Source organism: Kordiimonas sp. (assembly GCF_048260245.1).
Classification (GTDB): domain Bacteria; phylum Pseudomonadota; class Alphaproteobacteria; order Sphingomonadales; family Kordiimonadaceae; genus Kordiimonas.
On sequence record NZ_JBLXGZ010000001.1, the window covers coordinates 229793 to 287463 of the forward strand.

The 57671-nt window shown below is 54.4% G+C and carries 51 protein-coding genes and 7 tRNA genes (2 of these 58 running past the window's edge); 14 read left to right on the forward strand and 44 right to left on the reverse strand.

Annotation, left to right across the window (positions count from 1 at the left end):
• The 37 genes from dnaE to ACN0VM_RS01225 all read right to left on the reverse strand — a co-directional run.
• Positions 1-2071: the 5' portion of a DNA polymerase III subunit alpha gene (gene dnaE, locus ACN0VM_RS01045; protein ID WP_417448973.1), read on the reverse strand. 1439 nt of this gene lie to the left of the window's left edge; the window shows 2071 of its 3510 coding nt (coding positions 1-2071); it begins with the start codon at positions 2069-2071; its stop codon lies beyond the left edge, outside the window.
• Positions 2072-2097: 26 nt separating this feature from the next.
• Positions 2098-2526, reverse strand: a complete 429-nt coding sequence (locus tag ACN0VM_RS01050) for a DUF1761 domain-containing protein (protein ID WP_417448974.1) — start codon at positions 2524-2526, stop codon at positions 2098-2100.
• A 58-nt stretch (positions 2527-2584) separates the two neighbouring features.
• Positions 2585-3265, reverse strand: coding sequence for an ABC transporter ATP-binding protein (locus ACN0VM_RS01055; protein WP_417448975.1), 681 nt, complete (start codon positions 3263-3265; stop codon positions 2585-2587).
• A complete protein-coding gene (locus ACN0VM_RS01060) occupies positions 3258-4505 on the reverse strand; it encodes a lipoprotein-releasing ABC transporter permease subunit (protein ID WP_417448976.1) in 1248 nt (415 codons plus the stop codon). Before ACN0VM_RS01060 ends, ACN0VM_RS01055 begins: the two co-directional genes overlap by 8 nt.
• A 23-nt stretch (positions 4506-4528) precedes the next feature.
• Positions 4529-5839, reverse strand: coding sequence for a proline--tRNA ligase (gene proS, locus ACN0VM_RS01065; RefSeq protein ID WP_417448977.1), 1311 nt, complete (start codon positions 5837-5839; stop codon positions 4529-4531).
• A gap of 452 nt (positions 5840-6291) precedes the next feature.
• The gene (locus tag ACN0VM_RS01070) at positions 6292-6582 is read right to left on the reverse strand and encodes a DUF1467 family protein (protein ID WP_417448978.1); all 291 of its coding nucleotides are present in this window, start codon (positions 6580-6582) and stop codon (positions 6292-6294) included.
• A 5-nt stretch (positions 6583-6587) separates the two neighbouring features.
• Positions 6588-6992: a methylmalonyl-CoA epimerase gene (gene mce / locus ACN0VM_RS01075; protein WP_417448979.1), complete on the reverse strand. Its 405-nt coding sequence runs from the start codon at positions 6990-6992 to the stop codon at positions 6588-6590.
• A gap of 11 nt (positions 6993-7003) precedes the next feature.
• Complete coding sequence (locus tag ACN0VM_RS01080; RefSeq protein WP_417449031.1) at positions 7004-8677, reverse strand: ribonuclease J; 1674 nt, start codon at positions 8675-8677, stop codon at positions 7004-7006.
• A 17-nt stretch (positions 8678-8694) separates the two neighbouring features.
• Positions 8695-9468 carry a type III pantothenate kinase gene (locus tag ACN0VM_RS01085; protein WP_417448980.1) on the reverse strand — a complete coding sequence of 258 codons (774 nt, stop codon included), beginning with the start codon at positions 9466-9468 and terminating at the stop codon, positions 8695-8697.
• A 5-nt stretch (positions 9469-9473) separates the two neighbouring features.
• Entirely contained in the window at positions 9474-10256 is a 783-nt protein-coding gene (locus ACN0VM_RS01090) for a biotin--[acetyl-CoA-carboxylase] ligase (protein WP_417448981.1), read from the reverse strand.
• Positions 10256-11710 carry an NADH-quinone oxidoreductase subunit NuoN gene (gene nuoN / locus ACN0VM_RS01095; RefSeq protein WP_417448982.1) on the reverse strand — a complete coding sequence of 485 codons (1455 nt, stop codon included), beginning with the start codon at positions 11708-11710 and terminating at the stop codon, positions 10256-10258. Before nuoN ends, ACN0VM_RS01090 begins: the two co-directional genes overlap by 1 nt.
• A 14-nt stretch (positions 11711-11724) precedes the next feature.
• On the reverse strand, positions 11725-13290 hold the full coding sequence (locus ACN0VM_RS01100) for an NADH-quinone oxidoreductase subunit M (RefSeq protein WP_417448983.1): 1566 nt from the start codon (positions 13288-13290) through the stop codon (positions 11725-11727).
• Between the two features lie 18 nt (positions 13291-13308).
• Positions 13309-15240, reverse strand: a complete 1932-nt coding sequence (nuoL, locus tag ACN0VM_RS01105) for an NADH-quinone oxidoreductase subunit L (RefSeq protein ID WP_417449032.1) — start codon at positions 15238-15240, stop codon at positions 13309-13311.
• A gap of 7 nt (positions 15241-15247) precedes the next feature.
• Entirely contained in the window at positions 15248-15556 is a 309-nt protein-coding gene (nuoK, locus tag ACN0VM_RS01110) for an NADH-quinone oxidoreductase subunit NuoK (RefSeq protein WP_417448984.1), read from the reverse strand.
• A 3-nt stretch (positions 15557-15559) separates the two neighbouring features.
• Complete coding sequence (locus ACN0VM_RS01115) at positions 15560-16216, reverse strand: NADH-quinone oxidoreductase subunit J (RefSeq protein WP_417448985.1); 657 nt, start codon at positions 16214-16216, stop codon at positions 15560-15562.
• Positions 16217-16232: 16 nt separating this feature from the next.
• Positions 16233-16721, reverse strand: a complete 489-nt coding sequence (nuoI, locus tag ACN0VM_RS01120; RefSeq protein ID WP_262691575.1) for an NADH-quinone oxidoreductase subunit NuoI — start codon at positions 16719-16721, stop codon at positions 16233-16235.
• A gap of 16 nt (positions 16722-16737) precedes the next feature.
• Complete coding sequence (nuoH, locus tag ACN0VM_RS01125) at positions 16738-17775, reverse strand: NADH-quinone oxidoreductase subunit NuoH (protein ID WP_417448986.1); 1038 nt, start codon at positions 17773-17775, stop codon at positions 16738-16740.
• On the reverse strand, positions 17768-19819 hold the full coding sequence (nuoG, locus tag ACN0VM_RS01130; protein ID WP_417448987.1) for an NADH-quinone oxidoreductase subunit NuoG: 2052 nt from the start codon (positions 19817-19819) through the stop codon (positions 17768-17770). Before nuoG ends, nuoH begins: the two co-directional genes overlap by 8 nt.
• Positions 19820-19841: 22 nt before the next feature.
• A complete protein-coding gene (gene nuoF, locus ACN0VM_RS01135; protein WP_417448988.1) occupies positions 19842-21122 on the reverse strand; it encodes an NADH-quinone oxidoreductase subunit NuoF in 1281 nt (426 codons plus the stop codon).
• Positions 21122-21736: an NADH-quinone oxidoreductase subunit NuoE gene (gene nuoE / locus ACN0VM_RS01140; RefSeq protein WP_417448989.1), complete on the reverse strand. Its 615-nt coding sequence runs from the start codon at positions 21734-21736 to the stop codon at positions 21122-21124. The genes nuoF and nuoE overlap by 1 nt, the downstream gene beginning before the upstream one ends.
• Complete coding sequence (locus ACN0VM_RS01145; protein ID WP_417448990.1) at positions 21733-22911, reverse strand: NADH-quinone oxidoreductase subunit D; 1179 nt, start codon at positions 22909-22911, stop codon at positions 21733-21735. Before ACN0VM_RS01145 ends, nuoE begins: the two co-directional genes overlap by 4 nt.
• Positions 22911-23546: an NADH-quinone oxidoreductase subunit C gene (locus tag ACN0VM_RS01150; RefSeq protein ID WP_417448991.1), complete on the reverse strand. Its 636-nt coding sequence runs from the start codon at positions 23544-23546 to the stop codon at positions 22911-22913. The genes ACN0VM_RS01145 and ACN0VM_RS01150 overlap by 1 nt, the downstream gene beginning before the upstream one ends.
• A gap of 96 nt (positions 23547-23642) precedes the next feature.
• Positions 23643-24218, reverse strand: a complete 576-nt coding sequence (locus ACN0VM_RS01155; protein ID WP_417448992.1) for a NuoB/complex I 20 kDa subunit family protein — start codon at positions 24216-24218, stop codon at positions 23643-23645.
• Positions 24188-24553: an NADH-quinone oxidoreductase subunit A gene (locus ACN0VM_RS01160; protein ID WP_417448993.1), complete on the reverse strand. Its 366-nt coding sequence runs from the start codon at positions 24551-24553 to the stop codon at positions 24188-24190. Before ACN0VM_RS01160 ends, ACN0VM_RS01155 begins: the two co-directional genes overlap by 31 nt.
• A gap of 240 nt (positions 24554-24793) precedes the next feature.
• Positions 24794-24870: transfer RNA gene (locus tag ACN0VM_RS01165), tRNA-Asp, on the reverse strand.
• A 258-nt stretch (positions 24871-25128) separates the two neighbouring features.
• A tRNA-Asp gene (locus tag ACN0VM_RS01170) sits at positions 25129-25205 on the reverse strand.
• A 144-nt stretch (positions 25206-25349) separates the two neighbouring features.
• Positions 25350-25634, reverse strand: a complete 285-nt coding sequence (locus tag ACN0VM_RS01175; protein WP_417448994.1) for a hypothetical protein — start codon at positions 25632-25634, stop codon at positions 25350-25352.
• An 82-nt stretch (positions 25635-25716) separates the two neighbouring features.
• Positions 25717-25792 (reverse strand) — tRNA-Val (locus ACN0VM_RS01180).
• A gap of 42 nt (positions 25793-25834) precedes the next feature.
• Positions 25835-25910: transfer RNA gene (locus tag ACN0VM_RS01185), tRNA-Val, on the reverse strand.
• Between the two features lie 132 nt (positions 25911-26042).
• Positions 26043-26336: an HU family DNA-binding protein gene (locus ACN0VM_RS01190; RefSeq protein ID WP_417449033.1), complete on the reverse strand. Its 294-nt coding sequence runs from the start codon at positions 26334-26336 to the stop codon at positions 26043-26045.
• A 144-nt stretch (positions 26337-26480) separates the two neighbouring features.
• A complete protein-coding gene (gene lon / locus ACN0VM_RS01195) occupies positions 26481-28898 on the reverse strand; it encodes an endopeptidase La (protein ID WP_417448995.1) in 2418 nt (805 codons plus the stop codon).
• A gap of 178 nt (positions 28899-29076) precedes the next feature.
• Positions 29077-30345 carry an ATP-dependent Clp protease ATP-binding subunit ClpX gene (gene clpX / locus ACN0VM_RS01200; protein ID WP_417448996.1) on the reverse strand — a complete coding sequence of 423 codons (1269 nt, stop codon included), beginning with the start codon at positions 30343-30345 and terminating at the stop codon, positions 29077-29079.
• A 106-nt stretch (positions 30346-30451) separates the two neighbouring features.
• Positions 30452-31075: an ATP-dependent Clp endopeptidase proteolytic subunit ClpP gene (gene clpP, locus ACN0VM_RS01205; RefSeq protein ID WP_417448997.1), complete on the reverse strand. Its 624-nt coding sequence runs from the start codon at positions 31073-31075 to the stop codon at positions 30452-30454.
• A gap of 198 nt (positions 31076-31273) precedes the next feature.
• The gene (tig, locus tag ACN0VM_RS01210; RefSeq protein WP_417448998.1) at positions 31274-32842 is read right to left on the reverse strand and encodes a trigger factor; all 1569 of its coding nucleotides are present in this window, start codon (positions 32840-32842) and stop codon (positions 31274-31276) included.
• A gap of 51 nt (positions 32843-32893) precedes the next feature.
• Positions 32894-32978 (reverse strand) — tRNA-Leu (locus tag ACN0VM_RS01215).
• A gap of 170 nt (positions 32979-33148) precedes the next feature.
• Positions 33149-34645 (reverse strand): NAD(P)H-hydrate dehydratase, encoded by a 1497-nt coding sequence (locus ACN0VM_RS01220; protein ID WP_417448999.1) that lies wholly within the window; start codon positions 34643-34645, stop codon positions 33149-33151.
• Positions 34646-34761: 116 nt separating this feature from the next.
• A tRNA-His gene (locus ACN0VM_RS01225) sits at positions 34762-34838 on the reverse strand.
• Positions 34839-35102: 264 nt separating this feature from the next.
• On the opposite strand from ACN0VM_RS01225, the gene ACN0VM_RS01230 reads away from it, so the two are divergent.
• From ACN0VM_RS01230 to ACN0VM_RS01240, 3 genes are all read left to right on the forward strand, one after another.
• The gene (locus tag ACN0VM_RS01230) at positions 35103-35441 is read left to right on the forward strand and encodes a P-II family nitrogen regulator (protein WP_417449000.1); all 339 of its coding nucleotides are present in this window, start codon (positions 35103-35105) and stop codon (positions 35439-35441) included.
• 130 nt (positions 35442-35571) lie between these two features.
• Entirely contained in the window at positions 35572-36996 is a 1425-nt protein-coding gene (glnA, locus tag ACN0VM_RS01235; protein ID WP_417449001.1) for a type I glutamate--ammonia ligase, read from the forward strand.
• Positions 36997-37171: 175 nt separating this feature from the next.
• A complete protein-coding gene (locus ACN0VM_RS01240) occupies positions 37172-37705 on the forward strand; it encodes a hypothetical protein (protein ID WP_417449002.1) in 534 nt (177 codons plus the stop codon).
• Positions 37706-37786: 81 nt separating this feature from the next.
• On the opposite strand, the gene ACN0VM_RS01245 is transcribed toward ACN0VM_RS01240, so the two are convergent.
• Complete coding sequence (locus ACN0VM_RS01245) at positions 37787-38050, reverse strand: hypothetical protein (protein ID WP_417449003.1); 264 nt, start codon at positions 38048-38050, stop codon at positions 37787-37789.
• Positions 38051-38258: 208 nt separating this feature from the next.
• On the opposite strand from ACN0VM_RS01245, the gene parE reads away from it, so the two are divergent.
• From parE to ACN0VM_RS01295, 10 genes are all read left to right on the forward strand, one after another.
• Positions 38259-40235 carry a DNA topoisomerase IV subunit B gene (parE, locus tag ACN0VM_RS01250; RefSeq protein WP_417449004.1) on the forward strand — a complete coding sequence of 659 codons (1977 nt, stop codon included), beginning with the start codon at positions 38259-38261 and terminating at the stop codon, positions 40233-40235.
• Positions 40236-40560: 325 nt separating this feature from the next.
• Positions 40561-41820 carry a DEAD/DEAH box helicase gene (locus ACN0VM_RS01255; RefSeq protein ID WP_417449005.1) on the forward strand — a complete coding sequence of 420 codons (1260 nt, stop codon included), beginning with the start codon at positions 40561-40563 and terminating at the stop codon, positions 41818-41820.
• 95 nt (positions 41821-41915) lie between these two features.
• Positions 41916-42704, forward strand: a complete 789-nt coding sequence (locus ACN0VM_RS01260) for an enoyl-CoA hydratase-related protein (RefSeq protein WP_417449006.1) — start codon at positions 41916-41918, stop codon at positions 42702-42704.
• Between the two features lie 120 nt (positions 42705-42824).
• Complete coding sequence (locus ACN0VM_RS01265; protein ID WP_417449007.1) at positions 42825-43607, forward strand: MlaE family ABC transporter permease; 783 nt, start codon at positions 42825-42827, stop codon at positions 43605-43607.
• Positions 43607-44383 carry an ABC transporter ATP-binding protein gene (locus ACN0VM_RS01270; protein WP_417449008.1) on the forward strand — a complete coding sequence of 259 codons (777 nt, stop codon included), beginning with the start codon at positions 43607-43609 and terminating at the stop codon, positions 44381-44383. Before ACN0VM_RS01265 ends, ACN0VM_RS01270 begins: the two co-directional genes overlap by 1 nt.
• Before the next feature lie 13 nt (positions 44384-44396).
• On the forward strand, positions 44397-45767 hold the full coding sequence (gene radA / locus ACN0VM_RS01275) for a DNA repair protein RadA (protein WP_417449009.1): 1371 nt from the start codon (positions 44397-44399) through the stop codon (positions 45765-45767).
• Between the two features lie 80 nt (positions 45768-45847).
• Complete coding sequence (locus ACN0VM_RS01280) at positions 45848-46519, forward strand: CvpA family protein (RefSeq protein WP_417449034.1); 672 nt, start codon at positions 45848-45850, stop codon at positions 46517-46519.
• Positions 46520-46651: 132 nt separating this feature from the next.
• Positions 46652-48127, forward strand: a complete 1476-nt coding sequence (gene purF, locus ACN0VM_RS01285; protein WP_417449010.1) for an amidophosphoribosyltransferase — start codon at positions 46652-46654, stop codon at positions 48125-48127.
• Between the two features lie 3 nt (positions 48128-48130).
• Positions 48131-48868 carry an SDR family NAD(P)-dependent oxidoreductase gene (locus ACN0VM_RS01290; protein ID WP_417449011.1) on the forward strand — a complete coding sequence of 246 codons (738 nt, stop codon included), beginning with the start codon at positions 48131-48133 and terminating at the stop codon, positions 48866-48868.
• A 25-nt stretch (positions 48869-48893) separates the two neighbouring features.
• Positions 48894-49286, forward strand: coding sequence for a VOC family protein (locus ACN0VM_RS01295; RefSeq protein ID WP_417449012.1), 393 nt, complete (start codon positions 48894-48896; stop codon positions 49284-49286).
• Positions 49287-49308: 22 nt separating this feature from the next.
• Here the strand turns inward: ACN0VM_RS01295 and meaB are convergent, their stop codons facing one another.
• From meaB to ACN0VM_RS01325, 6 genes are all read right to left on the reverse strand, one after another.
• Positions 49309-50286 carry a methylmalonyl Co-A mutase-associated GTPase MeaB gene (gene meaB, locus ACN0VM_RS01300; RefSeq protein ID WP_417449035.1) on the reverse strand — a complete coding sequence of 326 codons (978 nt, stop codon included), beginning with the start codon at positions 50284-50286 and terminating at the stop codon, positions 49309-49311.
• Between the two features lie 17 nt (positions 50287-50303).
• Positions 50304-52457 carry a methylmalonyl-CoA mutase gene (gene scpA, locus ACN0VM_RS01305; protein ID WP_417449013.1) on the reverse strand — a complete coding sequence of 718 codons (2154 nt, stop codon included), beginning with the start codon at positions 52455-52457 and terminating at the stop codon, positions 50304-50306.
• Positions 52454-54277 (reverse strand): methylmalonyl-CoA mutase family protein, encoded by a 1824-nt coding sequence (locus ACN0VM_RS01310; protein ID WP_417449014.1) that lies wholly within the window; start codon positions 54275-54277, stop codon positions 52454-52456. Before ACN0VM_RS01310 ends, scpA begins: the two co-directional genes overlap by 4 nt.
• A gap of 20 nt (positions 54278-54297) precedes the next feature.
• Entirely contained in the window at positions 54298-55104 is an 807-nt protein-coding gene (locus ACN0VM_RS01315; protein WP_417449015.1) for a sulfite exporter TauE/SafE family protein, read from the reverse strand.
• A 171-nt stretch (positions 55105-55275) separates the two neighbouring features.
• Positions 55276-55352, reverse strand: a tRNA-Pro gene (locus tag ACN0VM_RS01320).
• 99 nt (positions 55353-55451) lie between these two features.
• Positions 55452-57044 carry a Rieske (2Fe-2S) protein gene (locus ACN0VM_RS01325; RefSeq protein ID WP_417449016.1) on the reverse strand — a complete coding sequence of 531 codons (1593 nt, stop codon included), beginning with the start codon at positions 57042-57044 and terminating at the stop codon, positions 55452-55454.
• A gap of 192 nt (positions 57045-57236) precedes the next feature.
• Here ACN0VM_RS01325 and ACN0VM_RS01330 point away from each other — a divergent pair, with 192 nt between their 5' ends.
• Positions 57237-57671 carry the 5' portion of a helix-turn-helix transcriptional regulator gene (locus tag ACN0VM_RS01330; protein WP_417449017.1) on the forward strand. The gene runs 210 nt beyond the window's last position, so the window shows 435 of its 645 coding nt (coding positions 1-435); the start codon lies at positions 57237-57239; its stop codon lies beyond the right edge, outside the window.

The window sequence follows — 57671 nt, forward strand, 5'->3', positions numbered from 1 at the left end:
GTTCCTGATAGATGATAACGCCGTAGGTCTCGCCCAATATCTCCTCAAGGATCGGATGCGGATACTCCACCTCCTCCCGACCGTGTTTGCGGTTCACATAAGTGGGTATGTTGTCCATCGGTCCTGGGCGGTAAAGCGCTACAATAGCGATGATATCCTCGAACTTGTCCGGCCTCAGGCCCTTCAGCACCGCCCGCATGCCGGTACTCTCAAGCTGGAACACGCCCGCGGTATCGCCGGCCGCCAGCAACTTATAGGACGCAGGGTCATCCAGCGGCACTGCGGCGAGGTCAATTTCTATATCGCGTTCGCGGATATAATCAACGGCACGGTCCAGCACTGTCAGCGTCTTGAGGCCGAGAAAGTCAAACTTCACAAGCCCCGCAAGTTCAACCCACTTCATGTTGAACTGGGTGACCGGCATGTCGGATTTCGGGTCTCGATAGAGAGGCACAAGCTGGTCAAGCGGGCGGTCGCCAATCACCACGCCCGCTGCGTGGGTGGATGAGTGGGCGTAAAAACCCTCCAGCTTCAGTGCCCGCTCCATCACACGGCGCGTAAGCTCGTCGTTATTTATCTCGGCTTGCAGCCTTGGTTCGCTGTCGATCGCTTCCTGAAGTGTCATGGCGTTGCCGGGGTCATTCGGGATCATTTTTGACAGTCGATCCGTCTGTCCGTGCGGTTGTTGCATTACACGGCCGCAGGCTTTCACAACCGCGCGGGCCTGCAATTTACCAAACGTGATGATCTGGGCCACATGATCGTAACCGTATTTGTCCTGCACATAACGGATCACCTTCTCCCGCTTGTCCTGACAGAAATCGACATCAAAGTCAGGCATGGACACCCGCTCGGGATTGAGGAAGCGTTCAAACAGCAACGAGAACCTGAGCGGGTCCAAGTCGGTGATCTTGAGCACCCATGCCACCACGGACCCCGCACCCGAGCCCCTGCCTGGCCCCACCGGGATATCATGGTCCTTGGCCCACTGGATAAAGTCCGCAACGATCAGGAAGTAACCGGGGAAGCCCATCTGATTAATAATGCCCAACTCATAATCGAGACGGTCCCAATATTCCTTTTCCCATTCCTGGTCCCTGCCGGGTGTCAGTCCCTCTTCCTTCGCTTTGAAGTTCAGCCGCTCGCGCAATCCCTCCTCGGAATCCTTCCGCAGCATGTCCGCCTCAGAGACATCCATCCCGCTGGTAAAGTTTGGCAGCAATGGGTCAATTTTGTCCACTTTGAAGGCGCAACGCTGTGCTATATTCACTGTATTTTCAACAGCTTCAGGGAGATCGTTAAACAGACTAATCATCTCCTCGCCGCTCTTGAACCGGTATTCAGGGTTCAACCGTCTGCGGTCTTGCACCGCCACATAGGTGCTTTCTGCCATACACAACAGCGCGTCATGCGGCTCATACATGTCGGGGCCAATAAAGAAAGGCTGATTGGTTGCTACAATTGGCAACTGATGCGCGTAGGCGAAATCGAGGAAGTCCTCTTCCGTCGCTTCTTCCTCTTTCATGCCGTGCCGCGCGATCTCGACATACAAGCGGTCAGCAAATAGTGCCTTGAGGTCCAGCAGGCATTTCTCTGCAGCGTCCTTATTGCCTTCAACAAGTAGTGCGCCCACGGGCCCGGACACGCCGCCGGTGAGGCAAATAATGTCACCCGTCAGGCCGTCAAAACTCTCAAACGGAAACTGCACACCATCCTGTGGGTCACTCTCAAGGTGGGCCCTGGAGACGATTTTCATCAGGTTCTGATAGCCCGCATGGTTTTGCGCCAGCAGGACAAGCTGATCAGGCTTCGCTGCCTTTTTGCCCTTCGCTGTGTGATCTTTATACGGGTTCCTGACATGCAGGGTCACACCAATGATCGGTTGCACATTGGCATCCGTCGCATAACTTGAGAACTCAAGAGCTGCAAACATGTTGTCGGTATCGGTCACCGCCACGGCCGGCATCTTGTGGCCCACACACTGCTTCACCAGATCTTTGACATGGATGGCACCTTCAGACAGCGAATAGGCCGTGTGGACACGAAGATGTACAAAGCTGGCGTGGCTCATAAGGAAAAACCCTCTACTCTAAAATTTTATCGCCATGCCGCCAAAATGGCGCCAGCGAATGTCATCGCAACAGTCGTATTACCTATGTGAATGAGAAAATGCCGCAGGCTACGGTTTTCAAACGCATAATTCGGCAGCGTTGCACCACCCACCACAACAACAGAGACAAAAAAACCGGTCAGGGCACCGCCCAGCCAGTCCAAACTCCCCAATGACCCCATGTTCAACAGCACAGCAAGACCAATGGACGCCACAAGCGACGCAAGTGTCGCTTTTGCCATGGCAGGCCCGGGCTTTGCACCATCCGTTTTGATGCTCTCAGCGGTATAGCCCATTTCCTTCATCCAGGCTTTGCCTGCCAGGAATGGTGAATACCAAAGGCCTCCTACAACCATAAACACGGTGGCAGACACCACGATTGCCAGCCAGTTCAGACCATAGCCCAAATGTTCCATGAGACTCCCCTCCCTCAAGCTTCACAGTACTTGATCGTACCCCTACAAGCGATATTGCTCAAGTACTGTGAAGCTTGCCTTCGCGAAGGGTGAAGCGCCTGTCCATCTTTGCGGCGAGCGAAGTATCGTGGGTAGCGATAACGGCGGCGAGTCCACGTTCGCGCACCAGTTCAACAAACATCTCAAACACCTTGCCGGCTGTGCCTTCATCAAGGTTGCCTGTGGGTTCGTCAGCCAGCAGCAGCACGGGATCACCGATCAACGCACGGCTGATCGCCACACGCTGCTGTTCCCCGCCGGAAAGCTCGCTTGGCGTATGTTCAAGGCGATCTTCAAGGCCAACCCGAACAAGGATTTCCCTGGCACGCTCATTGGCCCGCTTTTCGCTGACACCACCTATCCTGAGCGCCATTGCGACATTCTCGACCGCTGTGAAATCAGGCAGCAGGTGATGAAACTGATAGACAAAACCCAGTCGGCTTTGCCGCAAGTCCGAACGGGCGTCATCCTTAAGGGTCGTTGCATCCTTGCCTGCAATATAAACCGTACCTGTGTCCGTCTGGTCCAGAAGGCCGGCGATCTGCAGAAGAGTGGATTTGCCAGAGCCCGATGCCCCCACGAGGCCCACAAGTTCACCCGACGCGATTTTGAGATCGATGCCGCGCAACACTTCCACGACCTTGTGGCCCTGCCGGAAAGACCGTTCAATACCTTTGAGTTCAAGCACTGGACTATTCATAGCGCAGCACCTCCACCGGGTCGATCTTGGCTGCGCGCCGCGCGGGTATGATGGTCGCAACAAAAGACAAAAGCAGCGCAAGCCCCACGGTTAGCCCGGCTTCGGTGAGGTTCACCTCAGCCCGCAGGCTGGTGATAAAGCGGACCGCGGGATCCCACACCTGAAGGCCAAAGGCGCGTTCAATAAAGCTTTTGATCGCTTCGATATTGGAGATAATCAGCCACGACAGCAGACTGCCGAAAATAATACCGGCAGAGCCTACAAAAAGCCCGATGGTCACAAAAATCCGTTTGATGGATGCCTGTGTAGCGCCAATGGTGCGCAGTATTGCGATGTCCGGCGATTTGTCCTTCACCAGCATGAACAGGCTGGACGAGATATTAAACACCGCGACAAGGATAATCAGCCCAACAATCAGGAACATCATAACCCGCTCGGTCTGCAGCGCGCCAACGAGGCTTTGATTAAGCGACCGCCATGTGCGCACATAAGCGCGCTCGCCAACTATTGCGCTGATTTCAGGCCCTATGGCATCAACAGCGTCTGGTTCAGTCAGCATCAGCTCAATATTGGCGACGCTGTCATCCAGACGGAAGAAACGCTGTGCCTCATCGAGCGGCATGCCGATAAAGCTTTCATCAAACTGATAAACACCAATCTCAACCACGGCAGCAACCGGGTAGGACAGATACCTGAGCGTGGAGCCAAAGGGGGTGGGGACCGATTTGGGGCTGACGATCGTCACTTTGTCACCAGCGCTCACACGCAAGCGGTTGGCAAGCTGATAGCCGAGAACAAGCCCGCCCTCTGCCGGTGCTGCGCTCAGGCTCCCCGCTTTGACACTGGCAATACCAAGTCTCTCCGCGTCAAAAAAGTCATCCGGCAAACCACGAACAATGGCGCCCCAAGCCTCACCTTCGTTGGTAACCATAACCTGATTCTCACTGAACGGCATCATCTTGACGATACCTTCTGTGCCCTTCAGATCGTCCATAATCTGCTCATAACCGGAGAGTTTGCCGCCATACCCCTGGATAAGAATATGGCCATGATAGCCAAGGATCTTGTCCATTAGCTCGGCCCGGAAGCCGTTCATAACGGCCATCACTACAATGAGCGCGGCTACTCCAAGCGCAATAGCGGTAACGGAAAGGACCGCAGTTACGGAAATCACCCGGTCCCGCTTGCGCGCCAGCATGTAGCGCATCGCGACAGACCACTCATATCCCCGTGCCAGCACCCGGCCCTCCCCTGTTCGTATGGTTACGCCGTCAGTTTTGCGACAGCATCTTCCGACGACAATTCAGACCGTTCACCGGATTGACGGTTCTTGAGCTCAACTACGCCATTTTTAAGGCCACGTGGCCCGATGGCAAGCTGCCAAGGCAAACCAATCAGGTCCATATTGGCGAATTTTGCCCCCGCGCTCTGGTCACGGTCGTCATAAAGTACCTCAACACCGGCCTTTGTAAGCTCTGCATACATCTTGTCGCAGGCGGCAGTGCATTCATCATCCTTCGTGCGCAGGTTCATCAGGCCAACCTTAAAGGGTGCAACACTCTCAGGCCACACAATGCCGCTTTCGTCATGGCAGGCTTCGATGATAGCCCCTACAAGACGAGACACGCCCACCCCGTATGAGCCCATCTGTACATTGGTCGTTTCGCCGTTTGGCCCCTGCACGCTGGCGCCCATCGGGGCGGAATATTTTTCACCGAAGAAGAAGATGTGCCCCACCTCAATGCCACGCCCAGTCACGAGCTTGCTGGCATCAACCGGACAATCTTCAGGTTTGTGAATTTCATCTGTTGCCGCATAAATACTGGTCCACTTGTCGACGATAGGCTGTAAGTCATCGCCGTCACCCGCCTCAATCATCGGGTCAAGCGCCTCAAATGCCTTGTCGAAATACACTTCGCTTTCGCCCGTATCGGCGATCACGATAAACTCGTGGCTCAGGTCACCACCAATCGGTCCTGTATCCGCGCGCATCGGGATAGCCTTAAGGCCCAACCGCGCGAACGTGCGCAGATAAGCCACAAACATGGCGTTATAGGACTTGCGGCCGTCTTCTTCCGTCAGGTCAAAACTGTAGGCATCCTTCATCAGGAATTCACGCCCCCGCATCACGCCAAAGCGTGGGCGGATTTCGTCGCGGAACTTCCACTGAATGTGATAGAGGTTCTTCGGCAAATCACGGTAAGACTTGATCTCTTTACGGAAAATGTCGGTGATCAGCTCTTCATTCGTCGGGCCATATAGCATCTGCCGGCCATGGCGATCTTCGATACGCAGCATTTCCTTGCCGTAATCGTCGTACCGGCCGCTTTCAACCCACAAGTCGGACGACTGAATGGTCGGCATCAGCACTTCCTGCGCACCGGCCCGGTCCTGCTCCTCACGGACAATCTGCTCAATTTTTTTAAGCACCCTAAGGCCCAGTGGCAACCAGCTATAAATTCCGGCTGCACCCTGGCGGATCATGCCCGCGCGTAGCATCAGTCGGTGCGAGGCAATCTGGGCCTCGGCAGGAGTTTCTTTCAGAGTCGGCAGAAAATAGCGGCTTAAACGCATGGCTTACTCGTTTTATTCATTAGCATAATTGAAAATTCCGGCACAGCCGGTGTCCTCGGCAACCAACATAACCAGAGCCTCTTTTGCCGGGCCGCACGATGAATAGCAACGGCTTTCTCTTCTCCGTGGCGTAAATTTGAGCAATGCTGATGGTGTTTTGTGCAATTTAAAGCTGAGCTTCGCGTCAAATGTTGCATCGCTGCAACAGCGCTACCAAACAAACAGCGCGGCTCACATTTATTGTCTCTAATTTAATGACAGCAGGTCGCGCCTTCCCTTAGCTTCATCTCAGCGCAGAGCTGAACGGTTCACGCCTTTATGTGGCCCACGCTCAGGGAGGACTTTGCGTAATAAGATATATGACAGGCCAAAAAAGATGCCCGTCAATTGATTTGGAAAAGCAAGGCTCCGCGCCTTGCTTTTTCATTTCCCGGCAAGGCCTTTTCCCGGCTTTACTCTTTATTCGATGATTCTGAAGAATGGATGGGTGAGTTCTCTGGCGTACGGAACTTGATAACGCCTGATGTCGCCAGAAAATAATACCCCACGGTTAGGAAGATCGCGACCACACTTGTCACAAATGCTTTTTTCTTAAGATTAGGGTTAACCGGTGCAGCCTGTTCGGTTCCCTCTACGGCTTCGTCCGGGCTTTCATGCTGTGAGCGTATGCCAACAGGCAGGGCAATAAAAAACACCATCCACCAGGCGATAACGTAAACAAGAATGATTGTTGCAATATTCATTGTGCTTAGACCTGTTCAATCTCAACAAGGGTACCACAGAAATCTTTGGGGTGCAGGAACAGCACGGGTTTGCCGTGCGCGCCGATCCGTGGGTCCCCGTCACCAAGTACACGCATGCCGTCCGCTTTCAGCTTATCCCGCGACGCGTAGATATCCTCAACCTCGTAACAAACGTGGTGCATTCCCCCTGACGGGTTGCTGGCTAGAAACTTTGCGATGGGCGACCCATCACCAAGCGGATGCAGCAACTCTATTTTTGTATTCGGCAGGTTCACAAACACTGTCGTCACGCCGTGATCGGGCAGATCCTGAGGTTCCGACACATCCGCCCCCAACGTGTTTTTATAGGTTGCTGCCGCGGCTGCGAGGTCCGGTACTACAATCGCAACATGGTTAAGCCGTCCGATCATCGCATACTTCCTTATTTCTTGAATTCCAGTTCGCTCCGCCGGTTAATCAGCGATGCCACACCAGGGTTTTTCCCGACTTCGCGGCGGCAATAGCGTCTGACTGCGATGCGGATCACCTCTTCCACCATCGTGTCAGACTGTTTTGCCGGTTTTGGCATCCGCTCTATCCCGTCCTCGATAGCATCCAGCATACCGTCATAGAAGACATCGTCGTCCTGACGTGGAACTCCCAGAAGTGCAAGCAACGGCTCCGCAGCCAGCGTACCATCCCTGTCGAACACCACACTCGCGGTCACAAAACCACTGAGGGCCACACGCCTGCGGTCAGCAATTGCCTCATCCGCAATGGAGACAACCTCACGACCGTCAAGCGCAAGTCTTCCAACCGGCGCGTCGTCAATCAGCTTCAAGCCCTTGGCACTGATCTGGATGATATCGCCATTCTTGGGCACAATGGTATGTTTGATGCCCAGTTCGCGCGCATATGCCGCATGGCGTTGCAGATGCCGGGCCTCACCATGCACAGGGATTGCACACAGCGGTCGGGTCCATTCATACATTTTTTTGAGTTCGGCACGCCCCGGGTGCCCGGACACATGTATAAAAGCGTCCTTTTCCGTCACCACATTGATGTGTTTGATAGCAAGTGCGTTGAAAAGCTGCCCCAGCACCAGTTCATTGCCCGGAATAATCTTCGATGAAAAAATCACATTGTCGTCCGGGCTCAGCTTCAAGTGTTTATGGTCGTCCCTGGCGATGCGGGCGATTGCCGCGCGAGGCTCCCCCTGACAGCCGGTACAGGCGATCAGCACTTCGTCTCGCGGCAAGTAATCTGCGTCTTCCTCATCCACAAGTGGGGGGAAATCTTTTAGATAGCCAGTAGCTTTTGCGGCCTTGACCACGCGTTCCATAGACCGGCCCAGTAAAACAAGGCGCCGTCCGGTCGCTTTGGCAACCTCACCTATGGTTTCAAGCCGCGCCACATTGGAAGCAAAGGTGGTAATGACCACCCGATTTTTCATATCGGCAACAAGCTGCTTGAGGCTTTCACGCACAGCGGCTTCCGAGCCGGATTCACTGGCGTTAAACACATTGGTGCTGTCGCCCACAAGGGCCAGCACACCTTGTTCCCCAAGCGCAGATAACGCAGGTGATGGGCAAACGGGGCCAATCAATGGATTCTCGTCCAACTTCCAGTCGCCGGTGTGAAAGATAGTGCCGACAGAAGTGTCTATCGCGAGACCATGTCCTTCCGCGATCGAATGCGCGAGCGGTAGATATTTTATGGTAAAGGGGCCCAGTTCCAGTGTTTCAAGCGCGTCGACGATGTGCAGCTCCACCTCATCGGTCAGCCCAGCTTCCTTAAGCTTGTCTGCAACAAGTTCAGCGGTAAACGGTGTCGCATATACGGGACAACGGAACCGCCGCCACAAGTGCGGCACGGCGCCAATGTGATCTTCATGCCCGTGGGTCAGAACAAGCCCAATCAGGTTGTCCCGCTCTTCCTCAATGAAGACCGGATCAGGGAAAATGAGATCCACGCCCGGCAGATAATCGTCCGCAAAGCTCATACCACAGTCGACCATCAGCCACTTGCCGCGATGGCCATAGAGATTGAGGTTCATCCCAATCTCGCCTGAGCCGCCTATCGGCACAAAAAGAAGGCGTGGATCTTCTGGTTTCATATAAGCCATGGGCTCTCCTAAATATTCCGCTCGTAAATGAGCCTGAGCCCCTGAAGCGTGAGATCACCGACGACATCGCCGATTGCCTCAGTTTGGTTAGCAAACACGGGCGCGAGGCCACCTGTCGCCAGTACTTTTATATTCTCGCCATGTTCCAGTTTCAGCCGGGCTACAAGGCCCTCTATCATGCTGACATAGCCCCAGAAAATGCCGGACTGCATTGCCTCGAGCGTCGACTTGCCGGTCACCCGTTTGCTCGACGGCGGGGCAACGGCAATGCGGGGCAGCTTGGCTGCAGCCTGATGGAGAGCATGAAGCGACAGGTTAATGCCCGGACAGATGATGCCGCCCAGGTACGCACCATCGGCACCCACCACATCAAAAGTTGTGGCGGTCCCAAAATCGACCACTACAAGCGGGCCGCCATAAAGCTCGTGCCCGGCAACGGCGTTGACAAGCCGGTCCGCGCCAACCTCGGCCGGGTTGGTGACGCGCACGTCAACACCAAGCTCAACGCCCTCTGCCCCCACGATCAAGGGCTCGCAACTAAAGTATTTTTTACACAGCTGTGTTAGCGGCCACACGACTTGCGGGACCACGCTGGCGATAATTGCCCCGGTCACTGCTTTCGGGTCGCGGCCATGCAGCGCCATCAAGTGGCTGACCCAAACCATATATTCATCCACCGTGCGCTGGTCGCCTGTGGAAATACGCCACTGTTCGACAATGTCTTTGCCGTCAATTAGTGCAAAAACCGTATTGGTGTTGCCAGCATCAATTGTCAAAAGCATGTTGTTTACTCCAAGCCCGCAATGGGAAAGATATCTCCTGCATATAGGCGCTTTTCTTGTCCGTCGTCCAGCCTGACCACAATACCACCATCTTCGGCAAGCCTTTCCGGCACACAGCTAAAACTCTCGGTTACTGTTTTTATCGTACAGTGTTTACCTAGCCCCCATGCGACAGTTGACCAGTCCTGCGCGATGGGCCGGAAATCTGCTGTATTCCAAGTTGTTAGGCGCTCAAACAAACTTTGCGAAAGTGATTCAAATACAGGCCTTACAGCCAGCTCCTTACCGACCACCTCGCTGAGGCTTGTAGCGTGAAATTGAACGCCTTCAGGATAGAAGGCAATATTCAAGCCGATGCCAATAATCACATAGTCCAACTTGCCGCCAGACTTTGCACTGCTTTCAATCAGGATACCACTGGCTTTGCGGCCCCCTATCAATACGTCGTTGGGCCACTTGCAGCGCACCTCATCGGCAGGGGCGCCGTGAGCGATAAAGACATCCCTGACGGCGAGTGCGGCAATGAACGGTAGTGCCGTTAGGTCTTTGGGCTCAAGGTTGGGCCGTAGAAGAAGAGAGGCATACAGGTTACCGGATTTTGACGTCCACTCCCTGCCCCGGCTGCCCCGGCCTGCGCTTTGCTGCCCGGCGATGACCCAAATCGGGCCCCCTTCACCCTGCTGCGCGAAGGTGGCCGCAACGGCATTTGTGCTACCACATTCTTCATAAAAGCGGGCCCCGACACCAGCCGGCGTCGAGGCCCCCCAATCCTGATAGGTGTCAATCACTAGAACAACAACGACCCGGCAGCCCAGCTTGCAGCAGCCACCAGCGGCCCAATCAGCACAAAATAGCTCACCGGTGAGTTGACAATGGCGGCAACCGCGATGACGCCAGACACTGCCCTACCATGGGTATTTTCAAATGCCGGCGCGGGATCGTCAAAGAACATCACTTTGATGATACGCAGGTAATAGAAAGCACCGATCACACTGGTCAGCACACCGATCACCGCAAGCGGGATCAGCCCAGCTTCAACAGCAGCAAGGAAAACATACCACTTGCCCCAGAAGCCCGCGAGAAGCGGAATACCCGCCAGCGAGAACATGAAAATGGCAATGCCAATCGCCAGTGGCAGGTTGGTTTGAGACAAACCGGACAGGTCAGAGATGTCTTCCACCATACCTTCACTGCGGCGAAGGGTCAGGATGGCGCCAAAGGAACCCAGCGTCATCGTCAGATAGATCGCGATATAGATGAGCAGCGCCTCAACGCCGGCAGGTGTCGCTGCAGCAAGACCGACGAGCGCGTAACCAATATGCCCAATGCTTGAGTAGGCCATCAGGCGTTTTATGTTGGTCTGCACCAGCGCCACGACGGACCCCACCAACATAGATGCGATCGAGATGAAAATCACTACCTGCTGCCATTCGGCCGCTATGCTAGAAAAGCCGGTCATCATAACGCGAACAAACAGGGCCAGAGCCGCCACCTTTGGTGCCGCAGCAAAGAAGGCGGTTACCGGCGTTGGCGAACCTTCATAAACGTCAGGCGTCCACATGTGGAAAGGCACCGCTGAAACCTTAAACGCGAGACCGGCCATCAGGAAGACCATGCCAATAACCACGCCTATTTCAGGGCCTTGGGAAGCCTTGAGCGTGGTTGCAAGCGTATCAAAATCAGTCGTGCCCGAAAAACCGTAGATGAGGGAAATACCATAGAGCAGCATACCGCTTGAGAGCGCGCCCAGCACAAAATACTTGAGGCCGGCCTCGGTAGAACGGATGCGGTCGCGGTTCATCGCAGCAAGCACATAAAGCGACAAGCTCTGCAGCTCAAGCCCGACGTAAAGGCTCATGAGGTTGTTGGCGGAAATCATGATCATCATGCCCAGTGTGGCAAGCAGGATCAGTATGGGATATTCGAATTTGGCAATGCCAGCCTGCCGCATGTAGCTGGCGGACATCAGAATCGCCACGGACGATCCCAGAAGCACGAGTGTCTTGGTAAACAGGGCAAAGGCATCAGTCACGAACATACCGCCGAAGGTAAGCTGACGTTCTCCGCCCACTTGGGTTAACATCACGAAAGCTGTTACCACCATCAACAGGATAGAGAGATTGGCCATCTGGCCGTAGCTTTTGTCCCCCTGGAACACGCCGAGCATCAAGAGCAGCATCGCACCGATGCCCATAATCAGTTCAGGCATCACAGGGAGGAGGATTGGCATTTCACCAGTCATTTCTCACATACTCCTTAGTGCGCGTCATTGTGCGCTTCAGCCGCAGGGGTGTCGGTCAAGGCCGCGGCGCTCTCGCCGACTACCGTCTCGTTCACAACTGCGGGGAATTTGGTTTCAATCAGATTTTCGACCGATGCATGGATCGGATCGAGGAAGCTATTAGGGTAAATCCCCATCCAGAAGACAACAGCGATCAACGGTAAAAATATAACCTTCTCGCGCAAGGTAAGGTCTGGCATGGCCTTCACGTCGTCTTTGTCCAACTCACCAAACACCAGCCGACGCACAAGATACAACATGTAAGCCGCCCCCAACACCACGCCAGTGGACGCGAGAAATGCGACCCAACTGCTAAAGGTAAATGCGCCGTTGAGAACGAGGAATTCGCCAACAAAGCCGCTCAGGCCCGGCAGGCCAACAGATGCCATGGAGAAGATGACAAACGTCACTGCATATAATTTCATGTTCACCGAAAGCCCGCCATAGCGCGAAATTTCCCGCGTATGCAGCCGGTCATAAATGACCCCAACACACAGGAATAGCGCGCCTGAGACGATACCGTGACTGAGCATGGTGAAGATCGCCCCTTCGATACCATTGGTATTCAGGACAAAGATACCGATGGTGACAAAGCCCATGTGTGCAACGGATGAGTAGGCGATCAGCTTCTTGATATCCTCCTGCACCATGGCGACTAGCGACGTATAGATAATGGCGATGATCGAGAGGCCCAACACCAGCCAAGCGAAATGGATGCTGGCATCCGGGAACATCGGTAGGCTGAAACGGAGGAATCCATAGCCCCCCATTTTCAGCAACACGCCGGCCAAAATCACCGAACCCGCCGTTGGCGCCTGTACGTGTGCGTCGGGCAACCAAGTGTGTACCGGCCACATCGGCATCTTCACCGCGAAGGACGCAAAGAAGGCCAGCCAGAGTATATTCTGGACGTTCACATCGAAATGATGATTCATCAGCAACGGGATATCAGTCGTGCCGGTCTCGGTGAACATATAGAACACAGCAACAAGCATCAGGACAGAGCCCAGCAGAGTATAGAGGAAGAACTTGAAGCTCGCATATATGCGGTTGAGGCCACCCCATACGCCGATGATAAGATACATCGGGATAAGCCCGCCCTCGAAGAAGACGTAAAAGAGGAAGATATCAAGTGCAGAGAACACCCCGATCATCAGGGTTTCAAGCAGCAGGAAGGCAACCATATATTCCTTCACGCGCGTCTCGATAGCCTCCCAGCTTGCCAGCACCACGATCGGCATCAAGAAGGCCGTCAGCACCACAAACAGCATGGAGATACCGTCAACACCAAGGTGATAACTAATGCTGTTACCAACCCACTGATACTTTTCGACAAATTGGAAGTCTGCGGTCGAGCTGTCAAATCCGACCCAAAGCAAAATACTGAGCGCGAAGGTGAAAAGTGTCGCGAGAAGTGTAACGCCCCGAATGTTGCGTTTCTCGATCTCTTTATCCTGGTGACGCACGATGAGGACAAAGGCTGCACCAATCATTGGTACAAGCATCATCAACGAGAGCAGGTTATGTTCCAGAAAATTCATCTTTAATATCCCCTGCCCTTAGTGTCCGCCACTTTGGGCCATAAACCATGTCACCACGAGCGCGAGGCCAATAATCATGGCGAACGCATAGTGATACACATAACCGGATTGTAGTTTGCGAGCCTTCGCTGCGATGGCGCCAATTGCAGACGACACACCATTGGGGCCGAAGCCATCGATGGTCTGCTCGTCCCCGCGCTTCCAGAAAAAGCGACCAAGCCAGAAGGCCGGACGTACAAGCGCAAAGTTATAAAGCTCGTCAAAGTACCATTTATTGAGAAGGAAGGCATACAGGCCGTCCCACATCTGAGCCGTACGTTGTGGCAGGTCTGTCTTGCGAAGGTAGAACCAGGCCGCGAGCGACAGGCCGATCAGCATTGCACAAAGAGGTGCAAGCTTGACAGCAAGCGGCACGTGGTGCGCTTCTTCCATAATATCGTGAGCCGCTGTTACCAGTGCACCATTCCAGAACGCTACACGACCATCGCCGATAAATGCGCCGTGGAACACATAGCCCGCGAACACAGCGCCAATTGCCAGTACAATAAGCGGCAGCCGAATGGTCCACGGACCTTCGTGCGCATGGTCATATGTATGGTGATCCGCACGGGTTTCCCCCATGAAGGTCATGAACCACAGACGCCAGCTATAGAAGCTTGTCATCAGCGCTGCTGCGATGCCCATCACAAAGGCGAATTCGGCCCCCGGAGCGTGAGACGCATACGCAGCTTCAATGATCATATCCTTGGAGTAATAACCGGACAGCAGAGGAACACCTGTGATCGCAAGGTTACCGATAAACATAACACCTGCTGTCAGCGGAATTTTCTTCAAAAGCCCCCCCATGTTGCGCATATCCTGCTCATGGTGCATCGCGTGAATAACGGAGCCCGCACCGAGGAACAAAAGAGCCTTGAAGAAGGCGTGCGTAAACAGGTGGAAAACGGCGCCGCCATAAGCCCCGACACCAAGCGCGAAGAACATGTAACCAAGCTGCGAACAGGTCGAATAAGCGATCACGCGTTTAATGTCGTTCTGTACGAGGCCGACACTTGCCGCGAAGAAAGCCGTTGCCGCACCAATCACGGTCACAACAACCAGCGCATCCGGCGCATATTGGAACACAGGGCTGAAGCGCGCGACAAGGAACACGCCAGCGGTTACCATGGTTGCTGCGTGGATAAGCGCCGACACCGGTGTCGGGCCTTCCATAGCGTCAGGCAACCATGTGTGCAGGCCTAGCTGGGCAGATTTACCCATGGCGCCCACAAACAACAGCAGACAAATCACTGTCAGTGCGTGATATTCATGACCAAGGAAGGTCATGGTTGCGTTCTGATAGTTGGCGGCGCTTGAGAAAATAACATCAAACTCAACAGAACCAAACAGCACAAAACAACCGTAGATGCCAAGCGCGAAGCCAAAATCACCCACGCGGTTAACGACAAAGGCCTTGATCGCAGCCGCATTTGCACTTGGTTTTTTGAACCAGAAACCGATGAGAAGATAGGACGCAAGCCCCACGCCTTCCCAGCCAAAGAACATTTGTACGAGGTTGTCGGAGGTCACCAGCATCAGCATCGCAAAGGTGAAGAGCGACAAATACGCGAAGAAACGCGGCTTGTCGGGATCTTCGTGCATATAGCCCATGGAATACCAGTGCACGAGCGCAGATACCGTGTTCACGACGATCAGCATCACAGCGGTGAGCGTGTCGATCTTGAATGCCCATGAGAAGTTCAAAGTGCCGGAGGACACCCAGTTCAGTACATGAACACTGGCCTGCTGGCCATTGAGCGCAATTTCAGCAAACGCCATCCACGACAGAAATGCGGCAATGCTCACAAGCGAAGATGTGATCAACTGGCTGGCTTTATCACCAAGTTTGCGACCAAACATGCCAACAAGCAGAAAGCCGATAAGCGGCAGGAAAACAATAAGTTTATACATCATCGCCCTACCCCTTCATCTGGTTGATATCTTCAACCGCGATCGAACCACGGCTGCGGAAATACACAACGAGGATCGCGAGGCCGATAGCAGCTTCAGCTGCAGCGACCGTCAGCACGAACATCGCAAATACCTGGCCCACAAGATCATTCAGATACGTTGAGAAGGCCACGAGGTTGATATTGACAGCCAGAAGCATCAGCTCGACCGACATAAGAATGATGATGACGTTCTTCCGATTGAGGAAGATACCGAAAATCCCGAATACAAACAGGATCGCGGCGACCGTCAGATAATGTCCTAACCCAATAGTCATGGACTATCGTCCCCTAGCCTTTTTGGTTGGCATGGGCACGCCCTTGCCAACTTCCACATCAACGAGTTCATAGGCATCTTCCGGACGACGCGCGTTCTGCTTACCAATATTCTGGCGCTTCACACCCGCACGCTCACGGTGCGTCAGTACGATAGCGCCTATCATGGAAACCAGCAGGATGAGCCCGGCTGTCTGGAAGATGAAAATATAATCAGTGTAAATCACCGAGCCCAATGCCCGCGTGTTTTCAACCTGCTCAAGCGCGGGCGCCGGTGATGCCACATTCAGCGACACATCGTTGCCAAACGTCCATGCCGTGCCAAGGGTTACCAGTTCAGCCAGCAGGATCAGCCCGATCAGACCACCGATAGGCAGATACTGCAAAAAACCCTGCCTCAACTCGACAAAGTTGATGTCAAGCATCATCACCACAAAGAGGAAGAGCACTGCAACCGCGCCCACATACACAATGACAAGCAGCATGGCGAGGAATTCAGCCCCCATCAGGACAAAAAGCCCGGCGGCGGAGAAGAAGGCGAGAATGAGCCAGAGCACAGAGTGCACCGGGTTTCTAGATGAAATCACCATCAGGCCCGACAGGACCGTAATGGCAGCGAACAACCAAAAGGCAGCCGCAGGAAGTGTCGAAGCAAAATCCATGTGTTCCACCCCTGCTTTAACGGTACGGCGCGTCAAGGGCGATATTCGCCGCGATCTCACGCTCCCAGCGCTCACCATTGGCGAGCAGCTTATCCTTGTTATACATCAGTTCCTCACGGGTCTCGGTCGCGAATTCGAAATTCGGACCTTCGACAATAGCATCCACCGGGCAGGCTTCTTGACAGAAGCCGCAGTAAATACATTTGGTCATGTCGATGTCATATCGTGTGGTGCGGCGGGAACCATCTTCACGTGGCTCGGCCTCAATCGTGATCGCCTGTGCCGGGCAGATAGCCTCACACAATTTGCACGCGATACAACGTTCTTCCCCGTTAGGATAACGACGAAGTGCGTGCTCCCCCCGGAAACGAGGCGACAACGGCCCCTTTTCATAAGGGTAGTTGATCGTCACTTTCGGACGAAAGAAATATTTGGTTGTCAGCACCAAGGCTGCCCAAAATTCCTTCAACAGCAAGCTTTTAGCGGCTTGTACGATAGCAGTCATTCTTCAAGCCTCTCCGTTATCCGTTGGTGGGCAACAGGTCAAACGCGACCATAATGCCCGAATAAATTACGACAAATGCCAGTGACAGCGGCAAAAATACCTTCCAGCCAAGGCGCATCAACTGGTCGTAGCGGTAGCGCGGCACAAAGGCCTTCACCATCGCAAACAGCCAGAAGAAGATAGCGGTTTTGGCAAATAACCAGAAGAAGCCGGGGATAAATTCAAGCGCCGGGATCGGTGCATACCAACCGCCAAAAAACAGGATCGCCATCACCACCGACATCAATAGGATGTTTGCGTATTCACCAAGGAAAAAGAGCGCAAACGCCATCGACGAATATTCAACCTGGTAACCTGCCACAAGCTCAGCTTCCGCTTCCGGAAGATCGAACGGTGGACGGTTGGTTTCCGCCAGTGCCGAAATGAAGAAGATGATGAAGATCGGGAAGAAAGGTATGAAATGCCATGCCAGCACCCCACCTTCCTGCGCGAACACAACATCACTAAGGTTTAGCGAACCTACTTTGACAAGTACACAGACCAAAACAAAGCCGATGGAAACCTCGTAGGATACCATTTGTGCTGCGGAGCGAAGGCCGCCAAGGAAGGCATACCGGCTGTTTGATGCCCAGCCCGACATGATAATGCCGTAAACACCCAATGACGAGATCGCGAGAATATACAAGACACCTACGTTCAGGTCGGAGAGCGCCATGCCTTCGTCAAACGGGATCACAGCCCAAGAGATCAGAGCCAGGGTGAAAGTAATCATCGGCGCCATCAGGAAGATGGCCTTATTGGCCCCTGCGGGGACAATGGTTTCCTTCAGAAACAGCTTGATCCCATCCGCAAAAGACTGCAACAGCCCAAATGGACCAACCACGTTGGGTCCGCGGCGCATCTGCACCGCCGCCCAGATCTTGCGGTCAAAATAGACCGCAAAGGCAACCGCGATAGTCAGCGGTAGCACGACCGCAAGGATCGAAGCGGTGATCGCAAGGAAATAGAGGAACGGTCCTTCGCCACCGAACAGGTTATAAAGCGCCTCAACCATGGGTTCCCGTCGCCTCCTCATCCTCGAAGCCGCGCGCTGCAACACAGTCAGCCATAATCTGGCTCGCACGGGCAATCGGGTTGGTCAGATAGAAATTGTCGATAATCGGTGCAATACCACCTTCCGTGATATCGCCCTTGGTACCAAAATCACCCCAAGCTTCACTTGGCCGCTCACCACGGACAGCCGTTGCCGGTGCAGCGTCCGCTAGACGTGCTCGCAGTTCGCCAAGTGTATTGTATGGCAACGTCGTGCCAATAATGTCCGACAGAGCACGCAAGATCGTCCAGTCTTCGCGGGCATCACCCGGTGCAAAATGGGCTTTCCCCGTATACTGAACCCGGCCTTCGGTATTGATGTAGGTGCCTGATTTCTCGGTGTACGCGGCCCCTGGCAGGATAACGTCAGCGTTTTTCACACCTTCATCACCGTGTGTGCCCAGATAAACCGTGAAGGTTTTCTTGAGTGCGCCTGTATCAACTTCATCGGCACCAAGCAGGATAACCGCTTTCAGCTTGCCTGCTTCGGCCTCATCGAGAATGGCGTCGACACCACCGTCTGTGGTCAGCCCCAGGTCCATGGCGCCAACACGCGCCGCGGCGGTATGCAGCATGTTAAAGCCGTTCCAACCTTCACGGATACAGTAGCGATCAGCGATATCACGCACGGCCTTAAGGATGGCCGCACCATCTTCACGCGCCAGTGCCGCCTGCCCGACAATAATCATCGGGTTATTGGCGGCCTTGAGCGCTTTGGCTGCATCGTGGCGACCAGTTGTCAACGACTTCAGCACTTTCGCGTCGTCGCCAAACTCCTCAACCTTATAGGTCAGATCGGCAGCGTTTCCGATGTTGCCAACTTTCAAGCCGTGATGTCGTACGGCATTGCGGATACGTGTATTGACAATCGGCGCTTCATTGCGAGGATCACAGCCAACAAGCAGCAGATAATCCGCTTCCTCAATGTTCGCAATACCGGTGTTAAACAGGTAGCCGGCCCGCACGCTCGCATCAATCGCCGCGCCGTCCTGACGGCCTTCGATACGGCTGGCACCAAGCGAGGCCATCAGGTCCTTGAGCGCCAGCATCGATTCCATGTCGGCAAGGTCACCAACAATCGCAGCAATCTCATCGCCCTTGACGCCCTTCAGCTTTTTCTTGATAGCCTCAAACGCGTCACCCCAAGTTGCTTCTTCAAGCTTCCTGTTCTTGCGAACGTATGGGCGGTCCAGACGACGCTTCTTCAGGCCATCATAAACAAAACGCGTTTTGTCGGAAATCCATTCCTCGTTCACGTCCTCATTCAGACGTGGCAGGATACGCATCACCGCGGCACCGCGCGTATCAACGCTGATGTTGGAGCCAACAGCATCCATCACGTCAATGCTTTCGGTGTGCTTCAACTCCCAGCTGCGTGCTGTGAAGGCGTAAGGTTTGCTCGTAAGCGCACCAACCGGGCATAGGTCAATCACGTTACCTGACATTTCGCTGTCCAGCGTTTTTTCCAGGTAGGTGGTGATCTCGGAATGTTCACCGCGCCACAGTGCACCCATATCATCCACTCCCGCCACTTCTTCAGAGAAGCGAACACAGCGCATGCAGTGAATGCAGCGTGTCATGGTGGTGGAGATCAGCGGACCCATGTGCTTGTCTTCGACCGCGCGCTTGTTCTCATCGAACCTATTGGCGCCGCGACCGAAAGCCATGGCCTGGTCCTGCAGATCACACTCACCACCCTGATCGCAAATCGGACAATCAAGCGGGTGATTGATCAGCAGGAATTCCATCACCCCTTCACGCGCCTTTTTAACGCGTTCGGTGTTGGTGTGGATGACCATGCCGTCACCCGCCGGCATTGCACAGCTTGCAATCGGCTTCGGCGAACGTTCCATGTCAACAAGGCACATCCGGCAGTTACCGGCAATAGACAGACGTTCGTGATAGCAGAAACGCGGCACTTCAACACCGATTTCCTCACACGCCTGCAAAACGGTGGTACCCGCCTCTACTGTTACTTCTTTTCCATCAATGGTTAGCGTGGGCATCTAACTCTCCTTGCCATGCGCTCTATTCAGCCGCTTTGGCATGATATGCATCGATACGCGCTTCCACTTCGTGACGGAAGTGGCGCATCAAACCCTGGATCGGCCAAGCCGCTGCATCCCCAAGGGCGCAGATGGTATGACCTTCAATCTGTTTAGAGACATCGAGAAGCGTGTCGATCTCTGATTTCTCAGCCTTGCCTTCGACAAGACGTTCCATCACTCGCCACATCCAGCCGGTGCCTTCACGGCACGGCGTACACTGGCCGCAGCTCTCGTGCTTGTAGAATTCGCTCAGACGCGCAATCGCTTTTACGATATCGGTCGACTTGTCCATCACGATCACCGCGGCAGTACCAAGACCGGACTGCACTTCGCGCAGGCTGTCGAAGTCCATCAACACCGTGTCGCAAATCTCTTTCGGCAGTACAGGTACGGACGAACCGCCGGGGATCACCGCAAGCAAGTTGTCCCAACCGCCACGAACGCCGCCAGCGTGTTTCTCAATGAGCTCCTTGAGCGGGATACCCATCTCTTCTTCCACATTGCACGGATTGTTCACATGGCCGGAAATGGAGAATACCTTGGTGCCTGTGTTGTTTGGACGGCCAAGCCCAGCGAACCACGACGCACCACGACGCAGGATTGTCGGCGCGACCGCAATCGATTCGACGTTGTTGACCGTTGTCGGGCAGCCCCACACCCCCACGTTCGCTGGGAACGGAGGCTTCAGGCGCGGCTGGCCCTTCTTGCCCTCAAGGCTTTCGATCAATGCGGTTTCTTCGCCGCAAATATAAGCGCCTGCACCGCGGTGTACATAAATATCAAAGTCATAACCGGTACCACAGGCATTTTTGCCAAGGAAACCTTTGGCGTAAGCTTCCTCAATAGCGCGCTCAAGCGCTTCGGCTTCACGGTAAAACTCACCGCGAATATAGATGTAAGCTGCGATGGCATTCATCGCAAACCCAGCGATCAAGCAGCCTTCCAGTAATTTGTGTGGATCATGACGCATCAGGTCCCGGTCTTTACAGGTGCCGGGCTCGCCTTCATCCGCATTGATCACAAGGTAAGACGGGCGACCATCTGTTTCTTTCGGCATGAAGGACCACTTAAGACCCGTCGGGAAACCTGCACCGCCACGACCGCGCAGGCCCGACTCTTTCATCTCGCCGATGATCCAGTCCTTGCCCTTACCGATCAGCTCCTTGGTCCCGTCCCAGTCGCCGCGTTTCATCGCAGCTTCAATGCCAGGGCTTTCAAAACCATACAGGTTAGTGAAGATGCGATCTTTATCTGCAAGCATTATGCATCCTCCCCTTTACCCTTGAATTCCTTGAGCGTCGTCGCTCCACCAAAGGGCGCGCTGTTCTGACGATCGATCTGTGGGCCCGGTTTTACCGCTTCGCCGTTACGAAGCTTGTTGAGAAGCTCAATCATACTCTCTGGAGTCAGGTCTTCGAAATAATCATCACCAATGGCAACCACTGGCGCGTTCACACAGGCCCCGGCGCATTCAACCTCAGACAAGGTGATCAGGCCGTCTTCGGTCGTTTCACCCTTCTCAATACCGAGATGGGTTTTACACGCCTTCATAATGTCATCAGCGCCGCGCAGCCAGCACGGTGTCGTACCGCAAACCTGTACGTGGTGCTTACCAATCGGCTTGTGGTTATACATTGTATAGAAGGTCGCGACTTCCATCACCTTGATCGGCGCCATATCGAGGTAATCCGCGATATATTCCATGATCTCCTGCGTGACATGACCACCATTCTGGCGCTGCGCAATATCGAGAAGCGGCATCACGGCGCTTTGCTGGCGCCCTTCAGGGTACTTCGCGACATGTTTCTGCGCGAGCGCCTCGTTTTCAGGCGTCCACTCAAACTTCTGATCGTCGTTTTGGGCTACCGCACTCATCGGTCCACCTCACCAAATACAATATCCATTGCGCCAAGAACCGCTGGCGCGTCCGCGAGCATGTGCCCACGGCACAAGAAATCCATCGCCTGAAGGTGCGAGAAGCCCGGCGCATGAATCTTGCACCGGTACGGACGGTTTGAGCCGTCAGATACCAGATACACACCAAACTCACCCTTGGGCGCTTCCACAGCCGCGTAAACCTCACCCTCAGGCACCTTGAAGCCTTCAGTATAAAGTTTGAAGTGATGGATAAGTGCCTCCATCGAACGCTTCATCTCACCGCGCCTCGGCGGCGCGACTTTGGTATTCACAGACATAACCGGTCCACCCGGCATCTCATTGATACACTGTCGCATAATCTTGAGTGATTCTTTCATCTCTGCGATACGGATCATGAAGCGGTCATAACAATCACCCGCGTTCCCGATCGCTACCTGAAAGTCCATCTTGTCATAAACTTCGTAAGGCTGTGATTTGCGCAAGTCCCACGCCATGCCAGTCGACCGCAACATAGGGCCGGAGAAGCCCCACGCAAGCGCCTCTTCAGCCGAGAATACGCCAATGTCGACGTTGCGCTGCTTGAAGATACGGTTATCAACGAGAAGCGCCTCCATATCCGCGATCATCTGCGGATAGGTTTCGGTCCATGCCATGATATCTTCCAGAAGATCAGGTGGCAGGTCCTGATGCACACCACCCGGGCGGAAGTAGGCCGCGTGGAAACGAGCACCAGACGCGCGCTCGTAAAATTCCATCAGCTTTTCGCGTTCCTCGAACATCCAGGTGATCGGCGTCATCGCGCCAACGTCAAGTGCGTGCGTGGTCAGGTTCAGAATGTGATTAAGAATACGACCGATCTCGCAGTATAGCACGCGCACATATTGGCCGCGTTCTGGCACCTCAAGCTCGAGAAGCTTTTCAATCGCAAGGCAGAAGGCATGCTCCTGATTCATCGGCGCGACATAATCAAGCCGGTCGAAATACGGCAGGGCCTGCAGATATTGTTTATGTTCAATCAGCTTCTCGGTGCCGCGGTGCAGCAGACCAATGTGCGGGTCAACGCGTTCAATCACCTCACCGTCCAGCTCCAACACCATGCGAAGTACGCCGTGCGCAGCCGGGTGTTGCGGGCCGAAGTTGAGGCAATAGTTCTTGATATCGACTTCAGCCATTATTTTGCCCCCTCTTTTTTGGGCGCAGCCTCGCCTTCAACTTTCTCATCACCCGGCAGCACATATTTTGCACTTTCCCAAGGGCTCATGAAGTCAAAGTCACGGAATTCCTGCTTAAGCTTAACCGGCTCGTACACCACGCGCTTCTGGTCTTCCGAATAACGCACTTCGACAAAGCCAGTCAGCGGGAAGTCTTTACGCAGTGGGTGCCCCTGAAAACCATAATCGGTCAGCATCCGGCGAAGGTCGGGATGATCGGCGAAGAAAACACCGTACATATCCCAAGCTTCACGCTCATACCAACCTGCAGCTGGGAATACGTCTGTGACGCTAGGCACCGGCGTGTCAGCATCGGTTTCCACTTTCACCCGGATCCGCTGGTTCAATTGAATGCTGAGCAGGTGGTAAACCACGTCAAACCGCTTTGCCCTGCCAGGGTAATCGGCCCCGCAGATATCAACCAGTTGCTTAAACATGCATTCCTGATCATCACGCAGGAAGGTGAGGACTTTTTGAATCTGATCGGCACGGGCAATGACTGTCAGCTCGCCAAAAGCGACTGTCGCCGAGGCCACTTCATTTTCAAGACTTTTGGCGATGTGTCCGCCAAGTCCAGCTAATGCGTTATCGGTCATGCGCTTTCGCGCTCCTTTTATGATGTGCGGCGATATCTGCCGCAAGCACACAGCGAAACACCCTCACGTATACTGAGAAGGTGTTTCGGATGAGATTTACCGGTTGATAGTACCTGTCCGACGTATCTTGCGCTGAAGCTGCAAAATACCGTAGACGAGCGCCTCGGCAGTCGGTGGGCAACCAGGAACATAAATATCGACAGGCACGATGCGGTCGCATCCGCGTACTACCGAATAAGAGTAATGGTAATAACCGCCGCCATTTGCACATGAACCCATGGAAATCACATACCGAGGTTCGGGCATCTGGTCGTAAACCTTACGAAGTGCGGGCGCCATTTTATTGGTCAGCGTACCAGCAACGATCATTACATCAGACTGTCGTGGGCTACCACGCGGCGCAAAGCCAAAACGCTCAACGTCGTAACGTGGCGTGCCGGAATGCATCATCTCAACGGCGCAACAGGCAAGACCAAAGGTCATCCACCACAGGGAACCGGTCCGCGCCCAGTTGATGAGATCCTCCAGCGAGGTCACAACAAAGCCCTTCTCGGTCAACTCTTCATTGAGCGACGCGAGGAACGCGCCATCCACTGACGGTGTACCCGTGCCATCCGGCCCCATGGGACTGTTTGGTTGAACTACTCCCATTCCAGCGCTCCTTTGTTCCATTCATAGATGAAGCCGACCGTCAACACGCCGAGGAAGACCATCATCGACCAGAAACCATAGACACCGATGTCGCCAAGAGACACAGCCCACGGGAACAGGAAGGCGACCTCAAGGTCAAAGATAATGAACAGAATAGCCACGAGATAGAAGCGCACATCAAACTGGTGACGCGCGTCGTCAAATGCCTCGAAGCCACACTCGTAAGCTGACAGTTTTTCATCGTCCGGGTTTTGCTTCGCGATAAGCACCGCCGCGCCGACGAAAACGAGTGAGAATGCGATGGCGATCCCGAGAAAGATCAGGATCGGAAGATATTGTATGAGCAACGACTCCATGGGAGTCCCTTTTTGTTTAATTGGCCCTAATTACTGCGCCCTTTTATCGACCGATCTGCCGACAGTAAAGGGTGAATTTGCCCTTCAAGCGAATGCGCAGGAGTATAGACCTTCAAATGCTTAATGAAAAGCTTACGTGCCGGGACTTTCAGGGAAAAGCGGCCAATTGACGCAAAAAAGAAAAAGAAATAAAAAAACGCGCCCAGCAATGCCGTGGCGCGTTTTTTAGCCTCAAGCAAGTGGCGCGAGTGACGGGGCTCGAACCCGCGACCCTCGGCGTGACAGGCCGATACTCTAACCATCTGAGCTACACCCGCGCACTGCTTGCGGAGCGGGTTTTATGATTTTGCCCTCTCCTTGTCAATCATTGAATGACAACTTTTTCACACTTTTTTCCGTGCAGCAGAACTCTGTTCAACACCACGCTTAACGCTACCCTTGTTAAAAGGCCCCACCTATAATTATCTGGCGAATCATTAAGTTAGCGCCCCCCCTTCCCGTTGGCCCTGGAAAGCAAAAAAGCCTCCGAACAGAAGTTCGGAGGCTTTTATGATCTCCCGAAGGAGAGATGCAAGTGGCGCGAGTGACGGGACTCGAACCCGCGACCCTCGGCGTGACAGGCCGATACTCTAACCAACTGAGCTACACCCGCGCATCGCTTGCGTGAGGGGGTGTTTAGGGCGTGCGCGCCCGAGTGTCAATCATCTTTTTACCGATTATTTGAACAAAGCGCGCGAGGCCTTGGAAATGCTGCACCTGAGGCTGCGATCTGGTGCTTAAAGCAAGGTGTATACCCTCACCCGATAAAATACCAAAGAGCGCAGATAATCGTTATCACAAAGATTATGCCCAGCACGACCTTTGGCAGGCGTGCAAGCATGTCACCCGTAAGCAGAAAGGTGTTCAGAACGGGATGAAATGCTGCAAGGATTCGAATAAACGACATAGTACGCTCGCGCGCTGTCGCGTCATCGTCATAGAGCTTGTCGCGGGGGTCTTTCGGGGCCCACGTAGCCTCAATGACAACAGGGCCGTCCTGCACCGCTGGCGCGTGCCCTGCGCTATTAGTGTTATTATCCACGGACCTCTCCAAAAGCTCCCCAGAGGGGCATGCAATCTCATGGTACCTTTAACAGAAATGGGAGGCATGGAAAAGAAAGCCATGGTGGGCGATGACAGGCTCGAACTGCCGACCCTCTCGGTGTAAACGAGATGCTCTACCAACTGAGCTAATCGCCCTCACAAGGCATGTCCCCAAGCTTGGTGTTCAAGGGGAAAATTTGGTGGGCGATGACAGGCTCGAACTGCCGACCCTCTCGGTGTAAACGAGATGCTCTACCAACTGAGCTAATCGCCCACATGCTATGTGGTGAGCGCGCTTTTAGGAGGAAACGCGCATACTGTCCAGCCCTTTTTTTGCATTTTTTTCAAAAGAAAACGGCTGCAGATTTCTCCACAGCCGCTTCTTAAATCGTGCATGTAATCAGACTTAGCTGTTTACAGCGTCCTTGAGACCTTTGCCCGCCTTGAATTTAGGCTGCTTGGAAGCAGGAATGTCGATTTCTTCACCCGTGCGTGGGTTACGGCCTTTGGTTGCTGCGCGAGAAGCGACAGCAAACGTACCGAAGCCTACGAGGCGAACTTCGCCACCGGAAGCCAGCGCACCGCTGATGGAATCGAATACAGCGTCAACGGCTTTACCTGCATCAGCTTTGGACAGGTCAGCTGCTTCAGCAACTTTTGCGATCAAATCGTTTTTATTCAAGGTATCCCCCTCTGGAATTGAAGAGATTGATTTCGTTGTTTAGTTCCGAAATGCGAGGGCATCTTGGCCATAAAAAACCCGCTTGTCAAAGCAAAAAACCGCAGAAAACTGCGGCTTTTAGCTTTTTTTTTCTTGAATTTTCGACAATTGGGCACCAAAGGGCTAATGAGTCGTCAATTCCTCACCCGAAGCGTCGTCATCTTTACGCACGTCCTTAGCCGGGTTTTCCTCTGGCCAATCCATCGGCTCAAGTTTACCAGCAAGGGCATGTTCCAAGACCTCATCGACCGTTGAAACCGCAACGATTTCAAGGCCTTTCTTGACGTTGTCCGGAATCTCAACAAGATCTTTCTCGTTATCTTTAGGAATCAAAACCTTGGTAATTCCGCCCCTCAACGCAGCGAGAAGTTTCTCTTTCAGGCCTCCGATCGGCAAGACTCTGCCCCGCAAGGTCACCTCGCCAGTCATCGCAATATTTTTTCGAACCGGGACCCCCGCAAGCACGGAAACGATCGACGTACACATGGCAACGCCGGCAGAAGGCCCATCTTTTGGAGTCGCGCCCTCTGGTACGTGAATATGAATGTCGCGTTTTTCGAAAACATTGGGATGAATACCAAAATCAACACAGCGAGAATGCACATATGAGCGCGCCGCCTGAATCGATTCTTTCATCACGTCACCTAGCTTACCGGTCTGCTTGATCAAACCCTTACCAGGAACAGTCACGGCCTCAATGGCCAAAAGTTCGCCGCCTACCTCGGTCCAGGCAAGACCTGTGGTGAGACCGATATGATCTTCTTCCTCAGCCTGCCCAAAGCGGTATTTCCGCACACCGGCATATTGGCTAAGATTCCGGCTTGTTACCTGAATTTTGTCTTTTGAGCCCTCAACGATTTCCTTCACCGCTTTGCGGACCAGCTTTGCAATCTCCCGCTCAAGACTACGCACACCAGCTTCACGCGTGTAATACCGCACCACATCCTTCAACGCGCCGTCGGAAATAGACCATTCATCCTTTTTCAGACCGTGGTCCCGGACCTGTTTATCGATCAGGTGGCGTTTGGCAATTTCGATTTTCTCGTCTTCAGTATAGCCCGACAGATGGATAATCTCCATACGGTCGAGAAGTGGCCGCGGCATACGAAGAGAGTTCGCTGTGGTCACAAACATCACATTCGACAGATCATAATCAATCTCAAGATAATGGTCGTTGAACTTGTTGTTTTGTTCCGGATCAAGCACCTCAAGAAGTGCAGATGCGGGGTCTCCGCGGAAATCCTGCCCCATCTTGTCAATTTCATCGAACAGGAACAGCGGATTCGTTGTGCCAGCCTTTTTCATAGACTGCATCACCTTGCCCGGCATGGAGCCAATATAGGTGCGACGGTGGCCACGAATTTCAGCCTCATCACGCACGCCGCCAAGCGAGAAACGCACAAATTCCCGGCCCGTTGCCTTAGCAATCGACTTACCCAGCGACGTTTTACCAACGCCCGGGGGGCCGACGAGGCACAGGATCGGGCCCTTTATCTTTTTCGCACGCTGCTGGACGGCCAGATATTCGATGATGCGTTCCTTGACCTTCTCGAGGCCATAATGGTCGGTATCAAGAACCTTTTGAGCCAATTTGATATCTTTTTTGACCCGGCTCTTTTTCGACCATGGCACGCTGAGCATCCAGTCGAGAAAATTGCGCACGACGGTAGCCTCGGCGGACATCGGGCTCATAGACTTCAGCTTCTTCAGTTCAGCTAGGCATTTTTCCTTGGCTTCCTTGGAAAGCTTCGTCTTGTTAATACGGTCTTCAAGCTCAATGATTTCATCACGGCCGTCGTCACCCTCGCCCAGCTCCTTCTGAATGGCCTTAAGCTGCTCATTCAGATAATACTCACGCTGAGTTTTCTCCATCTGGCGCTTTACCCTGCCCCGAATTTTTTTCTCGACCTGCAAGACACCGATTTCGTCTTCCATAAATCCGAAGATGCGCTCGAGCCGCTCCGCGACAGAGGCTGTCGCCAAAAGCGCCTGTTTGTCATCGATCTTGAGAGCAAGATGGCTTGCGACTGTGTCCGCAAGTTTTGCGGGTTCATCAATCTGTCCCACAGTAACCAGAACCTCGGCAGGGATTTTTTTGTTCAGTTTCACATACTGTTCAAACTGAGACACGACCGACCTGCCAAGCGCCTCGACTTCCGCCGGATCTGAATCATCGGCCGTGATCATGGTCGCCTGCGCTTCAAAATAATCATCTTCCCGCACGAACTCGTTGATCTCGGCGCGGTGGAATCCTTCGACGAGAACTTTAACGGTTCCGTCTGGCAACTTAAGAAGCTGCAATACGCTAGCAACAGTTCCTATCTCAAACACGTCTTTGGTGGCGGGATCGTCTTCGCCCGCTTCTTTTTGGGCGACCAGCAGAATCTGCTTGTCCTTCGCCATCACTTCCTCGAGGGCCCGCACGGATTTATCCCGCCCGACGAAAAGCGGCACGATCATATGCGGGAAAACCACGATATCTCGAAGCGGAAGAACCGGCAAAACTACAGTATTTGTCTCTGTTTTAGCAGAATCTGACATAGGAAAAGCATCCAGAACTAGAATAAGCGACCATAAAGCTCGATTTTAAGCTTCTTCTCGCCATTAAGAAAGGAAAAGGCGATAAAACTTCGGCAATAACCCGATTTTATCTCGTTAAACAACAAAATGGGGGCTGAAACGCACGTTTCAACCCCCAGTCATTAATGTTTTGACACCGTTAGGCCGGTTGACCAGCCTCATCACGGCGATCTGCGTAGATCTGTAAAGGAGTCGCTTTACCATCCACGACCTCACCATTGACCACAATTTCCTCCACGCCCTCAAGAGACGGTAGGTCGAACATGGTATCAAGGAGAGTATCTTCCATGATGGAGCGCAAGCCGCGCGCACCGGTTTTGCGCTCAATCGCTTTCTTGGCCACGGCAAACAATGCGTCGTCAGAGAAGGTCAGCTTCACATCTTCCATGTCAAACAGGCATTGATACTGCTTGAGAAGAGCGTTCTTTGGTTCGGACAGAATTTGCACAAGCGCATCCTCATCCAGATCTTCAAGCGTCGCGATCACTGGCAGGCGACCAACAAATTCGGGAATAAGTCCGAATTTGAGCAAGTCCTCAGGCTCTGTTTCTTTGAACAGCTCACCAGCACTGCGCTCATCCGGGCTGGAGACAGAGGCTCCAAAGCCAATAGACTTACCTTGCAGCCGGTTGGCGATCACTTTGTCGAGTCCCGCAAACGCACCGCCACAGATAAAGAGGATATTAGTCGTATCTACTTGCAGGAATTCCTGCTGTGGATGCTTACGCCCACCCTGTGGCGGTACACTGGCAACCGTACCTTCCATAATCTTGAGAAGCGCCTGCTGCACCCCCTCACCTGAAACGTCACGTGTGATCGACGGATTGTCAGACTTGCGGCTGATTTTGTCGACCTCATCAATATAGACGATACCGCGCTGCGCACGCTCAACATTATAATCGGCCGATTGCAGCAGTTTGAGGATGATGTTTTCAACATCTTCGCCCACATAACCGGCTTCTGTAAGCGTGGTTGCATCCGCCATAGTGAAAGGAACATCAAGGATACGTGCCAACGTTTGCGCAAGCAGGGTTTTACCGCAACCTGTTGGGCCAACAAGCAAAATATTGGATTTTGCCAGTTCAACATCCTGACTGGTTGTGCTGGCATGATTAAGGCGCTTGTAGTGGTTATGCACCGCAACAGATAACACCTTCTTGGCATTACCCTGGCCAATCACATAATCATCAAGCACCTTGAGAATATCAAGCGGGGACGGAACGCCATCGGTACCCTTGGCGAGGGCACTTTTGCTCTCCTCCTTGATGATGTCGTTACACAACTCAACACACTCGTCACAGATAAAGACCGTTGGTCCTGCGATGAGTTTACGAACCTCGTGCTGGCTTTTGCCGCAGAAGGAGCAATAGAGCGTGTTTTTCGTATCACTGTTACTCAAGTCAGTCACCGCTTACTTTCTTTGCATCTGTTTTATCGTAAACTGGTTAAAAAGATGCTTACAACAAAAAATCTCAGAAATTCTACGTTTGCACTACGCAAACGGATTACCTTGGTCAGCTTTCAATATCATCCCGCGAGGTATAGACATGATCTATCAAGCCAAATTTTTTGGCTTCTTCCGCATTCATGAAGTTATCCCGGTCCATCGCCTTCTCAACCGCATCAAGCTTTTGCCCGGTATGCTTTACATAAATCTGGTTTAAGCGTTCACGCAGCTTGAGTATCTCACGTGCCTGAATCTCAATATCCGCCGCCTGACCACGAGCACCACCAGAGGGTTGGTGGATCATGATACGGGCGTTAGGCAAGGCGTAGCGCATTCCCGGTTCGCCCGCTGCGAGAAGCAGAGAACCCATGGAGCAGGCCTGTCCGATACAGATGGTCGCCACTTTCGGACGAATATACTGCATCGTGTCATACATCGCGAGACCTGACGTCACAATGCCACCAGGCGAATTGATATAGAAGGAAATGTCTTTCTTCGGGTTATCTGCCTCAAGGAACAGAAGCTGGGCCACCACCAGACTGGCGATGTGATCATCAACCTGCCCCGTTAAGAAGATAATACGCTCTTTCAGCAGCCGGGAATATATATCGTATGACCGCTCACCCCGGTTGGTCTGTTCCACAACCATGGGGACAAGGGCACTTTGCAAAGGCTCTAAAATATCGCTCATCGGGCACTCCAGTTAATCGTGGCCAGTGTAATATTATGGCCAACATGTCTTGAGGCAAGCTGTAGCAAACTGTGCTAACGCCGGGCAAGGAAATAACCCCCTGTCGGCACAAATAGATAGGGTTGGCTACGCCACTTTAAAGGGCTTCACGAAAAAAGGGGCCAATTGGCCCCTTTTCCACAGCGTTTCTGCAGAATGCTATTTATCAGCTTTCTTTGCCGGAGCCTTTTTAGCGGCAGGCTTTTTCGCTGATGCCTTCTTGGCTGGAGCCTTTTTTTCAGCGGCTTTCTTGGTCGGCGTTTTTTCTTCATCAGCCTTTTTGGCAGGAGCCTTCTTAGCTGGTGCCTTTTTCGCAGCAGGTTTCTTGGCCGCAGCTTTTTTCTTCGCCGGTGTTTTTTTCGTCTTGGCCGGGTTCGCATCTTCCTCGTCGATGGCGCGCACTGCCGCTTCGAGATCATCGCGGCTTACCGTTTTGTCGGTCAGCTTGGCCATCTCAAGAACGAAGTCGACAACCTTCTCTTCAAAGATAGGGGCACGCAATTGGGCACGAGCTTCTTCATTCTTCTGGTAGAATTCAAAAACCTGCGCCTCCTGGCCCGGGAAGCGGCGAGCTTCCTCGATAATGCGGCGATTTACCTCTTCCTGCGTAACCTGAACATTGTTTTTCACACCCAGTTCAGACAGCAGCAGGCCAAGGCGCACACGGCGCTCGGCAATGGAGTGGAACTCTTCTGCTTCGTCTTTGTCAGCAGGTTCGTCCTGGCCTTCAAAATCTTCCGGCTTTGCGTCACCACTTTGAATAGCGTCACGTTTGATTTGTTCCCAAATCTGACGATACTCGAGGTCAACCATGCCCGGAGGCACATCAAAGTCATATTCTTCAGCAAGAGCGTCCAGAAGGCCACGCTTCATGTGAGCGCGTGTCAGAGACTTGTTGTCGTTCTCAAGTTGCCCCTTAACCGATTCTTTCAGTGCATCAAGGCTATCGAATCCAAGGTTTTTAGCAAGGTCCTCGTCAATCTTGGCTTCAGACGGCCGACGCACTTCCTTAACCGTCACTTTGAACTCGGCGTCTTTACCCTTCAGCTCTTCCGAGTGATACTCAGCCGGGAAAGTCACTTTCACAACTTTCTCATCGCCTGCCTTCACGCCGGCAAGCTGCTCCTCAAAGCCGGGGATAAACGAGCCAGAACCAAGCTCAAGCTCATAATCTTCGCCATTACCACCCTCAAACTCAACACCGTCGACGCTACCCACAAAGTCGATCAGAACGGCATCACCTTCAGCGGCCTTAACGGTTTTAGCGGCTTTTTTGAATGTTTTCTGCTGGCCGGCAATACGCTCGACAAAAGCGTCAACATCGGCATCAGCAATCTCGGCAATCCAACGCTCAAGCGCGGGAGCTTTGAAATCGTCCACACTGATCTCAGGCAGTATCTCAACTTTGAGCGTATATTCGAGGTTTTTACCGTCCTCGTAATCGCCCATGTCCACCTCTGGGCGCAACGCAGGGCGGATTTCTTTTTCTTCAAAGAGTTTCGCGGAAGATTCCTGCATCGCTTCGTTCAGGACCTGGCCTTTTGCGCGGTCGCCATGCATGCGTTTAAGCAAGGAAATCGGCGCCTTACCAGGGCGGAAACCCTTGATTTTTGCAGTTGCACGGAACTCGTCCAGTACGGCGTCAAGCTTGGCATCAAGCTCAGAGGCTTCAACCACAATCTTGTATTCGCGTTTCAGGCCTTCGTTGAGCAGTTCTTCAATCTGCATAGGTCTTCCAACTCTCTTTATATTTTCCTAATCCAGTCATCCGGGGGATAATGGTGCGGGCGAAGGGACTTGAACCCCCACGTCCGAAGACACCAGAACCTAAATCTGGCGCGTCTACCAATTTCGCCACGCCCGCACTTATATTCCCTCGGGTGCCCGCCAATTATGCGTTCACGACCGGATTCATTACACGTGAATTGGACGGGCTTATAACAGGCGCGCGGCGGAGTACAAGTGTTTTTGTTATGTATTATTGAACTTTGATGTCGTTTTCAGGTCGGCGTTCCTCGGTCACCACATTGTTGCTTACGGCAAGACTGACGGCAACAGATCAATAAGGTCGGAGGCTATCAGGCCGCGCCCGGCGCGCATGCCCGCTTCGCCGTGTAGCCAAACCCCGGCGGACGCCGCCTCAAATGCCGGCATACCCTGCGCCATCAAGGCAGCGACAATACCGGCAAGCACATCGCCAGTACCTCCGACAGAAAGCCATGCTGGCGCATTCGCAGCAACAGACAGGCGACCATCCGGTGCGGCCACCATGGTTGAAACGCCCTTCAGTACAACTGTCATGCCCGACACTGCGGCAGCCCTACGAACGCCTTCCAAACGATCCGTCTCGATATCAATATCAGGAAAGAGACGTGCAAACTCACCGGCATGAGGGGTCAGAATGATCTCACCGGCAGCTTCACGCTGCTGAAGCTGATCAAATTTTCCGGCAATGCTACTCAGCGCATCAGCATCCAGAACAAGGCTATGACCACGAGACGCCACGTCGCCGATCAGATCAGCCGTATCCTGGCCAACACCGGCCCCGGGGCCCATAAGGACAACATTGATACGTGGATCTGCGGCCATGCCAAGAAAGCCGAACGCACTGTCGAACCGGCGCACCATAACATCGGTCAGCGCAGTCGCCTGAATGGCATAGGTTTCAGCAGGCGCAGCAAGAGTGACCAATCCTGCCCCAGCACGCAAAGCAGACATGCAGGCGAGCCGACACGCCCCCAATGTAGGCTCCTTCCCGCCAAGAACAAGCAAATGCCCCCTAGTATACTTGTGAGTTTCCGGCCCAGCAAAAGGAAACAAAGGGCCCCATAGCGAGGGAAGGTTTTCAAAAATCTGTGGCTTTATCTCTGCCAGGCTGCCGTTCGTGATTCCTATATCCACGACATGCGTGTGTTCAGCCCCGCCGCACAGAAACCGACCGGGCGCGATCACATGCCCTGGCTTGCGTTTGAAGAAGGTAACAGTGGCGTCCGCTTGGAAACAGGCGCCGAGCGGCATGCCTGTGAACGCGTCCAGCCCGCTTGGCACATCCACAGCAAGCCGAAAGGCTTCGTGCGCATTCGACTTTTCGACCAAATTTGCAATGCTGCCTTCCAGCGGCCGCACAAGGCCTGTTCCGAAGAGCGCGTCGATAATGGCAGATGCATCTGCAAGGTCTACCCTGCCCAGCTCCGTAGCCTGTCCTGCCCAACGCTCCGCCATGACGGCGGCATCGCCCTTGAGGCTATCCGGCGAGACAGCACTAACCAACTCAACCGCATACCCCCAACTATCAAGATAGCGGGCCGCCACATAACCGTCGCCACCATTGTTCCCCGGCCCACACAGCACAATAATTGTGCCGTCGCACTGTGCAGGCGTGCCAATATAACTGACGAGGATTTCTGCCACAGAGCGGCCAGCGGCTTCCATCAGGGCAAGGCTATCCACACCGTTTGATGATGCCCAAGCGTCTGCCTGACGCGCTTCCGTCGGCGTCAGTAAAATATGATCGTAAACGGACTCTGACACTGCCTCTCCCCCCTAGAAGAATCAGACCGGCGATTCGGCCTGGAATCATTGCAGAATCACAAGCAGTGTAACAAAAGAAAAAAGCCCCGAAAGGGGCTTGTTGAAAATTTTCAGAGTGGGGCGAGTGACCGGGATCGAACCGGCGACTTCCAGTACCACAAACTGGCGCTCTAACCAACTGAGCTACACCCGCCATCTCTGAAAACGTGGCGACTGTTTATGCGCATAGATGCGGCTTCGTCAAGCGTGAAGTTCCCAGATTATTTCCCAGATGTCATTTTTCTGCCAAAAGCCTGATCAAGGCTCACGCACTTGCACAAAAAATGTGCAATAAAACGCACAAAGAACAGTCAGTATGTATGTTACATATAGATCGAACCGCAAGTTTCTGCGCCGCTGCTACGTTGGCATGAACCCTGCTTTATCAATCATATAACTATAACAATGGTACCAGGAAATGAAGAAGATCGAAGCAATCATAAAGCCCTTTAAGCTTGATGAAGTGAAGGAAGCTCTTCACGATATCGGGATTTCGGGAATTACCGTGACCGAAGCCAAAGGTTTCGGGCGCCAGAAAGGCCACACAGAACTATATCGCGGCGCGGAATATGTGGTCGACTTTGTGCCGAAGGTAAAAGTAGAGGTCGTTGTTGCAGCTGATGAGGCCGAGCGCGCCGTGGAGGCGATAAAAAATGCTGCGCATACAGGCCGGATCGGCGACGGCAAGATATTTGTTAGTTCGGTCGAAGAAGCCATTCGCATCCGCACGGGCGAAACCGGGCGAGATGCCATTTAATTGGCACCGCAGTTCTCCATAACGGAAATGTAGTGCCAGAAATTTTGCTGACCCCTCCCCCGCACATGAGCTGTTTAGCTTTGTTCACGGACATGTCAGCAAAGGTCATTTAAAATAGGGAAATACGGAAATGTCCAAATACACCAATCTGAGTGTCGACGAATTCTTGAAGCTTGTAGAGGAAACCGGTGCCGAGTGGATCGACCTGCGCTTCACCGACCCAAAAGGAAAGTGGCAACACCTGACCATGGCGGCAGACGTCGTGGATGAAGACATGCTCACTGAAGGTTTTATGTTTGACGGCTCTTCCATTGCTGGCTGGAAAGCAATCAACGAATCGGACATGATGTTGAAGGCCGACCTCAACGCCGTAACCATCGACCCGTTTACAGCTGATGTAACCCTCATCGTCTTCTGTGACATTCTCGATCCCGCCACAGGCCAGCCTTATGATCGTGATCCTCGCTCAGTCGCGAAAAAAGCAGAGGAATATGTCAAGTTCTCCGGCGTGGGTGATACAGCTTTCTTCGGTCCAGAACCTGAATTCTTTGTTTTCGATGACGTAAAGTTCGGCACGGGTTACCGCGGTGCCATGTATGAGATCGACGATGTAGAGGGACCATATAATACAGCCAAGTCTTTTGAAGGTGGCAACTATGGACACCGCCCGGCGGCAAAAGGCGGCTACTTCCCGGTCGCGCCAGTAGACAGCTGTGTGGACCTGCGCGGTGAGATGGTCAAGACGGCCAAGGAAATGGGCCTCAAGATGGACAAACATCACCACGAAGTGGCCGCTTCCCAACATGAACTTGGCATGATGTTCTCAACATTGACCCAAACTGCGGACAACGTGCAGATTTACAAGTACGCCGTCCATCAGGTCGCCCACACTTACGGTAAAACAGCCACCTTCATGCCCAAGCCCGTTGCTCAGGACAATGGTTCGGGTATGCACGTCCACCAGTCGATCTGGCGAGACGGCAAGCCGCTTTTCGCTGGCTCAGGTTATGCTGACCTGTCCGAGACTGCGCTCTACTACATTGGCGGCATCATCAAGCACGCCAAAGCGATCAACGCCTTCACCAACCCGTCAACAAACAGCTACAAGCGTCTGGTTCCGGGCTTTGAGGCCCCTGTTCTACTGGCCTATTCTGCACGTAACCGCTCTGCATCCTGCCGTATTCCATACGGCGCAAGTGCAAAAGCGAAGCGTGTCGAAGTTCGCTTCCCCGATGCAACGGCAAACCCATACCTCGCCTTCGCTGCAATGTTGATGGCTGGTCTTGATGGCATTGAAAACAAGATCCACCCAGGCGACGCTATGGACAAGGATCTCTACGCCCTGCCCGCGGAGGAGCTGATGGGTGTACCAACAGTTGCCAGCTCGCTTCGCGAAGCCCTCGAAGCACTGCACAGCGACCGTGAATTCCTCAAAAAAGGCGATGTGTTCACCGACGATCAGATCAGCGCTTACATTGAATTGAAGATGGAAGAAGTGAATCGCCTCGACCTCACGCCGCACCCGGTTGAGTTCGAGATGTATTACAGCGCATAACTGCTGCAAAAGTGTCACAGGTGGGGGAGCGCAGTGCGCTCCCCTTTCTATTTTGCAAAAAAAATCTGTAGATTCCGCCATGTTTACTATTTAACAACGCGTCAACTATAAGGTGAGGCCAAAGCACACATTGAAAGATTGTTTTGCAACGCAATGAAGGACAGGCATCAGTTTCATGCAAATTGAGTATACCGCTGAACAGGCCGCCATCCAGCCCCGCCTAGCCAGTGCCAACATTAACTCTGAAACTTTTTTAGCTACAGACTATCTCAATCATTTCAACGAGATAGTAATGTTGCTTGAGATGATTCCTGACATGCCGGAGTTAGCAGAAGACGCGGCAGACTGGGCACCCAAAAGCTACACCCAGCACTTTCTGGATAGTGGCTTCCAAGCCAAGGAATTAGCGGTACAGGCTTATGATCTCGCCCCTAGCCTCGTACGGGCTCAATTTGAACATATCTGCGCCGAACTCGACAAATTGATCCAAGGCACCCTTGCCGGTATGGCCGCTGTCAATGTAGCAGAACGAGGCTTCACGCCGCAGGCTCAAGAACTCATTCGTATCCGCATTGAGGCGATCCAGGGTCTTCTGATGAAGCTCAATCAAGTGATTCATGGCAAGTTCGACGGCGACATAGATTTGCCGGAAGAGGTTGTGGACGATAGTGCACAAACTCAGGAAGATATCGACAAGTTGTTCGATTAAAAAGAGACCTGATCATCATGGGACTGCTGGGGTCAGGCGTCCTGTTAACCCCATCACTTTCCGCGCGTCAGACGACGATCATCAGACGGCCGGCCGAAAATCCTCGCCTTCCTCAATCACCGCCAGCGATACTGTTTTCTTAAGGTCGGGGTGCCCCTCACGAGAGAGGCTCACCAGCGGGTAACTACTAGCACCAACGCTGCTGATACGTTCAACAACCCATACAGACGACTGATGGTTGCGTGCCATGTACCGCGCACCCACGATCACGCCGGGCTCATGCTCCCGCACGGCATCGCCCCTGAACAGGCGTTTCAGCAGACCGACCGAGCTATCCTTGTGCATGGTATTTCTCCGGGATGTTGCGCTGCAGCCAAAGCTACGCACAACCCCTTAAATAAGTTTTAAACCTTGCTGATAGTGTAAGTATATTTTTGCAAAACACACACTATATTTTCTTTAGGTTGCGCGCACACACCCTATATATTGTTCCGCTTGACGCGGACGCCGGGCTGGTTTACCCCCTTTTTATACGTGATTTTCAGGGTGGGTTATGAGCGATCTGTTTGAAGTAACACAGACTAAATCAGACTATTCCGCAAAAGATATTGAGGTTCTTGAAGGGCTTGAACCTGTCCGGCAACGGCCCGGTATGTATATTGGCGGAACGGATGAGCGTGCGCTACACCATCTGGTGGCAGAAATTCTGGATAACTCGATGGATGAGGCGGTCGCGGGACACGCCAGTCGTATCATCGTCGCATTGAATGAAGACGGCTCGGTTTCCATTTCTGATAATGGTCGCGGCATCCCGACTGATCCGCATCCCAAATACCCTGAAAAATCAGCGCTGGAAGTGATCATGACCACGCTGCACTCGGGCGGCAAATTCAGTTCTGATGCCTATGCCACATCCGGCGGATTGCATGGCGTGGGTATTTCGGTGGTAAACGCGCTTAGTGAATGGATGACAGTTGAGGTTGCTCGCGACCGAAATCTCTGGCGTCAAGGTTATGCCCGCGGCAAGACGACAACTGCACTTGAAGATATGGGCCCGGTAAACAACCGGCGCGGCACGCAGGTCAGCTTCCTGCCGGATCACGAAATTTTTGGCACAAAAGCCAAGCTCAAACCGTCGCGCATTTACCGCATGGTGCGCTCAAAGGCATATCTTTATCGTGGTGTGGAAATCCGTTTCCGTTGCGCGCCTGAACTGATTGAAGCAGATGACGATACCCCCCAGGAAGCTACGCTGCACTTCCCCGGCGGCCTCTCGGACTTTTTGCAGGATACACTCAAAAAGCGCACATGCGTGACCCCGGAACCGTTCAGCGGTTTTGTGAAGTTCCCTGAAGACGCGGGCCGTGTTGAATGGGCTATCCACTGGCCTGAGTTTGGTGATGGCTTTTCCAACAGCTATTGTAACACGATCCCGACACCGCAGGGCGGCACGCATGAAAATGGAATGCGGAGTGCACTCCTGCGCGGCCTCAAGGCCTATGCAGAGCTCACCAATAACAAAAAAGCCACCCAGCTTACAGGGGATGATGTCTATGGTTGCTCATGCGCCATGTTGTCAGTTTTCATTCGCGATCCTCAGTTTCAGGGCCAGACGAAAGACAAGCTCTCGACTTCGGACGCTTTCCGCCTGACGGAAAACGCCATCCGTGACGCCTTTGACCACTGGCTAGGCGATCACCCTGACCGTGCCAACAACTTGCTGACCTGGGCGCTTGAGCGCCTTGAAGAACGCCTGCGCCGCAAGCAGGAACGTGAGATCAAACGCAAAACTGCTGTTGGTAAACGCAAATTGCGCCTGCCGGGCAAACTTACGGATTGCTCAAGCGAAAGTCCCGACGGGACGGAAATATACATCGTGGAAGGTGATTCGGCTGGTGGCTCCGCCAAACAGGCCCGGGACCGCAAGACACAGGCGGTGTTGCCAATACGGGGTAAAATCCTCAACGTGGCCTCTGCGACCCGCGATAAAATTGCTGCTAATAGCGAAATCCGCGATCTTATACAGGCGTTGGGCTGTGGCACACGTGACGGTTACGATAGCGCGGCATTGCGCTACGAAAAAGTCATCATCATGACCGATGCTGATGTCGATGGCGCCCATATCGCCACCCTTCTCATGACCTTCTTCTTTCAAGAAATGCCCGGCATGGTAAGGGATGGTCGGCTCTACCTCGCCATGCCGCCGCTGTACCGCATCGCACAAGGCGGCAAGGTGATCTATGCCCGTGACGATGCGCACAAGGACGAACTGATGGCGACCGAATTTTCCGGGCGAGGTAAGATTGAGATCAGCCGCTTCAAAGGCCTTGGAGAGATGCCGCCAGGCCAGTTGAAGGAAACCACGATGGCGACCAAAAACCGCACCCTGCTGCGCGTTACCCTACCAGCAGAATATGGCGAGCGAGCGGTTGTCAATCAACTGGTCGATGACCTGATGGGCAAAAAGCCGGAAAAACGTTTCGAATTCATCCGCGACAACGCCACCGAAGTCGCGGACCTCGACATTTAGGCGCGTCATAACGACGCAAGAGAGGCGTTGAATATATCTGAGGCATCAGAAAGCCATAACCAGGCGCTTATGCCAAATTTCCCGCCGTCGTATCCGCCCACATCAGATAAATTGTCATGAGACCACATGAGCCATGCAATGACTTTAAACCCACATCTGAAGTGCCCGACTGACCTCTGGTGTAGCCAAGTGTCACATAAAAGTGCCGGTAGAAGCATAATTGCATTAGCCTTTAAAGTCATTAAGCCGTATCCCGCATTGACATTGCGCCCTGCACACCTATGCTGCGCCTCAAATTTGTAGCGAATAAATTGAGAAGATGCGAATGGGTTTCGACCGCCTTGGACTGAGCGAACCGACAATGAAAGCCGTGAATGAGGCTGGCTATACTGAGCCAACTCCCATTCAGGCACAAGCAATCCCGCAGGTTTTAATGGGCCGTGACGTGTTGGGTATCGCCCAGACAGGCACGGGCAAGACCGCCTCCTTCACCCTGCCGATGATCGATATTCTATCGGAAGGCCGCTCCCGTGCCCGCATGCCGCGCTCCCTTATTCTGGAGCCCACACGCGAACTGGCCGCACAGGTTGCAGAAAACTTCGAAAAATACGGGAAAGAGCACAAGCTCACCATGGCTCTTCTGATCGGCGGTGTGAATTTTGCGGATCAGGAAAAACTGCTTGACCGTGGCGTGGACGTGCTGATTGCAACGCCTGGCCGCCTGCTGGACCATTTCCAGCGTGGAAAGCTTTTGCTGAATGGCATCGATATTCTTGTGATCGATGAAGCTGATCGTATGCTCGACATGGGTTTCATTCCCGATGTCGAGAAAATTTGCGAATGCATCACCAAAAAACACCAGACACTCTTTTTCTCAGCTACCATGCCGCCTCCGATCGAAAAACTGACCAAAAAGTTTCTTGACGACCCGAAATTTATCGAGGTCGAGCGCGCGTCTATGACCGCAACTACAATCGAGCAAAAACTGGTAATGGTTCCTCCGCGTGACAAACGTAAAGCGCTGAGGAAACTGATCAAAGACGAGCCGGTCAAAAACGGTATCATTTTCTGCAACCGTAAAGTAGACGTGAAGGAAGTATATAATTCCCTCGCCCGTCACGGTTTCAACGTGGGTCAGCTCCATGGCGACATGGAACAAAGCGAGCGCCTTGAAGTCCTGCGACAGTTTAAAGCAAATGAACTTCAGCTCCTCTGTGCGTCCGACGTCGCCGCACGCGGCCTTGACATCGCAGATGTCAGCCACGTGTTTAACTTTGATGTGCCAAGCCACGCAGAGGATTATGTGCATCGGATCGGTCGCACAGGTCGTGCCGGACGAAAAGGCAAAGCCTTCACAATTACGACCAGCGGTAAAGCTGACACCAAATTTGTCGATGCAATTGAAAAGATGCTCGGCGAAAAGTTGCCGCGTCAGGAAAAAATCAACCTTGAGCCACCTAAGCCTAAGGTCGCGGCAGACGACATGCCGAAAAAACCTTTTGTTGGCATGGGTCCCCACGTACCGGCTTTTCTTGCACGCCCGGTATCACTTAGTCGCAGCAAGTCCGACGAAACGTCCGCCTAAACAGGATATTCGGCAACCATTCGATTGAGCGGTTGCCGCCAGCCTGCCCTGCCCTAAATCATGCACAACGCACTTATCCGGGGAGGACGTACACCATGGCTGAATTTGACACCCTCATTCTTGATATCACCGACGGCTTGGCAACAATCAGTCTAAACAGGCCTGACCGCCTGAACGCGCTGTCAAACCAGCTTAAATCGGAGCTGCTTGAAGCGATAAGGCATATCGCTAACCCGGACAGCGGCGTTCGTGCCCTCCTGATCACCGGCGAGGGCCGCGCCTTTTGTTCCGGTGCTGACCTCGCGGAAGGTGGCATGAATGCGGACCGCGACATGGGTGCCAATCTCCTCGCCACCTATCACCCGATTCTTTTGGAGCTTGCCGCGCTTGAGATACCGGTTATTTCCGCAGTTAACGGTGTAGCTGCAGGCGCGGGTATGAGCATCGCCATTTCCGCTGATATCGTAATCGCCGCCCGTTCAGCCTATTTCCTGCAGGCTTTTGTCAATATCGGGCTTGTGCCGGATGCTGGCAGCACCTTTATTCTGCCGCGCCTGGTGGGCACCGCTCGTGCACGTGCCATGATGATGCTGGGGGAGCGCCTGCCCGCCGAAAAAGCACTTGAGTGGGGGCTTGTTTATGACGTCGTCGATGATGACAAACTAATGGAAACCGCATCGGCACTCGCCCGCAAGCTGGCCGGCGGCCCTACAATTGCACTCTCCGGCATACGTAAACTTATCGCCGACAGCCACGATAACAGCTACTCTGAGCAACTCACCGCCGAAGCTATGGCTCAGCGAAAAGCCGGGCGTACCAACGATTGTGTAGAGGGCGTTACGGCCTTCGTTCAGAAACGCGAAGCCAATTTCACCGGACGCTGAGTACCGCTTATAACTAATTTCAAATTAGGGGTCGCCAAATCGCCACTTTTCATTTCTATTCGGGGGCGTTACAAAGACATAATATGCATAAGAACATAACGGCAACAAAGGCTCTTTTCCGTGGTTAATCCGCTCGCGCTTGTTGGTCAGGTTTTTCTGGCTGCTCTGGCTGAAATCGGCCGTATGTCCCGCTTTGGGGGCTCGGCTATTGTCTCGATCGTCACACCGCCGATATATTGGCGGCATGTATTTCAGCAAATGTGGCTGATCGGCTATAACAGTCTTCCTGTGGTCGGCCTTACCGCCCTCTTCACCGGCGCAGCCCTTGCGCAGCAGATATATGTGGGCGGCAGTCGCTTCAACGCCTCATCGGTCGTGCCCGGCGTGGTGGTAATTGCCATCGTCAGGGAACTAGGGCCGGTGCTTGGTGGCCTGATGGTCGCAGGCCGCGTCTCCAGCGCGATGGCTGCTGAACTCGGAACCATGCGGGTGACTGAGCAAATCGACGCTCTTGTAACGCTTTCAACCGACCCCTTCAAATATCTGGTGGCGCCGCGCCTTGTTGCTGCGGTGCTGACGCTGCCACTATTGGTGCTTGTCGCGAATATAATCGGCGTCCTTGGCGGTTTCCTGATTGGCACGGAACGCCTTGACCTCAATCCCGCAACTTACCTGAAAGTCACTGTGGATTTTCTGGAACAAACAGATGTGGTCTCCTCTCTCGTCAAAGCCGCTGTCTTTGGCTTCTTTATCGCACTCATGGGAAGCTATTACGGTTACAAAAGCCGCGGCGGTGCGCAGGGCGTCGGCAAAGCCACGACAAATGCCGTCGTTTCCGCCTTTATCGCCATTCTACTCTCCAACCTCATTATCACCGTGATCGTGTTCGGAGGGAAAGGCTGATGAACAAAAAAACGATGATCAGGCTTGAAAACGTCCATAAAAGCTTCGGGCCCAAGCAGGTCTTAAAGGGTATCGACCTGTCCGTCGCCAAAGGCGAATCAATGGTGATAATCGGCGGCTCGGGCACAGGAAAGTCCGTTATGCTGAAGTGCATCCTTGGCCTGCTGACTCCGGAAAAAGGCAAGGTTTGGGTCAACGAAGAGGATGTCACACACCTTCGAGGCCGCGCGCGCAAGGGTGTCATGAGCAAATTTGGCATGCTGTTTCAGGGCGCGGCCCTGTTTGACAGCCTGCCCGTTTGGGAAAATGTCGCCTTCGGCTTGATACAGGGGCAAGGCATGAACAAAGCCGATGCCAGAGAAATTGCTATCGAGAAACTGCGCCGGGTCGGCTTGTCTCCGGACGTAGGCGAACTGTCGCCTGCTGAACTGTCAGGTGGCATGCAAAAGCGGGTTGGTCTTGCACGTGCTATCGCCAGCGAGCCTGAGATTATCTTCTTTGATGAACCCACAACCGGTCTTGACCCCATCATGGCAGACGTGATCAACGACCTGATTGTTGAATGTGTTCAGGACCTCGGTGCAACAACGCTGTCGATCACTCACGACATGGCGAGCGCCCGCAAGATCGCCGACCGCATCGCAATGCTCTACCACGGTGAGATTATCTGGGAAGGGTCCAAGGCCGACGTGGACAACTCTGGCAGTGAATATGTGGACCAGTTTATCCATGGCCGCGCGCAAGGCCCTATTGAAATGGAAATCCTAAAACTCTGATGGCCCGAGATTTATGGCAAAGAAACTGACATCCTATGTTTGCGCCTCCTGTGGTGCCGCCTACCGGCGCTGGCAGGGCAAGTGTGATGAGTGCGACGGCTGGAACACCATCGTCGAGGAAAAGGCCGCAGTCTCAGGCGCACCCAAGGGCTTATCGGGCAAAAAAGGCCGCTCGGTCAATTTTGTCTCGCTTGACACCCCGCTTGAAGAAGCGCCGCGCATCATGACAAGCATAGCAGAGTTTGACCGCGCGCTTGGCGGTGGCCTTGTGCCTGGCAGTGCCATCCTTATTGGCGGCGATCCGGGTATCGGCAAATCCACCATCCTCTTGCAGGCCATGGGTAAAATGGCGCTCAACGGCGAAGACTGCGTCTATATCTCTGGCGAGGAAGCAACGGCGCAAATCCAGATGCGCGCCAACCGGCTTGGGCTCAAAGGCGCACCGCTCAAGCTTGGTTGCGAAACCAGCCTGCGAGACATCCTGACGTCGCTTGACGAAGGCAAACCCCCGCGCGTGGTGGTGATAGACAGTATCCAAACCCTGTTTGCCGATCATGTAGAATCTGCGCCCGGTACCGTTAGTCAGGTGCGGGTGTGTGCCCATGAACTGATCAGCTTCGCCAAGCGCAAAGGTACTGTTGTTCTTCTCGTCGGCCATGTCACCAAAGACGGTCAGATAGCGGGGCCACGCGTTCTGGAACATATGGTAGACACCGTGCTGTATTTTGAGGGCGACCGCGGCCACCAGTTCCGCATTCTGCGTGCGGTAAAGAACCGCTTTGGTGGTACTGACGAAATTGGTGTTTTTGAGATGACGGGTGTCGGACTGAATGAAGTGAGCAATCCGTCTGCGCTGTTTCTCGCCGACCATAACTCTCGTGAGCCCGGCTCCGCAGTTTTCGCCGGCATCGAAGGCTCCCGCCCCGTGCTCGTTGAAATCCAGGCACTTGTAGCGCGGTCATCCGCCGCCAATCCGCGCCGCGCCGTGGTGGGCTGGGACAGCGGCCGCCTTGCCATGGTGCTTGCAGTTCTTGACGCCCGTGCGGGGCTTGGGCTTGCCGGATGCGATGTTTATCTCAATGTGGCAGGCGGGCTCAAGATAACCGAACCGGCAGCCGACCTCGCGGTCGCAGCAGCGCTTATTTCAAGCTTGTCGCAAACAGCACTGCCAGATGAGACTGTGGTGTTCGGTGAAATCAGCCTTTCAGGCGACGTGCGCAGTGTTTCGCAGACCGAAGCACGGCTAAAGGAATCCGCCAAGCTTGGCTTTTCCGGCGCACTAACACCCAAGGTGAAGAAAAATAGCGTAAAAGCGATCAAACAGCAGACGATCGCACGCGTCGGTGACCTTGTGGCCCAGTTTTTCCCACATGGGGTTGAATAATCGCGTTTTGCGGCGGAATGCCTTACAATGACCTGAACCCGTGCTTATATTTGCGCGAATAAGGAGAAACTGACTTGGATATGCAGGTAGATACCCTGACGGCTTTTGATGCCGCTGTATTGATCATCATTGGACTGTCGACCCTGTTTGCCTTTGGCCGTGGTTTTGCCACCGTAGCGCTGTCTTTTGGCGCTTGGGCCGGTGCGCTTCTCGCCACCGTTTTTGGTTTCGAATTCACAAAGGAATATGGCCGCGACCTCATTCAGCCGCCGGAACTTGCCGACCTGCTGACCCTTGCCGTCATCTTCTTTGTCACGCTCTTTATCCTCAAGCAACTGGCCGAATTTATCGGCGGCATGGTCAAGGATAGCCCGGTGGGCCTTCTTGACCGGTCACTTGGCGCCCTTTTTGGATTGTTGCGCGGCGTCGTCATCGTGTCGGTTATCTATCTTGGCTTCGACAAACTGTTTCCTTCCTCAAGCCAGCCCGACTGGATCAAGGAGGCGCGGACCCGCCCGCTTGTGGCGTGGTCGGCCGGTATGATTGAAGGTTTTGCATCGGAAGCCATGGGCAAAGCCCCCACCGATGTGGGAGACGATTATATGCAACGCGCCGCCGGTGCCGTGCAAAGCCAGTTCATCAACGAAAAGCTTGAGGAACAAGCCGCAAAATATATTGAGGATCAACGCGACCAACTTGATGAGCTTGTCGACGAGCTTGCGAAAGAAAAGAAGAAAAACGGTGGTAGTTGAGCAAGGGTCTTGTCTTTTTGCTGCAATATTTCTGTAATTCCTATTTATCCCTATGCAGCGGTCTTCTCAGGCGATATACGGGGCGTGCAACACACCAAAGCACCACGCCCAAGGCAGGAATGACGAATAGCCATGAAGCATCCTGAATTCACCACCAATCCCTTTGATGACGACAAGCTGCATGAAGAATGTGGCGTATTCGGCATCTTCGGCACCCCCGACGCAACCGCTCACTGTACACTCGGCCTGCACGCTCTGCAGCACCGGGGGCAAGAAGCCGCAGGAATAACCGCCTTCGACGGTGAAAACTTCGCCACCAAACGTGTGCTCGGCCATGTCGCCGATAACTTCACCAGCAAGGAAGTGATCGACAGCCTGCCCGGTTCCGCGGCCATTGGGCATACCCGATACTCCACGACCGGCGACACGATGCTGCGCAACTGCCAGCCGCTGTTTGCTGAGTTTTCGTCCGGCGGCTTTGCCGTCGCCCACAACGGTAACCTCACGAACGCAACGCACCTGAGGAAATCTCTCGTGCAGCGTGGCTCCATCTTCCAGTCCACATCGGATTCCGAGGTCATCATTCACCTAATTGCCATGAGCCGCTACCGCACGCTTATGGACCGCTTCATTGATGCCCTGCGCCAGATTGAAGGTGCCTATTCACTGGTATCGCTGACCAAGGAAGGCCTGATCGGCGTGCGTGATCCCATGGGCGTACGCCCCCTGGTACTGGGCAAACTGGATGATGCTTATATCATGTGCTCGGAGACCTGTGCGCTTGATATCATTGGTGCCGACTATGTGCGCGACATCGAGCCCGGCGAGCTTGTAATCATCACAAGCGACGGCATCAAAAGCCACAAACCCTTCCCCGAGGAGCATCCTCGCCCGTGTATTTTTGAGCATGTCTATTTCGCCCGCCCTGATAGCTACATGGATCATATGAGTGTCTATGAAGTCAGGAAGCGCATTGGTGCGGAGCTGGCGCAGGAAAACGGCGTGGACGCCGACCTTGTTATCCCGGTTCCCGACAGCGGCACGCCAGCCGCCATCGGCTACGCACAAGAATCAGGTATTCCGTTTGAACTCGGTATTATCCGCAACCACTATGTGGGCCGCACCTTCATTGAGCCAAGCGACCAGATTCGCCACTTTGGCGTGAAGCTGAAGCACAACGCCAACCGATGGCACATCGAAGGCAAACGCATTATCCTTGTAGACGACAGCATCGTGCGCGGCACGACGTCGATGAAAATCGTCAACATGATGCGCGAAGCGGGAGCGACCGAAGTACACATGCGTATCGCATCGCCGCCAACAGCACACAGCTGTTTCTACGGTGTGGATACGCCCGAGCGTAGCAAGCTTCTGGCCGCCCGTATGGATATTGAGGCCATGCGCCAGCATATCGGCGCAGATACCCTAGCCTTTCTCTCGATTGACGGGCTTTACCGCGCGGTCAACCTGCCAGACGGTCGAAACAATAAATGTCCGGCCTTCTGCGACGCCTGCTTTACGGGGGACTATCCCACCGTGCTGACGGATCAGTCCGAGACTGAGCGCAACGACAACCAACTCGATCTCATCGCATCCACAGGGGCTTGATCCATGAGTAAAATCCTTCAAGGCCGCCGGGCTCTTGTTACCGGCGCATCCCGCGGTATTGGCAAGGCTGTCGCTCTTGCCCTTGCTGATGCTGGCGCAGACATCATTGCTGTAGCGCGCACCCGCAGCCAGGGCGCCCTTGAAGAGCTTGATGATGAGATCGCCGCTAAAGGTCGGGCCTGTACGCTTGTCCCCATGGACCTGCGCGACTTCGACGCCATCGACCGCCTTGGCGGTGCGATCTATGAACGCTGGGGCAAACTAGATATTCTGGTCGGCAACGCTGGCATCCTTGGCCCGATCTCGCCCCTTGGGCACATCGGGGTCAAGGACTGGGCAGAGTTGATGGACATTAATGTCACCGCCAACTGGCGCCTGATCCGCTCCATGGACCCGCTTCTGAAGCAATCTGACGCAGGTCGGGCAATTTTCGTGACCTCTGGCGCTGCTGGCAAACACAAGCCCCACTGGGGTGGGTATGCCGTCACTAAGGCAGCCGTTGAGGAATTGGCGCTAACCTATTCCGCTGAAAGCAGAATTTCTAACGTGAAGGTGAACCTTGTTGATCCCGGTCCCATCGCCACCGACATGCGTACAAGGGCAGTACCGGGCGAAGACGCCAGCACCTTGCCAACACCATCCGACATTGCACCCTTGTTTGTAGAACTTGCCAGCCCCGATTGTGGCAAAGCTGGTGAACGGGTGAGTTTCTATGATTGGGCCGCTATAAAGCGGTCCTGATCAGAGTTTTGAGTAAGGACAATACATGACAAAGCACATTGCCCTCGTCAGCCTTGTTGTTGCCGATTATGATGAGGCCATTGAGTTTTACACAGAAAAACTCGGTTTCGAATTAGTTGAAGACAGCCCACGGCCTGGCAAACGCTGGGTTGTTGTAGCCCCCAAAGGGGATGCAGGCTGCAGGCTGCTATTGGCGAAGGCCAAGAATCCCGCCGAGCGTAAGGCCGTTGGCAAACAGACCGGCGGGCGGGTTTTCCTCTTCCTGGAGACCGACAATTTCGACCGGGATTATCAGGAATATCTAGCAGCTGGCGTAAAGGTTTCCCGCCCGAAAAAGGTCGAGGAATATGGCACTGTCGCTGTGTTTGAAGATCTCTACGGAAATTTGTGGGATCTCATCGAACGCAACCCCCAATAGCCTGTTCTCGGGCTCTGCTAGCTTATTTCAGCAGAGACAAGAGCTTATCGGCTGCGGCGGAGACGGTTATGTCACCTTGCTTAACCTTCTCCCTGAGGCTCGGCAATTCGGCCTTGACGGCATCGTCGTTATAAAAACGTTGCAGCAGGCGGTCACGCACCTGCGTATCCAGCCACGTCAGTCTCTGTTCGGTCCGGCGTGCTTTACGCTCACCGCTCTCGCTCATGATACGTGAGTGCTTCTCGACCTGTCCCCATAGCTCCGGCACGCCGTCACCCTTGAGACCCGAGCATGTCACCACAGGAGGGTGCCAACTTGGGCTGGCATCGGTGAGGATATGCAGCGCAGATTTGTACTCCCGTACCGCCTGCTTGAGTTTTTCTGCGAAGATATCCGCCTTGTTGATCGCCACCATGTCGGCAAGTTCAAGGATGCCCTTTTTTATGCCCTGAAGTTCGTCGCCCGCGCCGGGCAGCATCAGGACGAGGAAAAAGTCCACCATATCAGCGACCATGGTTTCCGACTGGCCGGTGCCAACAGTTTCAACCAGCACCACATCAAAGCCGGCGGCTTCCAGCACCATCATTGTTTCCCGCGTGGCACGGGCCACACCGCCCAGCACGCCAGCGCTGGGGCTTGGACGAATGAAGGCTTTTTCACACGCCGAAAGCTGTTCCATACGGGTTTTATCGCCGAGGATAGAGCCGCCTGTGCGGCCACTGGAAGGGTCTACGGCCAGTACGGCGACCCTGTTGCCCTCGTCCACCAGCCACATGCCAAGCTTTTCAATGAAAGTGGATTTGCCCACACCCGGCACGCCTGAAATACCCACCCGCTGCGCACCACCCGCATGGGGCAGCAGCTTGTGCAACAGTTGCTGTGCTTTCTGCTGATGCGCCGGGTTACGGCTTTCAATAAGCGTGATCGCGCGGCCGATCAACGCGCGGTTGCCTGCGCGCACGCCGTCATAGAGCTCATCAACGCCAGGCTGCTTCACCACTTGTGTCACAAAGCCCCCTATTCAGCGGCGTGCGCGTAACCAAGTCGCGCGTTCAACTTTTCAATCAATTCCCCGGCCGCATCAGCAATCACTGTGCCCGGCGGGAAAATAGCCTCCGCGCCCGCAGCGCGCAGCGCGTCATAGTCCTGCGGCGGGATCACACCGCCCGCGACAATCATGATGTCCTCACGGCCCAGCTTCTTGAGTTCAGCCTTAAGCTCCGGCACGAGCGTCAGGTGACCGGCGGCTAGCGACGACGCGCCGATTATGTGCACGTCATTCTCGACCGCCTGCCGCGCGGCTTCCGCCGGGGTCTGGAATAAGGGACCGATATCAACGTCAAAGCCCAGGTCAGCAAAGGCGGAGGCGATGACCTTCTGACCCCGATCATGGCCGTCCTGCCCCATCTTGGCGACAAGAATGCGCGGACGGCGGCCGTCGTTGGTTTCAAACGCGTCAACCAGCGCATGCACGCGCTTGACCGCCGGGTTGTTCTTGCCCACTTCTGCCTTGTACACGCCTGTCACAGCCCTGATCTCCGCCTTGTGACGCCCGTAAATCTTCTCCAGCGCGGTGGTGATCTCGCCCACCGTCGCTTTGGCACGCGCTGCGTCCACGGCAAGCGCAAGCAGGTTACCCTCTCCCGTTTCCGCCGCTTTCGTCAAGCCGTCAAGCTGCCGGGCGACCTCGCCACCATCGCGTGATGCCTTCAGTCGCCTGAGTTTTTCAAGCTGGGCGGCGCGCACGGCGCTATTGTCCACCTTGAGGACATCAACCTCTTCTGTCTCATCAAGCTGGTATTTGTTCACGCCCACAACTGTCTGGCGGCCACTATCGATGCGCGCCTGTGTGCGCGCAGCGGCGTCCTCGATGCGAAGTTTCGGAATGCCTGCCTCGATTGCCTTGGCCATGCCGCCTTCGCGCTCGACTTCTTCAATATGGCCCCAAGCCTTTGCAGCGAGGTCGGCTGTCAGTCTTTCCACATAGTAACTGCCGCCCCATGGGTCGATCAGCTTGTTGGTCCCGGTCTCCTGCTGGATAAACAGTTGGGTATTGCGGGCAATACGCGCCGAAAAATCGGTCGGCAATGCCAGCGCCTCATCCAGCGCATTGGTGTGCAGGCTTTGTGTATGGCCGTGCGCAGCCGCCATCGCCTCAATACAAGTACGGCCAACGTTGTTGAACACATCCTGCGCGGTCAGCGACCAGCCCGATGTCTGGCAGTGTGTGCGCAAGGATAGCGATTTTGGGTTCTTCGGCTCAAATTGCTTCACAAGTTTGGCCCATAGCATGCGCGCCGCCCGCATCTTGGCGACTTCCATGAAATAATTCATGCCGATGGCCCAGAAGAAGCTGAGGCGCGGGGCAAAGGCGTCCACGCTCATGCCTGCGGCAATGCCCGAACGGATATATTCCACCCCATCCGCCAGCGTGTATGCCAGCTCAAGGTCCGCCGTCGCGCCCGCTTCCTGCATATGATAACCGGAAATGGAGATCGAGTTGAACTTGGGCATATTCGACGACGTATAAGCAAAAATGTCGGAGATGATGCGCATCGACGGCGTGGGCGGGAAGATATAGGTGTTCCGCACCATGAATTCCTTGAGAATATCATTCTGGATCGTGCCAGCGAGCTTGTCCGGGCTGACGCCCTGCTCCTCAGCGGCGACAATATAAAGCGCCAGAATCGGCAACACAGCACCGTTCATGGTCATTGAGACCGACATCTGATCAAGCGGGATACCGTCAAACAGCGTGCGCATGTCATAGATGCTGTCGATCGCCACACCGGCCATGCCCACGTCGCCGGTCACGCGCGGGTGGTCGCTGTCATAGCCGCGGTGAGTCGCAAGGTCAAACGCGACGGACAAACCCTTTTGCCCTGCCGCAAGGTTGCGACGGTAAAAGGCGTTGCTGTCCTCAGCGGTGGAGAAACCGGCATATTGCCGCACGGTCCAGGGCCGCTGCACATACATGGTGGGGTACGGCCCCCTGAGGAAGGGGGCAATGCCGGGGCGGGTGTCAAGGAAATCAAGGTCGGCCACATCGTCCGGCCCGTAATGACCTTTGATCTGGATGCCTTCCGGTGTCAGGCGGCCCTCAGACGCTTCTATCTGCCCGGATTCAATGGCCTGAAAGGGTATTTTGGTAAAATCGGGGTTCCGGCTCATCTGTCGCCTCCCATCAAGCTATAGGCTCGGGCGAGTGTGTCGAGCACATCTGCCCCCATATAGATAAATTCGTCCACGCCTGCCGCCGTCAAGGTATCCTCGGCGCGGCCGGCAAGGTATATATGATCCGCACCCGCCGCTTTCAGCATTTCAGCGGCCTTGAGGCCCAGTGTCTCATACTGGCTGTCTGTGCCGCAGATCACCACAAAGCGCGCGCCGCTGTCGCTGAAGGCTGCCTTGAGCATTGCCACGTCATCGAAACCACCGCTGGTGACAGCTTCAATACCACCGGCCTCAAAAAAGCTTTTGGCAAAGGTGGCACGGGCGGTGAAATCGGCCACACTGCCAAGCCCCCCGATAAACACCTGCGGGCGCTTGCCTGAGGCTGCCAGCATGGCGTCGGAACGCGCACGCAGTGCCTCAAAACCTTCCGCCAAACGGTGGAACGGCACCGGGGTGATTTCTTCTCCTGCGGCAGGAACATCCATGGGTATCGCCGGCGTCTCGCCAACATTTATCAGTGGCTTTTCATGGATATCCGGAAACTCGGAAACCCCGGTAATGGCATCTTTGCGCTTGGCGATATTGACCTTGCGCTCCGCCCATGCACCGGCCACCATATTCTGGATGAAGCCGGAGCGCAGCCCCGAAACCATGCCACCATGTTTCTCGATATTTTGAAATAATTCCCATGCCTTATCACAAAATTCTGATGTAAGACTTTCAATAGAGAAAGCTCCCGCTGCCGGGTCCTGAGGGCCGGTAAGGCCACTTTCTTCCTGCAGCATGATCTGGATGTTCCGGGCAATACGACGTGCGGACCGACCACTCAGGCCCAGCATGGTATCGTGCGGCAACACACTAACCGCCGATGCACCACCGACGCCTGCAGCAAAGGTGGCCGCCGTGCCGCGCAGGATATTCACCCACGGGTCGTTGATGGTCATCATACGCAGGCTGGTCACGGCATGCAGACAGCCATGGTATTTTTCGCCAAAAGCATCGTAGACCTGTGCCAGCAGGCGGCCCGCCGCGCGAAACTTTGCCATCCCCAAGAAGATGTCAGCGTCGGCTGCCAGCACAGGTTCAATGTCTGCGCCCTGCCCATCTGTCGCGCGTATATAGGCTGCAACGGTGGCCAGCATGCACGCCAGCTCCTGCGCCTCAGTGGCACCCGCATTATGATAGACACTCGCGTCAGCGCGGATGGCCCTGACATTCTGCCAGCCTTCCGGCTTGCTGGCGGCAACGCCTGCCATCCTGGCCAGTGCATCCTCAGCGCTTTCCTTCAGGCGACCGGTCTGCGACAGGGTGCCAAGCGGGTCACAACCCAAGTTGCCGTGGAACTCGTCCGCCTCCGCCGCCGGATAGTCTCGTAGAACCGACAGCATCTCATGGCTAGCAGCCTCATACTCTTCACCAGGGATAAGGTAAAAGCGCGCCATGTTGAGGTACACACCATCAAGCGCGCGCCTGAGGTCTGCTATCTTCACGCCCGGCGCATGCCCAGCCTCTACACGGATGGCAAGCGCTTCCACACCGCGCTCGAGATCTTCCAGCATCTCCGCGTTCATCGCTGCAGGGTCAGGGTTCCAGTGTGGAGATGTGATGGTCCAGCCACCCGCGCGCGCACTGGCTTGCGGCGCGATGCGTGCGTTGTCTTTGGTGTAAAGCGCGTTGATCTCAATACCGTCATAGGAACGGCTTTTCATCACCTTGTCGAACGGTTTGCCGCCCAGTGTCTTGTCCACCAGCGCCCGCCATGCGTCGTCGCTGGCGGCGTCAAACCCGTTTGCCAGTTTCAAGCTATCATCCGCCATACTCAGCCCTTCCCTTACTCTCAGACCGCGCTGACGAGCCGAATGGTCGCCAGCACCAGAAATACACCAAAGGCGATGCTCAGCGCCCGTTTGGGCAGCCGGTGCGCCACTTTAGCACCAACCGGTGCCATAATCACGGCGGCAATCGCCACCACTGCGGCCGACGGCAGATGAATAAATCCCGCCATGCCATCCGGCAACCCTTCCACACCCCAGCCACCAATCAGGTAGCCGAAGCCCGCCGCTACACTGATCACAAGGCCAATGAGCGACGCTGTACCCACGGCGCGGTATATCACCACACCGTATAGCGTCATATAAGGTACCGAAAAACTGCCACCACCGATGCCCATCACCGCAGAGAAAAAGCCAATCAGCCCCGGCCCGATAAAGCGCCAGACCCCACCCGGCAAGGCGTCTCCCAGCTTCCACCGCTCCAGCGGCAGCAGCATCTTGGCCGCAAGGAACGCGGCAAGAGTGGCAAAGAAATATACCAGTTCGGCAGTTTTCAACGTTTTGGCAAAAAAGCTGCCCGCGACCGCGCCTATAGCGATGACCCAGACCCAGTCTTTGACAATCGACCAGTCTACCCCACCCTTCCGGTGGTGAGCGTAAACTGATGACAGGTTGGTGGCGATAATGATGGTGAGCGAGGTGGCGATCGCAACATGCATGCGCCACTCATGCGGCACGCCAATTTCACCATAGACAAGGAAAAGCGCGGGGATGGTGACAATGCCGCCACCAATACCCAGAAGGCCAGCCAGAAAACCGGCAACAAGCCCGGCGCCCAAAAGCGGCAAGCTGTAGAGCAATATCTCCGGCACGCGACCTTCCCTCCCTTCGTAACGTCATGGCAGCCTTATCTATTTTGTGCAGCGCCACAACATGCGCCGCACTTTACTGCAGTGCAACAAAATCGCAAGAGGGGAATGCAGGTGCTCGCGACGACCCAACAAAAAAACCACTGCACCCGTATGGATACAGCGGTTTCTTTATGGTCGGGAAGACAGGATTTGAACCTGCGACCCCCACACCCCCAGTGTGATGCGCTACCAGGCTGCGCTACTTCCCGAAAAGTATATTTGCTACCGGGGTATTGGGTGGCGCGGACTATAGCCAAGGGAATTCACCCGCGCAACCAGCTTTTTTCCAAAAATCAGCCGTGTGCCGCTCAGCCCTCACGCGCTACAGTCTGCCAAGCCTGAAAGGCCGTGCGCACGGGGTGACGCTGGCGCACATCGGCGCTCAGGTAGCGGTTAAGCGCGGCGGTTAACAGCTTGGCAGTTTCCGCGTTTACCAGCGCCACAAGCGCCTCGCTGGCGCGCAACATCTTCAACCGGTGCACGGCGAAGATATAATCCCCTTCGTCCATGTTGGTGAGCTTTGTACGCTCGGCCGCGAAGAAGGCCGCTGTATCGGTCACAAACCAGCGCTCGTCAAGGTCAGTGGCCAAGTCGCCTGCGTTGCGCCCCACAAAAGCGGCCATCTGCATCAGGGCCGACTGCCACAGCGCTGGGTCCTTGCTTGCATGGTGGTGAACTGACTCGGCGAAGGTGATGGCGTGGGTAAAATCAAGCCAGCCAATATTTTGTGCGATGGGCTGTGCGGTGCGATGCTGGCGCGCGGTGTCAAAACGCAGCATGTTGATGGCGCTGGCGGCCAGCAGCGCCTGCCACATATCCTGTGCATTTGCACTTGAAGCTGAGGTCAGAGCCATCACCTGCCGCACCGACTGGCCCGAAAGGCACGTCGGTGTCGGCGCGGGTACCGTGCCGGGCGCCAACACAATATAGTCGGCAAAGGCCCTGAATTCGGGGATCAGGTCCTCCCGCGCGGCATAACACAGGTACCGCGCGAGCTGCAGTGCGAGCGGTTCCGCCACCTCTTCACCCAGCCGCGCGATAAGTTCTTCGGCCTTCATCAGGTATATGGCCGGATGACCGAACCCGGCATAATGCGCCATGATAACCTGCATGAACACCGGGGCCACGGCATCAAACCCAAGCCCCTCTGCAAACGCACCGCGTACATAAGCGTTGGCCTCCGCCTCCTTCATGTCTTCAAGCGCTGCCGTGCAGGCTTTTGCGTTCCAGCGTTTTGTGGAGGGCGCAAAAGCTTTCCCTGCGTCCATCAGGATATCCCACGAGATATGGCCGATGGCCTCCAGTAGCGCGGTGCGCCGCGTGCCTTCATTCAAACCGTCCGACAGTGCGAGCCAGTCGGCGAGGCCCGCAAAGGCATGGCCAAAACCACGCTCAAACTTGCCGAGGCTGAAGACGATGACATGGCGAATGACGGGCTCTGTTCCCTCGCCTGCCGCTTCAAGACGGGCAAGTGACCGGGCGATACGCTCATAGTCATGTTCCAGCACGGCCTCATCAAGTTCGTCATAGGCTTTGGTGCGGCGAACAGACAAAGGCACGGGGGTCAGGTCTATCAGGATATCACCCCGCACACGCGCAACCGGGTAGGTTTTCACGGCGTCGCGGCCCTGTGTGGCCTCGCCCGACTTCAGGTCAAAGGTCCAGCCATGCCAGTTGCAGGCAAGCTGGCAGCCCTTCTTGAGACTGCCTTCACTGAGCGGATAGCCCTCATGCGGGCAGCGGTTATTGATGGCAAAGAGACCGCCTTCGGTTTCAAAAAGTGCGATCTGCCGCCCCTCAACCTTCAGGACAGCACGCCCCTTTGCCGCCAGTTCCGGCACAGGCCCCAAATTGACAAGATTTTTGCCACATTGATCTTGCGTGTTTTGATCGGTGCCCATGGTTCTTCTCCTCGCTTTTGCATCTCGGACCGGATCTCGCTGTATTCAATCCACATTAATTCGCGGTTCATCGCCGCCTCCTATTTTATAAAGTTTTTACTTTAATAATTCACATATAGGACAACGCTTGATTTACGCAAGGTTTTTATTTAGAAAAAGAAAGATACAATTAAAGCAACAGTCCGAGGACCCATGGCAACCACCCGCGAAACCATTTTGACCGAGTTGAAGCGCCGCGGCGATGCGCGTGCCGACGAGCTGGCAAAAACGCTTGACCTGACGCCGATGGCGGTCAGGCAGCATCTTTATCAGCTTCAGGATGAAGGTGCGGTTGCCTGCTGTGTGACCCCTACGCCTTCAGGCCGTGGACGCCCGGCAAAACATTGGGAGCTAACGGAAAAGGCCGATGTCTATTTCCCTGATGCGCACCGGGAATTGTCCCTTGACCTGATTGAAAGCATCAAGGCGGTCATGGGCGATGAGGCGCTGGATAAACTTGTCAGCCACCGAACGATCAAACAGGGAGAACGCTATCGCGCTGCATTCGAGGGCACCGGCAACAGCCTTAGGGACAAGTTGGACGTGATTGCGAAAGAACGCACGCGCGAGGGGTATATGGCGGAAGTT

Coding starts and splice junctions, on each gene's coding strand:
- ACN0VM_RS01050 (WP_417448974.1), bottom strand. CDS start 2,526: ATGGAACATTTGGGCTATGGTCTGAACTGGCTGGCAATCGTGGTGTCT.
- ACN0VM_RS01055 (WP_417448975.1), bottom strand. CDS start 3,265: ATGAATAGTCCAGTGCTTGAACTCAAAGGTATTGAACGGTCTTTCCGG.
- proS (WP_417448977.1), bottom strand. CDS start 5,839: ATGCGTTTAAGCCGCTATTTTCTGCCGACTCTGAAAGAAACTCCTGCC.
- ACN0VM_RS01070 (WP_417448978.1), bottom strand. CDS start 6,582: ATGAATATTGCAACAATCATTCTTGTTTACGTTATCGCCTGGTGGATG.
- mce (WP_417448979.1), bottom strand. CDS start 6,992: ATGATCGGACGGCTTAACCATGTTGCGATTGTAGTACCGGACCTCGCA.
- ACN0VM_RS01080 (WP_417449031.1), bottom strand. CDS start 8,677: ATGAAACCAGAAGATCCACGCCTTCTTTTTGTGCCGATAGGCGGCTCA.
- ACN0VM_RS01085 (WP_417448980.1), bottom strand. CDS start 9,468: ATGCTTTTGACAATTGATGCTGGCAACACCAATACGGTTTTTGCACTA.
- nuoN (WP_417448982.1), bottom strand. CDS start 11,710: ATGACTGGTGAAATGCCAATCCTCCTCCCTGTGATGCCTGAACTGATT.
- ACN0VM_RS01100 (WP_417448983.1), bottom strand. CDS start 13,290: ATGAATTTTCTGGAACATAACCTGCTCTCGTTGATGATGCTTGTACCA.
- nuoL (WP_417449032.1), bottom strand. CDS start 15,240: ATGTATAAACTTATTGTTTTCCTGCCGCTTATCGGCTTTCTGCTTGTT.
- nuoK (WP_417448984.1), bottom strand. CDS start 15,556: ATGACTATTGGGTTAGGACATTATCTGACGGTCGCCGCGATCCTGTTT.
- ACN0VM_RS01115 (WP_417448985.1), bottom strand. CDS start 16,216: ATGGATTTTGCTTCGACACTTCCTGCGGCTGCCTTTTGGTTGTTCGCT.
- nuoI (WP_262691575.1), bottom strand. CDS start 16,721: ATGACTGCTATCGTACAAGCCGCTAAAAGCTTGCTGTTGAAGGAATTT.
- nuoH (WP_417448986.1), bottom strand. CDS start 17,775: ATGGTTGAGGCGCTTTATAACCTGTTCGGTGGCGAAGGACCGTTCCTC.
- nuoG (WP_417448987.1), bottom strand. CDS start 19,819: ATGCCCACGCTAACCATTGATGGAAAAGAAGTAACAGTAGAGGCGGGT.
- nuoF (WP_417448988.1), bottom strand. CDS start 21,122: ATGCTTGCAGATAAAGATCGCATCTTCACTAACCTGTATGGTTTTGAA.
- nuoE (WP_417448989.1), bottom strand. CDS start 21,736: ATGAGTGCGGTAGCCCAAAACGACGATCAGAAGTTTGAGTGGACGCCT.
- ACN0VM_RS01145 (WP_417448990.1), bottom strand. CDS start 22,911: ATGGCTGAAGTCGATATCAAGAACTATTGCCTCAACTTCGGCCCGCAA.
- ACN0VM_RS01150 (WP_417448991.1), bottom strand. CDS start 23,546: ATGACCGATAACGCATTAGCTGGACTTGGCGGACACATCGCCAAAAGT.
- ACN0VM_RS01155 (WP_417448992.1), bottom strand. CDS start 24,218: ATGGAACAAAGGAGCGCTGGAATGGGAGTAGTTCAACCAAACAGTCCC.
- ACN0VM_RS01160 (WP_417448993.1), bottom strand. CDS start 24,553: ATGGAGTCGTTGCTCATACAATATCTTCCGATCCTGATCTTTCTCGGG.
- lon (WP_417448995.1), bottom strand. CDS start 28,898: ATGTCAGATTCTGCTAAAACAGAGACAAATACTGTAGTTTTGCCGGTT.
- clpP (WP_417448997.1), bottom strand. CDS start 31,075: ATGAGCGATATTTTAGAGCCTTTGCAAAGTGCCCTTGTCCCCATGGTT.
- tig (WP_417448998.1), bottom strand. CDS start 32,842: ATGCAGATTGAAGAACTGCTCAACGAAGGCCTGAAACGCGAATACAAG.
- ACN0VM_RS01230 (WP_417449000.1), top strand. CDS start 35,103: ATGAAGAAGATCGAAGCAATCATAAAGCCCTTTAAGCTTGATGAAGTG.
- glnA (WP_417449001.1), top strand. CDS start 35,572: ATGTCCAAATACACCAATCTGAGTGTCGACGAATTCTTGAAGCTTGTA.
- ACN0VM_RS01240 (WP_417449002.1), top strand. CDS start 37,172: ATGCAAATTGAGTATACCGCTGAACAGGCCGCCATCCAGCCCCGCCTA.
- ACN0VM_RS01245 (WP_417449003.1), bottom strand. CDS start 38,050: ATGCACAAGGATAGCTCGGTCGGTCTGCTGAAACGCCTGTTCAGGGGC.
- parE (WP_417449004.1), top strand. CDS start 38,259: ATGAGCGATCTGTTTGAAGTAACACAGACTAAATCAGACTATTCCGCA.
- ACN0VM_RS01255 (WP_417449005.1), top strand. CDS start 40,561: ATGGGTTTCGACCGCCTTGGACTGAGCGAACCGACAATGAAAGCCGTG.
- ACN0VM_RS01260 (WP_417449006.1), top strand. CDS start 41,916: ATGGCTGAATTTGACACCCTCATTCTTGATATCACCGACGGCTTGGCA.
- ACN0VM_RS01270 (WP_417449008.1), top strand. CDS start 43,607: ATGAACAAAAAAACGATGATCAGGCTTGAAAACGTCCATAAAAGCTTC.
- radA (WP_417449009.1), top strand. CDS start 44,397: ATGGCAAAGAAACTGACATCCTATGTTTGCGCCTCCTGTGGTGCCGCC.
- ACN0VM_RS01280 (WP_417449034.1), top strand. CDS start 45,848: ATGCAGGTAGATACCCTGACGGCTTTTGATGCCGCTGTATTGATCATC.
- purF (WP_417449010.1), top strand. CDS start 46,652: ATGAAGCATCCTGAATTCACCACCAATCCCTTTGATGACGACAAGCTG.
- ACN0VM_RS01290 (WP_417449011.1), top strand. CDS start 48,131: ATGAGTAAAATCCTTCAAGGCCGCCGGGCTCTTGTTACCGGCGCATCC.
- ACN0VM_RS01295 (WP_417449012.1), top strand. CDS start 48,894: ATGACAAAGCACATTGCCCTCGTCAGCCTTGTTGTTGCCGATTATGAT.
- scpA (WP_417449013.1), bottom strand. CDS start 52,457: ATGAGCCGGAACCCCGATTTTACCAAAATACCCTTTCAGGCCATTGAA.
- ACN0VM_RS01310 (WP_417449014.1), bottom strand. CDS start 54,277: ATGGCGGATGATAGCTTGAAACTGGCAAACGGGTTTGACGCCGCCAGC.
- ACN0VM_RS01325 (WP_417449016.1), bottom strand. CDS start 57,044: ATGGGCACCGATCAAAACACGCAAGATCAATGTGGCAAAAATCTTGTC.